At 35.8% G+C, this 57,671-nt stretch carries 53 protein-coding genes and 1 pseudogene (1 of these 54 running past the window's edge); 34 read left to right on the top strand and 20 right to left on the bottom strand.

Annotation, left to right across the window (positions count from 1 at the left end; genetic code table 11):
• A protein-coding gene (locus BOQ62_RS04790; protein ID WP_129037566.1) for a DUF3667 domain-containing protein crosses the window boundary here: on the top strand, nucleotides 1-758 show its 3' portion. 346 nt of this gene lie to the left of the window's left edge; only the last 758 of its 1,104 coding nucleotides appear in the window; the start codon falls outside the window, past its left edge; its stop codon occupies nucleotides 756-758.
• A 43-nt stretch (nucleotides 759-801) separates the two neighbouring features.
• Here BOQ62_RS04790 and BOQ62_RS04785 read toward each other — a convergent pair whose 3' ends face one another.
• Nucleotides 802-1,134 (bottom strand): hypothetical protein, encoded by a 333-nt coding sequence (locus BOQ62_RS04785; protein WP_129037627.1) that lies wholly within the window; start codon nucleotides 1,132-1,134, stop codon nucleotides 802-804.
• Between the two features lie 260 nt (nucleotides 1,135-1,394).
• Here BOQ62_RS04785 and BOQ62_RS04780 point away from each other — a divergent pair, with 260 nt between their 5' ends.
• The 7 genes from BOQ62_RS04780 to BOQ62_RS04750 all read left to right on the top strand — a co-directional run bounded on the left by BOQ62_RS04780 (nucleotide 1,395) and on the right by BOQ62_RS04750 (nucleotide 9,422).
• Entirely contained in the window at nucleotides 1,395-1,793 is a 399-nt protein-coding gene (locus BOQ62_RS04780) for a hypothetical protein (RefSeq protein WP_129037564.1), read from the top strand.
• On the top strand, nucleotides 1,790-3,025 hold the full coding sequence (locus BOQ62_RS04775) for a hypothetical protein (RefSeq protein WP_129037562.1): 1,236 nt from the start codon (nucleotides 1,790-1,792) through the stop codon (nucleotides 3,023-3,025). Before BOQ62_RS04780 ends, BOQ62_RS04775 begins: the two co-directional genes overlap by 4 nt.
• A gap of 261 nt (nucleotides 3,026-3,286) precedes the next feature.
• The gene (locus BOQ62_RS04770; protein ID WP_129037560.1) at nucleotides 3,287-6,634 is read left to right on the top strand and encodes a methylmalonyl-CoA mutase family protein; all 3,348 of its coding nucleotides are present in this window, start codon (nucleotides 3,287-3,289) and stop codon (nucleotides 6,632-6,634) included.
• A gap of 166 nt (nucleotides 6,635-6,800) precedes the next feature.
• Nucleotides 6,801-7,001 carry a hypothetical protein gene (locus BOQ62_RS04765; protein ID WP_129037558.1) on the top strand — a complete coding sequence of 67 codons (201 nt, stop codon included), beginning with the start codon at nucleotides 6,801-6,803 and terminating at the stop codon, nucleotides 6,999-7,001.
• 81 nt (nucleotides 7,002-7,082) lie between these two features.
• Nucleotides 7,083-7,325: a hypothetical protein gene (locus BOQ62_RS04760; RefSeq protein ID WP_129037556.1), complete on the top strand. Its 243-nt coding sequence runs from the start codon at nucleotides 7,083-7,085 to the stop codon at nucleotides 7,323-7,325.
• A 57-nt stretch (nucleotides 7,326-7,382) separates the two neighbouring features.
• Nucleotides 7,383-8,087, top strand: coding sequence for a diphthine--ammonia ligase (locus BOQ62_RS04755; RefSeq protein WP_129037554.1), 705 nt, complete (start codon nucleotides 7,383-7,385; stop codon nucleotides 8,085-8,087).
• 225 nt (nucleotides 8,088-8,312) lie between these two features.
• Nucleotides 8,313-9,422: a serine hydrolase domain-containing protein gene (locus BOQ62_RS04750; protein ID WP_129037552.1), complete on the top strand. Its 1,110-nt coding sequence runs from the start codon at nucleotides 8,313-8,315 to the stop codon at nucleotides 9,420-9,422.
• A 140-nt stretch (nucleotides 9,423-9,562) separates the two neighbouring features.
• Here BOQ62_RS04750 and BOQ62_RS04745 read toward each other — a convergent pair whose 3' ends face one another.
• Together BOQ62_RS04745 and BOQ62_RS04740 are read right to left on the bottom strand one after the other, a co-directional pair.
• Nucleotides 9,563-10,159: a hypothetical protein gene (locus BOQ62_RS04745; RefSeq protein ID WP_129037550.1), complete on the bottom strand. Its 597-nt coding sequence runs from the start codon at nucleotides 10,157-10,159 to the stop codon at nucleotides 9,563-9,565.
• Entirely contained in the window at nucleotides 10,156-10,479 is a 324-nt protein-coding gene (locus BOQ62_RS04740) for a PadR family transcriptional regulator (protein WP_129037548.1), read from the bottom strand. Before BOQ62_RS04740 ends, BOQ62_RS04745 begins: the two co-directional genes overlap by 4 nt.
• A 230-nt stretch (nucleotides 10,480-10,709) precedes the next feature.
• On the opposite strand from BOQ62_RS04740, the gene BOQ62_RS04735 reads away from it, so the two are divergent.
• On the top strand, nucleotides 10,710-11,081 hold the full coding sequence (locus tag BOQ62_RS04735) for a 2'-5' RNA ligase family protein (protein ID WP_228413696.1): 372 nt from the start codon (nucleotides 10,710-10,712) through the stop codon (nucleotides 11,079-11,081).
• A 31-nt stretch (nucleotides 11,082-11,112) separates the two neighbouring features.
• On the opposite strand, the gene BOQ62_RS04730 is transcribed toward BOQ62_RS04735, so the two are convergent.
• Nucleotides 11,113-12,471, bottom strand: coding sequence for a M64 family metallopeptidase (locus tag BOQ62_RS04730; RefSeq protein ID WP_129037546.1), 1,359 nt, complete (start codon nucleotides 12,469-12,471; stop codon nucleotides 11,113-11,115).
• A gap of 1 nt (nucleotide 12,472) precedes the next feature.
• Nucleotides 12,473-12,964: a hypothetical protein gene (locus BOQ62_RS04725; RefSeq protein ID WP_129037544.1), complete on the bottom strand. Its 492-nt coding sequence runs from the start codon at nucleotides 12,962-12,964 to the stop codon at nucleotides 12,473-12,475.
• Nucleotides 12,965-13,074: 110 nt separating this feature from the next.
• Here BOQ62_RS04725 and ruvC point away from each other — a divergent pair.
• The 5 genes and pseudogenes from ruvC (at nucleotide 13,075) to BOQ62_RS04695 (ending at nucleotide 16,580) form a co-directional block, all read left to right on the top strand.
• A pseudogene (gene ruvC / locus BOQ62_RS04720) lies at nucleotides 13,075-13,628 on the top strand (crossover junction endodeoxyribonuclease RuvC).
• Nucleotides 13,629-13,765: 137 nt separating this feature from the next.
• Complete coding sequence (locus tag BOQ62_RS04710; protein ID WP_129037542.1) at nucleotides 13,766-14,836, top strand: DUF4407 domain-containing protein; 1,071 nt, start codon at nucleotides 13,766-13,768, stop codon at nucleotides 14,834-14,836.
• Between the two features lie 161 nt (nucleotides 14,837-14,997).
• Nucleotides 14,998-15,591, top strand: a complete 594-nt coding sequence (locus tag BOQ62_RS04705) for a phage tail protein (RefSeq protein ID WP_129037541.1) — start codon at nucleotides 14,998-15,000, stop codon at nucleotides 15,589-15,591.
• A gap of 5 nt (nucleotides 15,592-15,596) precedes the next feature.
• Nucleotides 15,597-16,289, top strand: a complete 693-nt coding sequence (locus tag BOQ62_RS04700) for a T9SS type A sorting domain-containing protein (protein WP_129037539.1) — start codon at nucleotides 15,597-15,599, stop codon at nucleotides 16,287-16,289.
• A gap of 93 nt (nucleotides 16,290-16,382) precedes the next feature.
• A complete protein-coding gene (locus tag BOQ62_RS04695; protein WP_129037537.1) occupies nucleotides 16,383-16,580 on the top strand; it encodes a KTSC domain-containing protein in 198 nt (65 codons plus the stop codon).
• Between the two features lie 54 nt (nucleotides 16,581-16,634).
• Here BOQ62_RS04695 and BOQ62_RS04690 read toward each other — a convergent pair whose 3' ends face one another.
• The 10 genes from BOQ62_RS04690 to BOQ62_RS04650 form a co-directional block, all read right to left on the bottom strand.
• On the bottom strand, nucleotides 16,635-17,153 hold the full coding sequence (locus BOQ62_RS04690) for a GEVED domain-containing protein (protein ID WP_228413720.1): 519 nt from the start codon (nucleotides 17,151-17,153) through the stop codon (nucleotides 16,635-16,637).
• Nucleotides 17,154-17,239: 86 nt separating this feature from the next.
• On the bottom strand, nucleotides 17,240-18,502 hold the full coding sequence (locus BOQ62_RS04685; protein WP_129037533.1) for a M43 family zinc metalloprotease: 1,263 nt from the start codon (nucleotides 18,500-18,502) through the stop codon (nucleotides 17,240-17,242).
• Nucleotides 18,503-18,851: 349 nt separating this feature from the next.
• Nucleotides 18,852-20,312: an IMP dehydrogenase gene (guaB, locus tag BOQ62_RS04680; RefSeq protein ID WP_129037531.1), complete on the bottom strand. Its 1,461-nt coding sequence runs from the start codon at nucleotides 20,310-20,312 to the stop codon at nucleotides 18,852-18,854.
• Between the two features lie 189 nt (nucleotides 20,313-20,501).
• Nucleotides 20,502-21,206: a hypothetical protein gene (locus BOQ62_RS04675; protein ID WP_129037529.1), complete on the bottom strand. Its 705-nt coding sequence runs from the start codon at nucleotides 21,204-21,206 to the stop codon at nucleotides 20,502-20,504.
• A gap of 24 nt (nucleotides 21,207-21,230) precedes the next feature.
• Entirely contained in the window at nucleotides 21,231-21,734 is a 504-nt protein-coding gene (locus BOQ62_RS04670; RefSeq protein ID WP_129037527.1) for a DUF4252 domain-containing protein, read from the bottom strand.
• Nucleotides 21,735-21,745: 11 nt separating this feature from the next.
• Nucleotides 21,746-23,002 (bottom strand): DUF4252 domain-containing protein, encoded by a 1,257-nt coding sequence (locus tag BOQ62_RS04665; RefSeq protein WP_129037525.1) that lies wholly within the window; start codon nucleotides 23,000-23,002, stop codon nucleotides 21,746-21,748.
• Nucleotides 23,003-23,047: 45 nt separating this feature from the next.
• Nucleotides 23,048-23,254, bottom strand: coding sequence for a hypothetical protein (locus BOQ62_RS22950; protein WP_228413695.1), 207 nt, complete (start codon nucleotides 23,252-23,254; stop codon nucleotides 23,048-23,050).
• A complete protein-coding gene (locus BOQ62_RS04660; protein ID WP_228413693.1) occupies nucleotides 23,221-23,733 on the bottom strand; it encodes a hypothetical protein in 513 nt (170 codons plus the stop codon). The genes BOQ62_RS22950 and BOQ62_RS04660 overlap by 34 nt, the downstream gene beginning before the upstream one ends.
• Nucleotides 23,708-24,217: an RNA polymerase sigma factor gene (locus tag BOQ62_RS04655; RefSeq protein ID WP_129037523.1), complete on the bottom strand. Its 510-nt coding sequence runs from the start codon at nucleotides 24,215-24,217 to the stop codon at nucleotides 23,708-23,710. The genes BOQ62_RS04660 and BOQ62_RS04655 overlap by 26 nt, the downstream gene beginning before the upstream one ends.
• An 85-nt stretch (nucleotides 24,218-24,302) precedes the next feature.
• On the bottom strand, nucleotides 24,303-24,653 hold the full coding sequence (locus BOQ62_RS04650) for a helix-turn-helix domain-containing protein (protein ID WP_129037521.1): 351 nt from the start codon (nucleotides 24,651-24,653) through the stop codon (nucleotides 24,303-24,305).
• A 184-nt stretch (nucleotides 24,654-24,837) separates the two neighbouring features.
• On the opposite strand from BOQ62_RS04650, the gene BOQ62_RS04645 reads away from it, so the two are divergent.
• From BOQ62_RS04645 to BOQ62_RS04635, 3 genes are read left to right on the top strand one after another with little or no spacing between them, the layout of a single operon-like run.
• Nucleotides 24,838-26,145: a hypothetical protein gene (locus BOQ62_RS04645; protein WP_129037519.1), complete on the top strand. Its 1,308-nt coding sequence runs from the start codon at nucleotides 24,838-24,840 to the stop codon at nucleotides 26,143-26,145.
• Nucleotides 26,146-26,159: 14 nt separating this feature from the next.
• Nucleotides 26,160-26,723 (top strand): DUF6705 family protein, encoded by a 564-nt coding sequence (locus tag BOQ62_RS04640; protein ID WP_129037517.1) that lies wholly within the window; start codon nucleotides 26,160-26,162, stop codon nucleotides 26,721-26,723.
• A gap of 35 nt (nucleotides 26,724-26,758) precedes the next feature.
• A complete protein-coding gene (locus BOQ62_RS04635) occupies nucleotides 26,759-27,904 on the top strand; it encodes a hypothetical protein (RefSeq protein ID WP_129037515.1) in 1,146 nt (381 codons plus the stop codon).
• Between the two features lie 37 nt (nucleotides 27,905-27,941).
• Here BOQ62_RS04635 and BOQ62_RS04630 read toward each other — a convergent pair whose 3' ends face one another.
• Both BOQ62_RS04630 and BOQ62_RS04625 read right to left on the bottom strand, forming a co-directional pair.
• Nucleotides 27,942-29,102 carry a GlmU family protein gene (locus BOQ62_RS04630; RefSeq protein WP_129037513.1) on the bottom strand — a complete coding sequence of 387 codons (1,161 nt, stop codon included), beginning with the start codon at nucleotides 29,100-29,102 and terminating at the stop codon, nucleotides 27,942-27,944.
• 103 nt (nucleotides 29,103-29,205) lie between these two features.
• Nucleotides 29,206-29,457 (bottom strand): type B 50S ribosomal protein L31, encoded by a 252-nt coding sequence (locus BOQ62_RS04625; RefSeq protein WP_002976190.1) that lies wholly within the window; start codon nucleotides 29,455-29,457, stop codon nucleotides 29,206-29,208.
• Nucleotides 29,458-29,641: 184 nt separating this feature from the next.
• On the opposite strand from BOQ62_RS04625, the gene BOQ62_RS04620 reads away from it, so the two are divergent.
• The 5 genes from BOQ62_RS04620 to BOQ62_RS04600 all read left to right on the top strand — a co-directional run bounded on the left by BOQ62_RS04620 (nucleotide 29,642) and on the right by BOQ62_RS04600 (nucleotide 34,823).
• Nucleotides 29,642-31,051 (top strand): hypothetical protein, encoded by a 1,410-nt coding sequence (locus BOQ62_RS04620; RefSeq protein WP_129037511.1) that lies wholly within the window; start codon nucleotides 29,642-29,644, stop codon nucleotides 31,049-31,051.
• A complete protein-coding gene (locus BOQ62_RS04615) occupies nucleotides 31,051-31,377 on the top strand; it encodes a nucleotide pyrophosphohydrolase (RefSeq protein WP_047385875.1) in 327 nt (108 codons plus the stop codon). Before BOQ62_RS04620 ends, BOQ62_RS04615 begins: the two co-directional genes overlap by 1 nt.
• A 70-nt stretch (nucleotides 31,378-31,447) precedes the next feature.
• Complete coding sequence (locus BOQ62_RS04610; RefSeq protein WP_129037509.1) at nucleotides 31,448-32,671, top strand: 3-phosphoshikimate 1-carboxyvinyltransferase; 1,224 nt, start codon at nucleotides 31,448-31,450, stop codon at nucleotides 32,669-32,671.
• Between the two features lie 78 nt (nucleotides 32,672-32,749).
• The gene (locus BOQ62_RS04605; RefSeq protein ID WP_228413691.1) at nucleotides 32,750-33,409 is read left to right on the top strand and encodes a hypothetical protein; all 660 of its coding nucleotides are present in this window, start codon (nucleotides 32,750-32,752) and stop codon (nucleotides 33,407-33,409) included.
• A gap of 505 nt (nucleotides 33,410-33,914) precedes the next feature.
• The gene (locus BOQ62_RS04600; protein WP_129037507.1) at nucleotides 33,915-34,823 is read left to right on the top strand and encodes a phosphatidylinositol-specific phospholipase C; all 909 of its coding nucleotides are present in this window, start codon (nucleotides 33,915-33,917) and stop codon (nucleotides 34,821-34,823) included.
• 147 nt (nucleotides 34,824-34,970) lie between these two features.
• Here BOQ62_RS04600 and BOQ62_RS04595 read toward each other — a convergent pair whose 3' ends face one another.
• The 3 genes from BOQ62_RS04595 to BOQ62_RS04585 all read right to left on the bottom strand — a co-directional run bounded on the left by BOQ62_RS04595 (nucleotide 34,971) and on the right by BOQ62_RS04585 (nucleotide 41,334).
• Nucleotides 34,971-36,797, bottom strand: coding sequence for an alkaline phosphatase (locus BOQ62_RS04595; protein ID WP_129037505.1), 1,827 nt, complete (start codon nucleotides 36,795-36,797; stop codon nucleotides 34,971-34,973).
• Between the two features lie 113 nt (nucleotides 36,798-36,910).
• Complete coding sequence (locus tag BOQ62_RS04590; protein WP_129037503.1) at nucleotides 36,911-38,419, bottom strand: RagB/SusD family nutrient uptake outer membrane protein; 1,509 nt, start codon at nucleotides 38,417-38,419, stop codon at nucleotides 36,911-36,913.
• A gap of 26 nt (nucleotides 38,420-38,445) precedes the next feature.
• Entirely contained in the window at nucleotides 38,446-41,334 is a 2,889-nt protein-coding gene (locus tag BOQ62_RS04585) for a SusC/RagA family TonB-linked outer membrane protein (protein WP_129037501.1), read from the bottom strand.
• Between the two features lie 396 nt (nucleotides 41,335-41,730).
• Between BOQ62_RS04585 and BOQ62_RS04580 the strand changes: the two genes are divergently transcribed.
• The 12 genes from BOQ62_RS04580 to BOQ62_RS04535 all read left to right on the top strand — a co-directional run bounded on the left by BOQ62_RS04580 (nucleotide 41,731) and on the right by BOQ62_RS04535 (nucleotide 57,242).
• Complete coding sequence (locus BOQ62_RS04580) at nucleotides 41,731-42,519, top strand: SDR family oxidoreductase (protein ID WP_129037499.1); 789 nt, start codon at nucleotides 41,731-41,733, stop codon at nucleotides 42,517-42,519.
• 221 nt (nucleotides 42,520-42,740) lie between these two features.
• On the top strand, nucleotides 42,741-44,273 hold the full coding sequence (locus tag BOQ62_RS04575) for a hypothetical protein (protein WP_228413689.1): 1,533 nt from the start codon (nucleotides 42,741-42,743) through the stop codon (nucleotides 44,271-44,273).
• Between the two features lie 333 nt (nucleotides 44,274-44,606).
• Nucleotides 44,607-47,747 carry a SusC/RagA family TonB-linked outer membrane protein gene (locus BOQ62_RS04570; protein WP_129037495.1) on the top strand — a complete coding sequence of 1,047 codons (3,141 nt, stop codon included), beginning with the start codon at nucleotides 44,607-44,609 and terminating at the stop codon, nucleotides 47,745-47,747.
• A gap of 20 nt (nucleotides 47,748-47,767) precedes the next feature.
• Nucleotides 47,768-48,184: a hypothetical protein gene (locus BOQ62_RS22945; RefSeq protein WP_228413687.1), complete on the top strand. Its 417-nt coding sequence runs from the start codon at nucleotides 47,768-47,770 to the stop codon at nucleotides 48,182-48,184.
• Nucleotides 48,185-48,186: 2 nt separating this feature from the next.
• Nucleotides 48,187-48,984 carry a SusD/RagB family nutrient-binding outer membrane lipoprotein gene (locus tag BOQ62_RS04565; protein WP_262708303.1) on the top strand — a complete coding sequence of 266 codons (798 nt, stop codon included), beginning with the start codon at nucleotides 48,187-48,189 and terminating at the stop codon, nucleotides 48,982-48,984.
• On the top strand, nucleotides 48,981-49,286 hold the full coding sequence (locus tag BOQ62_RS23835) for a SusD/RagB family nutrient-binding outer membrane lipoprotein (protein ID WP_262708302.1): 306 nt from the start codon (nucleotides 48,981-48,983) through the stop codon (nucleotides 49,284-49,286). The genes BOQ62_RS04565 and BOQ62_RS23835 overlap by 4 nt, the downstream gene beginning before the upstream one ends.
• Nucleotides 49,287-49,368: 82 nt before the next feature.
• The gene (locus BOQ62_RS04560) at nucleotides 49,369-51,714 is read left to right on the top strand and encodes a phosphocholine-specific phospholipase C (RefSeq protein ID WP_129037493.1); all 2,346 of its coding nucleotides are present in this window, start codon (nucleotides 49,369-49,371) and stop codon (nucleotides 51,712-51,714) included.
• A gap of 187 nt (nucleotides 51,715-51,901) precedes the next feature.
• Nucleotides 51,902-52,480: a hypothetical protein gene (locus BOQ62_RS04555; RefSeq protein ID WP_129037491.1), complete on the top strand. Its 579-nt coding sequence runs from the start codon at nucleotides 51,902-51,904 to the stop codon at nucleotides 52,478-52,480.
• A 101-nt stretch (nucleotides 52,481-52,581) separates the two neighbouring features.
• Nucleotides 52,582-53,385: a WxL protein host-binding domain-containing protein gene (locus BOQ62_RS04550; protein ID WP_228413685.1), complete on the top strand. Its 804-nt coding sequence runs from the start codon at nucleotides 52,582-52,584 to the stop codon at nucleotides 53,383-53,385.
• On the top strand, nucleotides 53,378-56,131 hold the full coding sequence (locus BOQ62_RS04545) for a hypothetical protein (protein ID WP_129037489.1): 2,754 nt from the start codon (nucleotides 53,378-53,380) through the stop codon (nucleotides 56,129-56,131). The genes BOQ62_RS04550 and BOQ62_RS04545 overlap by 8 nt, the downstream gene beginning before the upstream one ends.
• On the top strand, nucleotides 56,128-56,589 hold the full coding sequence (locus BOQ62_RS04540; protein ID WP_228413683.1) for a hypothetical protein: 462 nt from the start codon (nucleotides 56,128-56,130) through the stop codon (nucleotides 56,587-56,589). The genes BOQ62_RS04545 and BOQ62_RS04540 overlap by 4 nt, the downstream gene beginning before the upstream one ends.
• Nucleotides 56,590-56,672: 83 nt before the next feature.
• Nucleotides 56,673-57,242 (top strand): hypothetical protein, encoded by a 570-nt coding sequence (locus BOQ62_RS04535; RefSeq protein ID WP_129037487.1) that lies wholly within the window; start codon nucleotides 56,673-56,675, stop codon nucleotides 57,240-57,242.
• Nucleotides 57,243-57,671 lie beyond the last annotated feature (429 nt).

The following is a 57,671-nucleotide window of genomic DNA, read 5'->3' as shown; positions in this document are numbered from 1 at the left end:
AAGATTTATTGACAATAAGCTTTACTGATGAGATGAAGTCTCCTGAAACACAGAAGGTATTCGACAGCATAAAGGCTCAGAAAAATCTGACCAGAGAAGATTCTATTGTTTTGAAAAATCTCAGTGCTCTTTCTGATACTACCTCTGCAAAAGATATCCAGGAGACCCTTGATATGAATAAAGCCATACGCAGCAATTATAGCTTTGAAGGCTACAAAACGAGAAAATCCTACGATTCTGCTATGGCTAAAAATCCGTCTATATTTAGTTTTATTAAAAAACCGATCGCTTACAAATTTTTCGAGCTTAAAGAAAAAGGGGTAACGGGAAAAGAATTCATTGCAAATATGCTTGAAAAATCTTACCATAATTTACCAAAAGCTCTTTTCTTATATCTTCCCATGTTTGCTTTCTTTTTATGGATTTTCCACAGTAAGAAAAAATGGTGGTATTTTGATCACGGAATTTTCACGCTGCATTACTTTTCGTTTTTACTGCTAACCATCTTATTTATATTCTTACTTTCTAAATTGAAAGGTCTCATAGACTTTTGGCTGATTGACACCATTTTATTTCTAACAGTATTATTCCTGTCATTATACATTATAGCGTATTTCTTTATTGCTCACAAGCGTGTTTATCGGGCTCATGGTTTGGTCAGCTTTATTGTCGGAATGGTACTATTCACCATTAATTTTATTGCATTCATGTTTTTACTTCTAGGTCTTGCCCTTATAAGCTTCATGATGATCCATTAAATAAACAAAGAACCTGTCAAATCTGACAACCTCTTTTTTTTATTTATTTTCTTAATGACTTAGTTTCCTTAAAACTTGCTATCATATAATAAGCTACAAACACCATAGAAAACTTCAGGATAGACGGAATCGCCAGTTCAAGGTTAAAAATCAGAGCACCAATAAGTACCAGAACTCCCATGGCTACAAATGAAAGAATTAATTTTTTCGGCAGTGTAAAGTTAGGAGTATCCAGATAATAAGCGATTCCCCATGCAGAACCGAAGGCAAAGGCATAATAAATATCCAGTGCGATATTTTCCGAACTTATAAAGAAATAATTGATCAGGAAGCTTACTACTGTTCCTAACGCGAAATACATCAAAGCTTTTTGCATGTCTGTAAAAATATGCTGCAAAAATAGAGAATTTAATTGGGGCACAGAATTCTTGATCCGATTTAATTATTGGATTTAATGGTTGCTTCTTTCATTTCAGAAGAATTTGATTGCCTTATTAAAACAACACAATATCACCCGAAAAGGTAATTGACCTCTAATATTACAAATCGTAAATTTGAAATAGAATCAAAAGCTGAAATGTACTCATGATCATTTTACAGATTTTGAAAATATTACAAACTAAAAAAACAATAGACATGAAAAAGATTTCTCAAAAAACAGTAGAAATTGCAGACTTTAATGAATACAATGTTGAAGTGAATGTAATAATCAGTGCCAATACACAATTTGGTGATCCCCATTTTATTATTAATGGAATACGGATAGATGACAACAATTTAAAAGATGACGGATTTTCTTTTACCATTCCAAAAGCAGATTTAAAGTCCGATAATTTACTTTTTGCGACATCTTTCAATATTAATATGCAGGTGAATCATCTTCAGATTTTAATAAATACCTGCAGAATAAAGTTTGAATTCCCTCAAATTCCTAGTAAGAATTTTAATTTCAATCCTTTTAAAGGCAAAACAACAGAAGATTTAACTGGTAAATTTATCTATGGGGTTTATAAATACATAAAAGTTGAGCTATGAAAAAATTATTAATATTAACAGCTCTGGTGAACGGAATGACATTGCTATTTTCTCAAAGTAAAGAGATTACTGCAGAGTTAAACAAGCTGGAGCTTTCCAATGCTCCAAGTGTAATGCTTCTCGGCCTGGCAAGCTCTGATCTGGAAACTCCAAAATCAAAAAAAGCCTTCATGACCAGTATTGTGAATTCATTCAGCGAAAATGAAGGTCTTCCTAATGCCTATGCAGTAGAACTTACGCCGACGCATTTATTTCCTCTAACAGAAATGGATGCTTTGAAATATGCGGGAATTAAAAAGATTGGCAATACTGATAAGTACAAAAATAACATTTTCAGTGAAGCAAAAAACGTTTCATTCTCATTTGCCTTTCTGAGAAATTATAAAATTGAAAATCTTGATACAGAAAATCCCTCAGTCTCTTTTTCTTTGCGAACAACTGTGTTTAAAGTAAGAAACGCAAAAAATATAAAGGCTATTGCCGCTTCAAATGATAATATTTCAAAGCAATTAACCGATATTCAGGCAGAGTTTGAAAATTCAAAGGAGTATAATGATATAGAAGCATCCAATGCCAGCCCAGATGAAAAAAACGAGATGAAGGCAAAAGCATTAGAAAAGTTTGTCCCTGAGTATTACAAAACCGAAACTGAAAAATATAAAAAATACCTTGACGAAAAACCTGCTTTTCAATTAGATCTCGCTTCGGCCTACAGTACTTTCTTTTTGGATAACCAGTTTAAAAATAATCAATTCGGAAAATTCGGAGTTTGGATGACGATGAGTTCAGGAATCAATCTGGAAAGGAAAACCCCAAAGCCAGATGAAGATCAAAAGAAGGAAAAATCAAAGGTAATGATCAAAGAAACTCCTGCAGACCCTTCAAAAACAGAAAAAAGATTGAATTTCTATGCCGTTGCAAGATACATGCAGGACAAAACGGTTTATGATGTTCCCAACGGGTTCAACAAAACCAACAATTATGATTTTGGTGGAAAAATAGAACTCGTTTACAATAAATTCTCTATTGGCTATGAATTCATCTACAGAAGCAGTGATTTGGATAACACCTACCGTTCCAATGGAATTATCAACTATAAAGTATCTGACAGTGTATACATCAATGCTGCTTTCGGGAAAAATTACGGCGATAAGGATAATCTCATTTCATTCTTAGGATTGAACTGGGGACTGGACAGCAAAAGAAAAACACTTTTTTCTGAAAAACAATAAAACAGGAAATCTTTCCTGCAACAAAGACCAAACTTCAGGTTTAGACCAAAGAGAAAATGTCGGTAGATTTTATTCTGCCGACATTTATATTTTTATAGAATTATGTAATAATCTGGAAAATACAGACCTAGCTTCTAACAAAGTCTGTAAGATTCAAAAAACAATTATTATAAACATTTAAAAATCAAAACATTAACCTACAAGTCGGGGTTTTCATTTTATTACTATATTTGAGAACTTAGAAACTGTCTAGAATTTTTTATGGAAACCCAAAAATATACTCCAACCAACAAGGTAAGAATCGTAACTGCTGCCTCATTATTTGATGGGCATGATGCTGCGATCAATATTATGCGTCGTGTTATTCAGGGAACAGGATGCGAAGTGATCCACTTAGGACACGATAAATCAGCAGAGGAAGTTGTAAACACAGCAATCCAGGAAGATGCCAATGCCATTGCATTAACTTCATATCAGGGAGGTCACAACGAATATTTTAAATATATCTACGACCTTTTGAGAGAAAAAAATTCACCGCAGATCAAAATTTTTGGTGGTGGTGGTGGTGTAATCCTTCCCGAAGAAATCAAAGACCTGATGTCTTACGGAATAGACAGAATTTATTCTCCGGATGATGGCCGTGAACTTGGACTTCAGGGAATGATTGATGATCTGGTACACCGATCAGATTTTGCTACAGGAAAAGATGTTACAGCAAAAGACCTTGATGATATCAGTTTTGAAAATCCATCAAGCATTGCACAAATTATCTCAGCCGTTGAAAACTTCTCAGAAGAAAAACCTGAGCTTGTAAAGGCTATCGATGAAAAATCTAAAGATTTAACCATTCCAATTATTGGTATTACAGGTACCGGAGGAGCAGGTAAATCTTCATTAACAGATGAATTGGTAAGACGTTTCTTACGTTCAAATACAGATAAAAAAATCGCTATTATTTCCATTGACCCTTCGAAAAAGAAAACCGGAGGTGCCTTATTGGGAGACAGAATCCGTATGAACGCGATCAATGATCCTAGAGTTTATATGCGTTCTATGGCTACCAGAGAAAATAACGTTTCTGTTTCTCCTTTCATTCATTCTGCATTGAATGTATTGAAACTGGCTCACCCAGACGTCATCATTCTTGAAACTTCAGGAATTGGGCAGTCTGGTTCAGAAGTTTCTGATTTTGCAGATGTTTCCATGTATGTAATGACTCCTGAATATGGAGCTTCTACACAGTTGGAAAAAATCGACATGTTAGACTATGCAGATTTGGTAGCATTGAATAAATCTGACAAACGTGGTGCTTTGGATGCGCTTCAGGCTGTAAGAAAACAGTTCCAGAGAAACCACCTTTTATGGGAAAGCCCATTAGATGATATGCCGGTGTATGCAACCAAAGCATCTCAGTTTAATGATCATGGAACCACAGAATTATACAACAGATTGATTTCAAAAGTAAACGATAAATTCTCTGAATTAAATCTAAAAACTTTTGTAGAGCAGGAAGTTACAGAAGAAGTAACCATTATCCCTCCCAAAAGAGTTCGTTACCTTTCTGAAATCGTTGAAAACAATAAGCAATACGACATCAATATTGAAAAACAGGCAGAGCTGGCCAGAAAAATGTATCATATTGAAGGCGTAAAAAATATCATTTCCAATGAAGTTTTGGATGCTGAATATCAAAAAGCTGAAAAAGAACTTCAACAGGATAATATTGACTTCCTGAAAACCTGGGATGATACGAAAAAAGCTTTCCATGCAGAATTTTATTCGTATTACGTAAGAGGAAAAGAGATCAAAGTTGAAACTTCCACTGAGTCTTTATCGCATTTAAGAATTCCAAAAATTGCATTACCAAAATACAATGACTGGGGCGATCTGATCCAATGGAAAGGCCAGGAAAACCTTCCGGGAAGCTTCCCTTACACTGCGGGAATTTATCCGTTCAAGAGAACCGGTGAAGATCCTACAAGGATGTTTGCAGGAGAAGGAGGCCCTGAAAGAACCAACAGAAGATTCCATTATGTTTCTGCAGAAATGCCTGCAAAACGTCTGTCTACAGCCTTTGACTCTGTTACATTATACGGTCAGGATCCGGCTTTACCACCAGATATTTATGGTAAAATCGGGAATGCTGGAGTTTCTATCGCTACATTGGATGATGCTAAGAAACTGTATTCCGGATTTGATCTTGTGAATGCATTAACTTCGGTTTCAATGACGATCAACGGTCCTGCACCGATGCTATTGGCTTTCTTCATGAATGCTGCGATCGATCAGAATGTTGAAAAATATATCAAAGAAAACGGTTTAGAGACTAAAGTAGAAGCTAAGCTGAAGGAGAAATTTGACGATAAAGGGTTAGAAAGACCAAAATATAATGGTGAACTACCTCCATCCAACAATGGTTTAGGATTACAGCTTTTAGGACTAACAGGGGATGAAGTGATTCCTGCAGATGTATACGCGGAAATCAAAGCAAAAACAATTGCTACAGTTCGTGGTACCGTTCAGGCTGACATCTTAAAAGAAGACCAGGCTCAGAATACATGTATCTTCTCTACGGAATTTGCATTGAGATTAATGGGTGACGTTCAGGAATATTTCATTACGGAAAAAGTAAGAAACTTCTACTCTGTTTCTATCTCCGGATATCACATTGCTGAAGCAGGAGCTAATCCGGTTTCCCAGTTGGCATTCACATTGGCAAATGGTTTCACGTATGTGGAATATTACTTAAGCCGTGGAATGGACATCAATGATTTTGCACCGAACTTATCTTTCTTCTTCTCCAATGGTATCGACCCTGAATATTCAGTAATCGGGCGTGTAGCAAGAAGAATCTGGGCAAAAGCAATGAAATTAAAATACGGCGCAGACGAAAGAAGCCAGATGTTGAAATACCACATCCAGACTTCAGGACGTTCTCTGCACGCTCAGGAAATTGATTTCAACGACATCAGAACCACTCTTCAGGCACTTTATGCCATCTATGATAACTGTAATTCACTTCACACGAATGCTTATGATGAAGCGATTACAACGCCTACTGAGCAATCGGTAAGAAGAGCAATGGCTATTCAGCTGATCATTAATAAAGAATTAGGATTAGCGAAAAACGAAAATCCGCTTCAGGGATCATTCATCATTGAAGAATTAACAGATCTTGTAGAAGAAGCTGTATATGCAGAATTCGATAGAATTACAGAAAGAGGCGGTGTTCTTGGGGCAATGGAAACCATGTATCAGCGTTCAAAGATTCAGGAAGAGTCCATGCATTATGAATGGCTGAAACATACGGGTGAATATCCGATAATCGGAGTCAATACATTCTTAGGAAAAGACGGTTCACCAACCGTTTTACCGGGAGAAGTTATCCGTTCTACGGAAGAAGAAAAGCAGGCACAGATCGAGTCTCTTCATAACTTCCAGCAAGCGAATGAAGGTAAATCTGAAGAAGCATTGAAACAACTTCAGCATGCTGCTATCAACCAGCAAAACTTATTTGAAATGATGATGGATGCCGTGAAATACTGTTCTTTAGGACAAATTACCAATGCTTTATTTGAAGTAGGTGGTAAATACAGAAGAAATATGTAAGTCTATGTGACAGACATTTTTTATACATCTAACCTCAAAGAAATTCTTTGAGGTTTTTTTATTTTTATGTGAAAAAATTATAAATTTTGGAAGGCTTGTTTATAATGTTTGTTAAAAACAAAAAATGAATAGACCTTTATTATATATTTGTCAGCAAAAAATTTGAATGAGAACATGTATTAAAATTATTTCGGTGTTTGGTCTTTTTGTGGTATTAAGTTCCTGTAAAACTACTCCTGTGGACAATGCTCACAAAAGCGATATGGTTAGAAATGTTGAAGAATTACAAAAAAGAGACCAGGCGGAAAAAGACAGAGTTGATGTTACAAGCTCCCAAAACAATTACGGAAAGCCCGTTTCAAAATAAGAAAATCTCCTTGGTAAATAAAAAACTCCTGATATATGTTCAGGAGTTTTTTGTATTTTTAATTTAAACAAAACTGATATCATGGAAAAAGAATTTCGAATCAATGAGCCATGCCACATCGGCAGAGAAAACATGCAGGACATTCCCGGCGGAAGTTTTTGTGATTTTTGCTCAAAGAAGGTCCATGATCTTACGCAAAAAACGGATGAAGAAAGTAAAAAGAAAAACAATATCCGGTCTTATTTTCTAACGGAAGCCTATGCGAAAGAACTCTTCGAAGAATATGATGTAGAAAACGGAGTGATCGTATCTTATCGGCAATAGTATTTCATATCGTATTAACCATAAAATCTCCCTATTTTTGAGAGATTTTTATTTTCAATGAAACCAAAAGCTTTATTCAACTGGAGCAGCGGAAAAGATTCTGCCCTCGCCCTTTATAAAATACTACAGGAAGATCAATACGAGATTGCAACTCTGCTGACCAGTATCAATCAGGAGTTTCAAAGAATTTCTATGCATGGTGTACATGTCTCTCTTTTAGAAAAACAAGCGGAAAGCCTCGGGATTCCGTTAATTAAAATGGAACTTCCCAAAGAGCCATCCATGGAAGAATATCAGCAAATTATGAGTAAAACAATGGCTGAAATTCAGACTCAGGGTATTACTCATTCTGTTTTTGGGGATATTTTCCTGGAAGACCTGCGAAAATACAGAGAAGACCAATTAAATGCTATCGGTATGAAAGCCGTATTTCCGCTTTGGAAACAAAACACCCCACACCTCATCCATGAATTTTTAGATCTTGGCTTTAAAACCATTGTAACCTGTGTCAACGGATCTTACCTTGATCAGAGTTTTGCCGGACGGATTATTGATCAGAAATTTATTGATGATCTTCCTGAAAATGTAGATCCATGCGGAGAAAACGGGGAGTTTCATACTTTTACTTTTGATGGCCCCATTTTCAAAAACCCAATTCAGTTTGAAATTGGAGAAACAGTAAAGAAAACCTATCCTAAACCAAAAACATCTCCAGAAGAAGAAGACGGGGAATATATTTTCTGGTTTTGCGATCTGCTATAAAAAGCCTGTGAAAATATTCACAGGCTTTTCAGTCTATTATTTTATTTCTGCAATCAATTCATTCATAAGGTCAATTATCTACCGAATACTTCATAAGTATAGATTAAAACCTTATTAAATTGCTCCCGCACCTCATCTTAGCACGCAATTTGCTTCCCTTACTACTCTTTTGGAAATTTTAGTATCTTTAAGAGTATCAATCATCATTAAAAAAATACAACACCTGTGATCAAAAATTTTATTATCCTGTCCCTTTTCTGTTTTTTCTTTTCCTGCACCACTGAAACTCCTAAAATTACTCCTGTTGATAAAAAAGCAATTGTTGATTCTACCATTGCTGCTTTTCAGAAGACCCTTTTAGAGCAACAGCTTGATTCCACTTTCAAAAAGTATCATTTCAATGGAAGCATTGCCGTTTTTAAAGACTCTCTTCCCCTTTATAGAAGAGAAAACGGTTATTCGGATTTTAAAAGAAAAACTAAAATTGACAGCAATACTATTTTTGCGATAGGATCTGTAAGCAAGCAGTTCACCGCTGTGATGATCCTGCTCCAGATGGAACAGGGAAAACTTAATGTAACAGATAAAGCTTCAAAATACCTGAAAGAATTCCAGACCAAAGAGTATGAAAACATTACGATTCATCAGTTGCTCAATCATACTTCAGGGTTGAATCTGATGGGTGGAAAACTGATGTTTAAAAGCGGTTCGGATTTTTTCTATTCCAATGACGGATTTAATACGCTTGGAAAGATTGTGGAAAAAGTATCCGGAAAGTCATATGATGAAAATGCACTGGAACTGTTCAAAAAAGCGGGAATGACTCATTCTTCAACAGGAAATATTTTTAAAGGAAATAACTTTGCAAGCGCCTATGTTGGTACCCCTGCTAAGTTTTCAGAGGTTCCGAATATGCCGAAAAGATTAGGCGGAAAAGAAATCGGTACTCCAGCTGGCGGAATATTATCTACTATTCAGGATCTTCATTCATGGAACAACGCTTTGTACGGTGGAAAAATCTTAAAACCAGAAACGCTGAAGCTATTCATGGCGAAAAGCTCGGAAAGACATCATGCTATCTTCGGAAAAATGGGTTATGCTTATGGAATCATGCTTAATATTGGCCAGCCTAATTCTTATTTCCACAGTGGTTATATTAAAGGCTCACCTTCTTTAAACATTTATTATCCGGATACTAAGACCTCTGTCATTATACTTTCGAATATTGCTGATGAGGAAAGAGGAAAAGGAGTGGTCTTCAGACCTCATATTGAAGTAAAAAAGATCACGGATCATCTTGAGAATACGCTTACACAGCTTACATCAAAACATTAGTCTGGATGGCGAATTTATTTATGCTGACTTTAGAAATTCCTGCATTTTCACTAAATTCTTTTTATGTTCAATAAAATTGAATACCGCAAAAACAAGAGCTACCTGTAATACAAAAGGAAGAATTAAAGTCACCAAAATTGCTACAACATCGGTATAATTCTGTTCTCTGAAAAATGATAAGCATAATGTCCGTTCCTTATGGCCACCTGCGTCATGGAGCTGGCACAAACAACCATTAACCCCAGATTCTGCTGATACATTGTGTAAAGACATTTCCCCTTATATTTAAAGTCTGCCTTTATATATTTCCAGATTTTATAATTAAAAATCCATATTAATAGGGTTGTCAACACAAATGATCCATTCAGCAGCTTGAAAAACAGGTTATATTGCTCTTGATTTGTTACCATAAAAATCAGCAACAGATTAATAGCAAAAGCCAAAACACCTATCATCAAAGATCTCTTGAAAAGTCCACTGTATTTCTCCTGAATAATTATTTTGGCAATCAAAGGAATTTTAGTGGGATAAAACAGCAGATAATTAACCATTATAAACTCCCCGTCCCAGGATTCTTTTACCTTTGAAAAAGCTTCCTCGAAATCTACATTTTCATTGAACTGAATATCCGAAATCTGGCTGATCATATGATCTCTGATTTCTACCAGAATATCTAATGAAAGCTCCTGAGCGATCAGATAATCCGTGATTTTATTTTCCTGTGCTTCAGTGATCATATATTGAATATTGTATGTAGGTTAAGTAAATAACTTTTCATCTCAGTCTCTTGTTCTGCCTGTTGTCTTTTACCTTTCTCTGTCAACAGATAATATTTTCTTTCCCTTCCATTAATCTTCTGAATTTCTGAGATAATCATGTTTTCACTTTCCAATTTATGCAGCAATGGATACAACGCTCCTTCCGTCATTTCCAGCTCGCCCTGGGTAAGTTCTTTGGCTCTTTGGGTAATCTGGTATCCATACATTTTGACTTCTTTGGACAGGAGCTTCAAAATAATATTCTGCAGGGTACCTTTATAAAGGCTATTATTTTTCATAGAATGATTTATACATTGTAAACTTATGCATAATTTTCTTATGTATTAAAATTTAATGTAAAAATTTTTAATTTGCTTTATGAAAAAATGTACTTCATAGCCATCTACCCTCCTCAGGAGATTATTGAAGAAGTAAAAATCTTTAAAAGAGATTTAGCAATTCATTATAACAATTCCAAAGCGTTAAAAAATGAAGCACACATCACTCTTTTCCACCATTCTCCAGAGAATTGGAACTGGAAGGTGATATTCACACTGCATTTCAGAAAATCAATACAGAAATGCCTCCTTTTGAGATTGAACTGAATGGGTTCGGGAGCTTTCCCAATCCTAAAAATCCGGTGCTCTATGTTCATCCAACAAAAAACTTACATTTGACAGAGCTTTATCAAAGAGTTAAGCAGCAGTTTAATTTTGATAAATATTCTTTCCATCCGCATATGACAGTAGGATACAGAAATCTGACCTGGGAGAATTACCTCAAAGCCTGGGAAAAATATAAAGCAAAGGAATATCAAACTAAATTCTTAGTTGAAAAAATTCTACTTCTGCGTCATGAAGAACAATGGATTCCTATCGCTGAAAAGAAATTAACAAAATAAAAACCGGCTGTGATGGCCGGTTTCATTATATTTATTCTTTGATGACTTTCTGAGAAAGAATCAGCGTTTTGTTTTCTTTTACATTCAGCAGATACGTGCCTGCCGGATAGTTTTTAATATCAACCTTTATTCCTGAATCATTCAGTTCAAATCTGGATGGAATCAGTTTTCCTGAAGTATCATACACTTCTACTTTTACGTCTTTAGAGAAGCCTTGTTTTCCTTTAATAAAAAACTCTCCGTCTGTAGGATTCGGGTAGATACTAAAACGTCTTTCTTCTGCTTTCACTTCCGAAGTATTAAGAGTAGCTTTACTAAGCGTCCATGTAACATTGGTAACGTGAAGGGTACTATGGTTATCAACTTTCAGAAGCGGATTATTATCTACCACAGAAAGTGTCAATGTATTATTTCCTCCATTAAGTTGCCCCGGAGTAATAGTAATGGAATTTCCTGTGGATCCCAGAACTGTTCCATTTAAAGTCCAGGTATTGACCAATGTATTCGGAATAGGGAGAATTTCAGTGGCTGTGAACGTAACACTGGAGGTAGCATCTACTGTAGTATTATTTGCAGGTGTATAGGAATCCACAGGAGACACAAGAGCATGAATTTTTTCAATAATTGCTTCTTTACACACAGAGCAAAACTGCTGGTTAAGATAACGCATCTCACAGCTCTGATGAGGTCTGAACCATGAAGGACTTTCAGCATGTGCATATATACCTACACCATTCAATCCTACCCAGTTTTTCCATTTTATGGTAGCAGGATTAGAATTCTGTGTTTTATTGGCAGATTCTAATGTACCGGAAAACCAATATTCATCAGCTAATTTTCCGAAGGAATGCCCCAGCTCATGCACTACAATTTCATTTGCAGATCCATTTAATGAAGCGAAAGCGTAAGTTCCTCCACAACCTCCATATTCTGTAGAATTCCCTAATACATAGGTAATATCATAATCAGGGATATTGGCTGCCAATACCTGCCCTACTTTATTAGTCGTATTACTGTATATACATCTGTGAACTCCGACATCGAAAGTAGATCCTAAATAGTTATTAGGATTGGATACAGGAATTACAGGCTCTGTAACATCTGTTGCCGTTCCGGGGTGTTTCACTCCTGATTCTGTGGAAATCACTTTTACGGCATATGCATTAAAGTAATTTTTATATTCTGTATAAGGACTTTTTGTAAAAAGATAATTAACCGTATTTTGAGCTGATGTGGTAAAGGCTGTTTGTTGTGCAGCGGTAAACCCGTCTCCTAAAACCGCAATAATAACTCGTTTGCTATTGTCTCCGTTCTGTAAAAGCGGAACTGTCTCAAATGTCTGGGCAAAGCAGCCGCTTCCTATTAAAAGGGAAAATAAAACTTTTTTCATATTATAGTTTTTGTGTAAATAATAGTTGTACTCCGTCTTCAGTTGCTTTTTCAACTTTCACCATCTGAACATTTTCAGAAAAGGAGAATCTTGCACTGAACTCCGTTTTTTGTAGGGAAGCTTTATGTCTGGAAATACCTTCTTTTTCATAGACTTCCAGTTCAGGATTGAAAGGATCTCTCACAAGCTGTTGGGCTACTTCTTTTCCGTTTGAACCTGTCAAACTTACGATAAGATCTCCTTTACGAATTTCATTTCTTTCAAAAGAAGAGGTTTGTTTCAGTCTTCCATCGGCAATTTTACTATTCTGAAGGGTAATCTTTGCATTTCCTGATTGATCTTTATCCGCTTTGAAAAACAGATAAATAATTCTGTCACTTTTCTTTGTAACCGTTTCCGAATTCAATTTACTGTTTTGGGGCTTTTCATTCTCTTTCTGAAAGCTGCAAAACAGAAAAACAGGAACAATGAGTACATTAAATATATTTTTCATAATCATTTTTTGTTTAAAGGTACTAAATTTTTAAATATATCAAAGATAAATGAAAATTCAGTAAAATACTTTTTTATACTTAAAGTCTAGAAAGCACTATATTTGGGGCAATGATTTCAGAGAAAATAATTTTAGGTATTGACCCGGGAACTACAGTAATGGGATTTGGTATTATTTCCATAAAAAAAGGAAAAATGGAGATGGTTTCTATCCATGAGCTTATTTTAAAGAAATATCCTAATCACGAAACGAAACTCAAATATATTTTTGAAAGAACATTATCTCTTATTGACGAGTTTCATCCAGATGAAGTAGCTCTGGAAGCTCCTTTCTTTGGAAAGAATGTACAAAGTATGCTGAAATTGGGCCGTGCACAGGGAGTTGCTATGGCTGCCAGCCTTTACAGAAATATTCCTATTACTGAATATTCTCCTAAAAAATCAAAATGGCCATCACCGGAAACGGAAATGCCAGTAAAGAGCAGGTTGCAGGAATGCTCCAGAATCTACTTAACTTAAAGGAGTTCCCCACAAAATATTTAGATGCTTCCGACGGGCTTGCTGTTGCAGTATGTCATCATTTTAATTCCGGAACGATATCAGACACTAAGTCCTATTCCGGATGGGAAAGTTTCCTGAAACAGAATCCTGATAGATTAAAGTAATTCTGTCTTTTTCCTCTGATTCTTAAAAAACTGATTCACAATAAAAAATGACAAAACGCACAATTACTTGGTAAAACATAATACTATCTTTTACATTGGTATGATTTTTAGTACTACCTTTGTATAAATTTTCAGTTATGAAAACAAACCAACAAACTATAAATCAAGGAACTCATACAATAAACTGGTTCCAAAAGTTTCTGATGGTATGTTCCGGAGGGAACATCCATATTTTAAGAAAAACGCCGAGTGAATGGAATAAGTTCTCCGGGATTGGAGGGATTGTACTTTTCACAGCAGTATTTGCTACTTTGTCTGCAGGGTATGCTATGTATACAGTATTTGATAATATCTGGGCTTCCATAGGATTTGGAATTCTATGGGGATTAATGATCTTCAATCTTGACCGTTATATTGTTTCTTCGATCAAAAAGACAGGAACCTGGTGGAATCAGATCCTGATGGCTATCCCACGACTTATCCTTGCTACATTTTTAGGGATCATTATTTCAAAACCATTAGAGCTTAAAATTTTTGAGAAAGAGGTAAACAAGCAGCTGAATACCATTATCCAAAGAAATAAAAAACAGCTTCAAGGGGAGATGAACGGAAGAATTCTTCAACAAAGCGGACCCTTTGAAACAGAAAAACAGCAAATTTCCGGAAAAATTGCCCAATATCAGCAGGCATATGATTCAGCTTCAGTAGAGCTTGAAAAAGAAATTCTCGGAAAACAATCTGGATTAACCAGTGGAAAAGAAGGTTACGGACCCAATGCCAAACGTAAACAGGAATTAAAAGAACAACGTAAGCAGGATCTGGAAAATTATCAAAAACAGGCTGCTCCAAGACTAGAGTATCTGGATAAAGAAATTTCTAAAGTATACACTAATCTGGAAACAGAAAGGAAATCTACTGAGACTTTTGAAGATAAATTCAATGGATTTGCAGCAAGGCTCCAGGCATTGGATGAACTTGGAAAAAATTCTGCCATAATAGGTCTTGCAGCCTCTTTTATCATGGGATTATTTATCTGTCTTGAAATTTCTCCAGTGTTAGTAAAACTAATTTCTCATATAGGACCTTATGATTATCTTCTGGAAAAAACAGAAAATGATTTCAGGCTTTACTCTAAAGAAAAAATTGAAAAAGGAAATGCTTTAACCGATTTCAGGATCGAGGATTTTAAGGATAATCTGAAAAATTAAAGTTAATTTTCAAAGAGTAATACATTAGAGAAAAAAACTATAAAAAAGTTAATTTCAATAAATAAAATCCAACCTTTCACTATAAAATGAAAGGTTTTTTTATTTATAAACGTTTTATGTAAAATATTTTATAAATTTATACTAATTAAAACCTTGTCATCATGAAAAACTTATTTATTGCATGTACACTGCTGATCAGCAGTGCATTCACTTCTTCCTTAAAAGCTCAGGCATCGGATCCTTATTTGGGGCAAATTGCTTTTGTACCCTATAATTTTGTTCCTAAAAATTGGGCATCATGTGACGGGCAGCTTCTGTCTATTGCACAAAACCAAGCTCTCTTTTCTCTTTTGGGAACTACTTATGGAGGAAACGGAACGACCACTTTCGCTCTGCCAGATATGAGAGGAAGAGTACTTGTTCATAACGGTCAGGCTCCGGGAGGACCTACTACTTATACCATGGGACAAACCGGAGGAACTGAAAGCGTAACATTATTGGTAACACAAATGCCGGCCCATAGCCACACGGTAAATGCCGTAACAGCCGAGGGAAATCAGAATTCTCCAACCAACAGTCTTCCGGCAGATACCAAAGTTCTGGACAAAGAGTATTCTGATGCAGCAGCTAACACTACCATGAAGAGTACAATGGTAAACAACACCGGTGGCAGCCAGCCCCATGAAAACAGACCTCCGTTTATTACGCTGAAATGTATTATTTCATTAGTAGGGGTGTTTCCATCACAAAACTAACAGCTATGAAAATTCTTTACTTAGTATGTCTTGCCCTGGGAAGCTCAGCTTTTACGCAGACAATAACTTTTACCGGATGTCCTAATCTGTTTAGCAGCCCTCCTAATACGTATGTATTTAACAAAACGGGAGTAGATTCCTTTAATAAGAATATCTATATGACGACTCCTATTGATGGCGGACAAGATTGTGGGGGATTAGGAACCTGTGAATTTAAAATTCAATGGAACAATACTCTTACAAGATGGGAATTTATTGCAGATGATGGAAATGGAACTTTTGCCAATCCGGCTTTAATCTATTACAATTCGACAGGAAATAACTCAATCCCGATCCCTCCGGGTAATACTATCGGAACCTGGATAGAGAATACAACAGCTACAGGCGGACAATGCGGCGGTAACCTTACTGCAGTAAATTCTACCATGACTGGTGATGTGCAGAGCTCAACATTAGGAACATCAGAGTATTCGAAAAATAAAATTCAGATTTATCCTAATCCTGTAACGGATTTCATCAATATTTCAGGCATTGATGATGGGTTATCAATCCAGATTTACAATATTGACGGCCGTTTGATAAAGTCTGAAGCGTTTGATGCGAAGATTGATGTTTCTCAACTGGTTCCTGGTGGATATGTCCTGAAAATCAGCACTAGGAATTTTCAGACTCACCAGTTTAAATTTGTTAAAAAATAAATCCCTTTTCAAGAGGAATCAATTATTAAAGCTTTCAGAAATACTGAAGGCTTTATTTTTTAGACAGGGAACATTTTTTGTATAAACTATTGTATGCCTTCAAGTGTTGTCAATCATTTCATCTATTTTCCTGAGACTGAAATATTAAGAATTATTTATCAGTCAGGAGCGATCTATGATTATTTTAAAGTTTCGCCTGAGATTATTGAAAAGTTTGGGAAGGCAAAATCTAAAGACCAGTTTCTTAACAAGATTATCAAGCCCAGATTTAAATATACTAAGATTGAATAAAAAAAGTCCCCGTTTGAATGGGGACTTCTGTATTTATTTTAAACTTGATCAAAATTATTTGATGATCAATTTAGAAGATTTAGAATCTTTTCCGTTAGAAACCTGAATCATATATACTCCTTTTTCTAACTGCTGGTCTACTTTGAAAACTCCATTTCCTTCTTCAGATACAGATGGGCTTGATACCAATCTTCCTGACATATCAGAAATAGAAACTTTCAGGTTTTTACCATTTTTAGCTTTAATGAAAATTTTGTCTCCGGTTGAAACAGGGTTTGGATAAACTGTTAAATCACTGTTATCTGCTTTCACTTCACTTGTTCCTAAGTTGGTAACAAATTTCACCGTATAATCTTCAACCTGCCCATACTTTAATTGTCCACAAGGAGTCATGTTAGTGTTATCGTCATCTACAAGAACTCTCATTCTCAATGGTGTATTAAGCACTGCTGAAGCCGGAGCCGTAATAGTAGTATTGTAAGTACCGATTGCCGTAACCGGATCTGCAATAATATTATCACCAGAAGCTACCAATTCAGAAGATTCGAATGTTCCGTTATTATTATAGTCAATCCAAACTCTTACATCATTATTTGAATCTGTTACATTTACTTGAAGGTTATGAGTACCTGATGCTAAAAGCTCTGTAGATGTAGCTTTCAGACAGCTCGCTCCCGTGTAATCTTCATAAAAACAGGAGCACCTTGCCAGTATCCTACAGATCCATTATTAATAGCTCCTAATTTTACAAGAGTTGGTCCTACAAAATAATTACTTGTTGTATTTAAGATACCACTTGGGTTACAAGTTGCAGCAATAGGTGTACCTACAGCAGCTGCAACACTAGGAGCCGTTGCTCCTAATGAAGTACTTAGCGCTCCTCTCAATAAGAAAAAATAAAGAGCTGCTCTGTCATGTTGTCCATTAGTAAACTTAAATGCTATTGGGTTGGTATAATTCATCATATTGTACTGTACTCCCTGATAGTTTGTACCTGTACAATAATTCATATTGCTGTTTGTAGGTGCCGGATCATTAAGCAAACTTCTTGATCTTTCTGTATCACAAACCTGATCATCATCTGTAGCACAGTTATTAGTAGTAGGTGGGCAATAAGTTGTAGTAGCATCTCCTTGTGGTGCATTAGGGTTAGCATTTCCAAAAGTATGCAACAACCCCATACTGTGTCCAAATTCGTGAGCCAAAGTAATATCATCCTGTAGAGTAACTACAAAAGACTTCATGAAAGACTCGTATGAAGAATCAGGATTCTGAGGCAGTCCTGCCCACCCCATGATACCATAAGTTCCTCCTCCATCTACTTTGTTCATAATATAGATGTTAAAGTAAGAAGCTTCCGGCCAGTGTGGTGCAATTGTTTTAATTTGTGCTGTAGTAACACCAGCTGTTCCGCTACGGTTCACACCGTTTGCATCATATCCTGCAAGAGCTCCACCGTTATATCTTACAATTCCGGTAGTAGCATTACAGTTAGGGTCTCTTTTTGCCAACACTAATTTGATCGGCATTGTAGCAGCGTTACCAAAATCAGCTGGAACTCCCTGAGCCCACTGATAAGTACCTGCATACATTTGATTACAATGATCCAGCCATGCCTGAATTTGTGCATCTGTTTTATTGTAAGCAGTTCCAAGAGCAGCACCAGTAGGTGTTATCACGTGTACTACAACAGGAATTTCATAAACTCCGTTTACAATTTTGTATGCACTTCCATTTTTAGCGGTTGTATTTTGATTACTGCTGATAACTCTATTACGGATATTGCGAATCATTTCGTCAATTTCCCCATTCTGTTTCTGGTGTACTCTTTGCTCGCTATCAAAATCACACCAATCTTTTTTTTGCTGTGCTGATACCGATAGGGAAAGTAACAATGCCCCACAAAGTATAGTTTTCTTCATTATAGTAATTTAAAAAAATTAAATAGGTTGCAAATTTATAATATTTACGACTTACGTAATAATATTTAACACAAAATTTAATTTAAATTTTAAAACTTTACTACAGCTAGCAGAAAAACATTGATTTTTGTCACATTCAATGCTTAAAATGAAATTACAATCATGGTAAAACAGCATTAAATTAATTAAAAAATTCGTAAGAATATAAACAAAAACAAAATATATAAATAATGACAAAAAGTTTAAATATAAAAATAAAATACTAACATTCATATTGTTAATATAAAATCATAAAATAAAAAAACCGCACAATTTGTGCGGTTTTTACTATATAAATTCAATTATAATTTTATAAAGAATAATTCGGAGCTTCCTGTGTGATAATTACATCATGCGGGTGAGATTCTTTCAATCCGCTTCCGGTAATCATTACCAATTTGGAATCTCTCTGAAGCGTTTCAATATCTTTTGCTCCACAGTATCCCATACCAGCTCTCAGACCTCCAGTCAACTGGAAGATCACATCTTCCAATTTTCCTTTGTGAGGAACTCTTCCTTCAATTCCTTCAGGAACGAATTTTTTAGCCTCACTCTGGAAATATCTTTCTTTACCTCCTCTCTTCATTGCTGAAAGGCTTCCCATTCCCTGGTAAGATTTGAATTTTCTTCCCTGGAAGATAATTTCTTCTCCCGGAGCTTCATCTGTACCTGCTAAAAGTGAACCTAACATTACTGCACCTGCTCCACTGGCAATTGCTTTAACGATATCTCCTGAAAGTTTGATACCACCATCACCAATTACCGCTACATTCTGAGATTTAGCATATTCGTATACGTTATAGATTGCGGATAGCTGAGGAACTCCTACACCGGCCACTACTCTGGTTGTACAGATAGATCCAGGTCCTACTCCTACTTTTAATACGTTTGCTCCTGCTGCAATAAGATCTTTGGCAGCATCTGCAGTTACGATATTTCCTCCTACAATATCAAGGTTCGGATATGCTTTTCTGATTTCAGAAATTTTATCTAAAACTCCTTTAGAATGACCATGTGCAGAATCGATTGCTACGATATCAACTCCTGCCTGTACCAACGCTTCAATTCTCGTTAATGTATCTTCTCCTACGCCTACTCCTGCACCAACGATAAGACGACCATTTTCGTCTTTATTAGCATTCGGATACTCCAATTGATTGTCGATATCCTTGATGGTAATTAAACCTACAAGTTTATTGTCTTTATCTACGATAGGAAGTTTTTCAACTCTGTTCTTAAGAAGGATTTCTTTTGCCTTTTCAAGGTTGGTATCTTTGTCGGAAGTGATCAGGTTGTCTTTCGTCATGATCTCTTCAACTTTCATATCAAGATTTTCCTGATATTTTACATCTCTGTTGGTAATAATTCCGATCAGAACATTATCAGCATCTACTACAGGAAGACCAGAAATCTTATATCTTGACATAAGATTTTTAGCTTCTCCTAACGTATGATCTTTAGATAGGGTAACCGGATCTGAGATCATTCCGTTTTCGGAACGCTTCACTCGGTTTACCTGAGCTGCCTGCTCAGCGATCGTCATGTTTTTGTGGATAAATCCTAACCCTCCAACTCTTGCTAAGGCAATAGCCAGATCAGCTTCTGTAACGGTGTCCATCGCAGCGGAAACTATCGGAACATTCAGCGTGATTTTGTCGGTAAGTCTTGATTTTAATGAAACCTGGTTAGGTAAAACTTCTGAATAAGAAGGGACTAGAAGAACGTCATCGAAAGTGATGGCTGTCTCTACAATTTTGTTATGAATAGACATCTTTACTTTCTTTGCAAAATTAGGTTATTTTGGTGAGATATGAAAATCCTTTTTAATAGTTTAAATAAAATTTAATAATCAATAACTTAAATCGAAAAACCGTTCTTTTGTCAGAACGGTTATGATACAAAATAATTGAATAAGTATGAAACTACTTGAGTTATTTATTAAATAATGAACATGAATGGTTTATTTGACGAGATTTCCGCTTTCATCAAGATTCTCAATATGGGTTTGATTATTTTTATCAACGTACAGTTTTAATCTTACCTTCCCTTTGGTATCACGGATAAAGATCCCTACATCACCAGCGGCAGTTTTACCAGCAAAGAAGCGTTCATTGGTAAGTTTTCCTTCTTCTCTAAGTTTTGCATAGGCTTTTTTACTTGCAGCCGGATCATTTAATTTTTTCAGAGAGTCTTCAAACTTAATAATATCTTCCAGAGGAAAATCATCGGGACGGTCCCAAAGTTTTAATCCATATACTCTGTTTTTATCTTTTCCGGATCCTTCAAAATACTGAAGCTGCATGATCTGATCTGTGTTTCTCTGATCTACAGAATACACCATTCCGGATTCTTTTTCATTGCCATCATATACAAGACCTCCACATTCGTCTCCCATAGAATTGAAGAAAATAAGCCCTGCTTCTCTCTCCCTTGGTTTCAGCTCTTTATGATTCACCAAACCGGGGTGCTGGCGCTCTTTGTTACTGATGACCATCTTTAATGTTCCGTCTTTCTCAACGATATTGATACGTTCTACATCTATTTCTTTAAAGCGTTCGTTGGAAGGCTGATTTTTAAATGCAAGGAAGAAAAACATGGCACATAGTATGGTAAGTACAACGGCATAGATTTTAAGGATGCGGACTTCTCTTATTAATTTTTCCATGCTCTAAATATTCAAGGTTGTAGATTATTTATCAGAAACAGAATTAATCATTTTTGAAATATCATTGGCCGTAAAATTTCCTTTCACATCTACAAACACCATTTCATTCTTACTGGAACCTACAGTAATCAGCATATTTTTAATAATTTCTCCGTCCTGTTTTACCCGTATGTTGATATCGTCTCCTTCATGTTTTATGCTGGCCCATTCTTCATAATGGTTATTATTCAAAAACCGGGCGTAATCATTTAGCATTTCTTTGCTTCCGTTGGTTACGGTAAGTACTTTTATTTTGGAAGCCTTCTTAACCAGATCTATGGTCTCTTCACTTTCTCCTTCTTCTCTCAGGGCTTTCTTAATATAAGATTTAGCCAGAACCATAGGTACATTAATACTGGCAAACTGCGCTCCCTTGAAATCATATTTTGAATTCTGGAAAAAATCTATATTCGGTTTTTCTGAAACAATACATGACTGAAACAATCCCATTGTCAGAATAGTCAGAAAAATGTGTTTAAGAGTTTTCATAGGTTAGTTTTTTATTTGATTTGTCTGAAACTTCCTCCGGACACTTTATCTATTTTAGCATCCAGTTCAGGATTTCCTCTCAATTTTACAGCAGCTCCTGATGAAACACTTACTTTCAACTTATCTGTTACCAGCAAAGAAAGGCTAGCCCCTGAAGTAGATTCTACTACTGCGGTACTGATCTTAAGATCATCTGCTTTACAGGATGCTCCACTGCTTATATCAATCACCGCAGAAGCAGCTTCTCCCGATAAGCTAACACTTGCACCACTGGAAGTATCTAATGCCAGGTTGGGTGTTTTAATATCCACATCCAGAACAGAACCGGAACTCACGGCCACTGCAGCAGTCTGATTTACATTGAAAGTTCCTTTAATAATAGAACCAGATTCTGCTTCAATTGCCATATTTTTTTCTGTAACCGGGTTTACTGCTGTAAATACACTGCCTGATGATGTTTTTATACCGTCAATTCTAGGGGCAGAAACATTCACGTTCAGGTTTTTAAATCTCAGATTTCGAACGCCTTTATTGTCTACATATATTCTCAACACTCCGTTTTCCACTTTAGTGATAACGTATTGAAGCTTATCTGCATCAGCAATTACTTTTACACTTCTTGTATTTTCCTGTTTGAAGGTAACGTTTACCCCTACGCTGGCATCTATTTTTGAGAATTCACCTACATTTCTGTTATCCCCATTCAGGTAAGAAGAAGTATTATCTGATGTAAGGCTGCTTCTCGTGGTACTGGTCATCGTAGAAGTACTTGTTTCACCAGAATTAATAATCTTATTGACATCTGATAATTTCATTTTCCCGTTGAGAATAAAAATAATATTCTCTTCTTTGGAATCAACGTTGAAAACAAGATTTTCAAGATAATTATCTCTTTCTTCTTCAGCCAGAAACTTCATGGAAGTTCCATCACTGCTCATGGACATCAGTTCATTGAAATTAAGAGATCGTAGAGCTCTGTTTACCCGATCCGTCTTCTCTTCGTTCATTCTTATATTGGCAAGATTCTCATCTTTTAAACGGTCTGGAAAAGTGATTTTAGGGATAATCAGAATTTTAAGACCATCTACTTCATTCAGGATAGGTTTTATTTTTCCGATATAAGCATCATTCACATCAATGGTATTCAATAGTTTGAACATTGGTTTCTTGATGTTGATAGAGGTTACTCTTCCATTTTTTTCAAAATCCTGAAAAAGCTTATCCAATTTCTCAGTCTGTGCAGAATAAGTTGCAAAGCTGCTTAGCATTATGGCTATTATAAAAATATTTTTTTCATGGGACTGTTCTGATTTTTAGTATTCGCTGTCAAGATTTTCATTTTTTTGAGAAGATGCTACTGTTTTTTTAAACTCACTTCCTAATTTCATAAAGGAATATCTGGTAACATCCAGGGCTTCTTTTTCACTACTGATTCTTTTTCCGTTTACAATCACATAAGAGTCATTGTATGCTGTTGCAGAATCATTTAAATTTTTATTCGGGAAGGAAGAATTATCCACATATCTGGGTTTTCTTTCTTTTTCAGTCTTCCTCTTTTAGGCAGAATTTCGTCCATTACATCTTTTTCTGCCACCTGGTTTCCTGGAAACAGAGTCTTTTTCACTCCGGAAATAGAATCAGTATGATTTACGGCTACTTGCTCCTGATGATCATTGTTTTCTTCCATAAATCCTGACTTCTGTTTTAAAATCTCGTCTTTTACCAGCTTTTCTTGGTTCTGCACATCTGTTGTATCGGAATTATTATAATTAAAAAACAATCCTATACTAAAAATAAGCATTACACTGGCGGCCATCCAGAACCATTTAGGAAAGGAGGGCTTTTTCTTTTCTCCCAACGGAATAACAGGTGCAGTATTCTGTTCAGGTTCCGCACCTTCTGCAGTCTGAAGAAAGTCTTCAAAACTCCAGTCCATTTTTTCTTCCTTGATATCCCGGAAGATTTCGTTGTATTTATCTTGTAATTGATCTTTTTTCATAGCTCATCAGTTGTGAGATTTGTTCTTTTATTTTTTGTCTCGCACGCATCAGGTTTACCCTGACTGCATTTTCTTCCATTTCCAGCATTTCAGAAATTTCGGAAACTTCGTATTCTTCTACATCTTTCAAGTGGATGACCATCTTTTGTTTTTCGGGGAGCTGATTGATAAATCCTACAATATGTTCCTTAAGGTTATCAACTTCCATACTGTAAAGCTCCGAGCGATGAAGCTGCATATCCGCAAAACCGATCTTTACATCGTGATGCTTCAACCTGTTCAGGCATTCGTTCCGGACAGACTTCAGCGCATAGGATTTAAAATTCCCGAATTGCCCCAGCTCATCCCTCTTCTGCCAAAACTTCATCATGAGATCCTGTACCACATCTTCTGCTTCATCACTGCTCATGACAAACCGCTTCGCAAAACGATACATCTCGTCTTTGAGAATAAACACCGTATTCTTGAAAGTTTCTTGGGTCATGAGTTTTGTTTCTTATAGGTAAGACAATTGCCGTTACAGATCTATTACATCAAAAATAAAAAAAACTTCAATTTTTTTGAAGTTTTTATTTTTTACCGAGGAGCTGCTTGAGAAATGCGATCTCCGCATCCTTGTCTTTAAGCCTTTGTTCATATTGTTCTATTAACTTTTCAGGAAGCTGATTTTGATAAATAAAGCCATTATTTCCTCCATGAACATTATCATAATTAAAAGATAATCCATCTCCGCTTAAAAAATCAAGAACGCTTACCTCTAAGACTTTTGCAATATCCTCGACCTGAGAAAAAGCGGGTTTACTTTTATCATTCTCAAAATTGGAATAGGTTTTCTGGGAGACATTCAATATTTCCGCAAGATACTCCTGGGTAAAGTTCTTATTGATTCTCGCCTTTTTCAGTTTTTCTCCTAGCGTCATAGCACAATGTATTTTTACCAAAATTACATATTTTTTTCTTTTAGAAAAATAGTACGGAAACCAGTAATTTTCTACAGTATTATTTCAATTTATTATTCACACATTTGTAGAGTTATAAAAAAAGTATATATTTAACCACTAAAAACAAATGCTTATGAAGAAAAATTTAATTTTCCGGCTGTTCATGCCGATGATTCTTTTTACCCTGTTTCATTCCTGTATTCATGATGAGACATTAATTACCTCAAACCCAAATTCTAAAGAGTATATCAATAAGAGTTTGTGGAAAGAAGATGAGAAATACATTAAAAATGTAATGAAAATCTATCAGGATAATGAGCCTGAGATCAAGAAAAGTAATGGTACTCCCTATTGGAATTATGCCACCACTATAGACAGGTTTAACGAGAGTTTTCTAATGGTACCTGTAGTAGAGAACGGCAAAGTGGTATCTGTATTACAGGTTCCGAGACATCAGGACAAAGTATATTTTATTTATACATCTTCGGATGATGATATTTCTTTCTTTCAAAACCTCTTTTCTTCTAAACTAAAGAAGATAATGGATACAAAAATGAGTGATGAAGCCAGCAAGCTTACCTGTACTACAAAAGTCTACTCCGTATGGTATCCTGATAATGAATCTAATCCCGATCCTTCGAGCGGGTCAGGACATTGGGGGACCTATCACGTCACCAACTGTACATTTTCACAAGCGGAAGCGTGTTTGGGCGTTGTAGGGCCTAACGGAGAATGCTTGGAAGGTGGCGGAGGTGGATATAATTATCCGATAGGTGGCGGAAGTAATAATAACCCACCTGATCCACCAAATCCTTGTGATAAATTGAAAACGCAAACCTCTAATATCACATTTAAAAATAGCATAACTTCCCTCGAAGGAAAAACTAATGACAGCTATGAAAGTGGCTATAGGATAGGAACTAATTCTGATGGAACTTTACAAAATCAATTACTACAAAATAAACCGGGAACACAACAAGTAGACCTCAAAGCATTCTCAAATACGATTACATTAATGCATTCACATTATGATGGATTGTACCCAATGTTTTCACCAGGGGATATCATCTTCTTTAACCAATGGATTGTTTGGGCGCAAAATTGGAACTCAGTACCTAAGAATATGCCTAAGATACCATTAAATAATCTTACATTTACTTTAGTAACAAGTAATGGAAATTATTCTTTTAGTTTTGATGGAACATCTACCACACCTTTACCAAATTACACAGAACAAGAGCTAGTTGATCTAGATAATAAATATATTCAAATGCTTGATAATGCAAAGACGATTGCTAATGTAAGCGGAAGTGTAAGCTATAATATGGAAAAATTAGAAAAACAATTTTTGAAATTTATGGGTGATAAAATGAATATGTCTGGACTTAAATTATTCAGAACTGCAAATGGTGGAAATACAGAACTTAGTCTTAATACTAATGGGACTTTAAAGCAAACAAATTGTCCTTAAAAAAGCAAACAATTATGAAACAGATATTTTTAATCATACTTTCAATTATTACAATTTCCTGTAAAGCACAAATATACCCTCTTAATTATAAAGAAGATGTTCCTAACGGAGCATATTATAAAGACTTGGATGGTGAATTGGATAAATATGTCGGTTTATGGAAAGGAACATGGAATGAAAAAACACTATATCTAGATTTGAGAAAAGTAAAGTATTTTTATAATGGAAATTATTCATATTACAGAGATCAAATTTTAGGTGAAAGAAAGGTTATCACATCAAATGGCACTATAGAGATTGATCGAATTTCTAATTTTGGAAATGAAGGAACAGAATTTAGTGGTATTGGAACAAACTTAGAAAACGGGAATATAAAACGATTATACTTCTATCCTAAAAACATGTGTAGAAAAACTGCAACCTTGGATATTACAAATTTCACAGGAAATCAAATGACCTTACATTTTGAATATCTTCCAAGCATTATAGATCCTAATTGTCAACATAATGCCTATGTAGATCAGTATGGAGATTTTCCTATTAATTTTCCGAAAGATATTGTACTAACAAAACAATAAACAAAGCCTCTTCGGAGGCTTTTTCAAATGATGATATGAAACAAATACTATTTATTTTAATTTTTTTATCTACTTATTTTAACTCTCAAGTTATAAAAGATACAGTTTTAGGGAAACCAAAATTCGTAAAAGAATACGTAGTTTTTCTAAATAATTCTGGCCCATTTACCTTTATGAAGGGTGATGATGAATATGGACATGCTGTAATCATGACTCCCAAAAACCTAAGAAGCAGAATGCGGGAGACATGGTTTGAAACAGATTTCTGCCGATATATAAATAATGAAACTAACTATGATAAAAACCGGAATATAACAAAAGAAACGTGGTATTACAAATCAGGAGAAATTGTTGATAATTATGATTATACATTTGATAGTCTTAATAGGTTAATTGAAGAAAAAAGGAAAAACAAATACTCCGAAATCTCTTATCATTATTTTTACAATGGAAATAATAAAACCGTAAAATTTAAAGAAGCTTACTACAAAACTAAGGATAAGCCTATGGAAAAATACATAAGCAATCTTGAAAGTTTCAAACCTCTGTATATAACTAAATTTGATACTCTAACAAAAACAGACAGTATTTTTACAATAACAAATGATATTTGGAAAAAGGTAGGTGAGCGTTCTTATACTGAGGTTAAAGATTCTATTTATCATAAGAAACTAAATCGTGTAAAAATTTATGATAATCAATATAGGGTAATTGAAGAAAAATCTTTCGATCATAAACTTGATTATGAAAACAAAAAAATATTTTTAAGCAAGCATATGAAATACGAATATGATAAATCCGGAAATCTAATACAGAGAGCTGAAATTAAAGATGGAAAGTATCATTATTATACTATACTTGAAAACGGTAAAATAATCACAGAAGAAAAAGACGGTAATTATGGAAAACCCATGACTATCACTTATACTTATACCAAAGATCAAAAATTAGAAAGAGCAACAGCACACCACAATAATAATATTTGGCATGATATCCGATTTGAATATAAAGATAACTATATAGCTAAAATATTTTATTTAGATGAGAGCGATAAAAAAAAAGAACCAACGGTAATTATTTTCAAATATAAGTTTGATAAGCAAAAAAACTGGACAGAAGTTATTAAAAATATAGATGGAAAAGATTTATATAAATGGGTCAGAAAAATCGAATATTACTAAAACTACCCCTCAGAAATTCTGAGGGGATTTTATATTTTTAATACATATCAAAAATATGTTTCAGAATCGCTTTATCTTCTTCAGTTAAAGCTACTTTTCTTCTCGCCATCGCTCTTTCTGCCACTTCATATACTTTGTCAAGTTTGAATCTTTCATCATCTTTCAGTCCACCCCATGAAAAGTTCTCTATAAGGTTAGGAGGAAAACCCGGTTTGAAAATATTGGAAGCAATTCCAACTACCGTTCCTGTATTAAACTGGGTATTGATTGCTGCTTTGGAATGATCTCCCATAATAAGGCCGGCAAACTGTAAACCTGTATCTTCAAATGCTTTTGTTCTGTAATTCCATAGTTTTACATTTCCATAATTGTTCTTCATATTGGAAGAATTGGTATCTGCACCAAAGTTGCACCATTCACCAATCACTGAATTTCCAATGAAACCATCATGTCCTTTGCTTGTATATCCGAAAATGATAATATTATTCACTTCCCCACCTACTTTACAGTGAGGTCCGATAGTGGTAGCTCCATAAATTTTAGCACCAAGATTAAATTTAGAATGATCTCCCAATGTGATAGGCCCACGCAGATGGCAGCCTTCCATTACTTCAGCATTTTTACCGATATAAATTTTACCGGTTTTAGTATTCAGAGTAGAAAATTCAATTTCAGCACCTTCTTCAATAAACAAATCTTTTTTATCTCCTAAAAAACCGTTTGTGGAGGATAGCTCCTGTGAAGTTCTTCCTTTAGTAAGCAGTTCAAAATCGAAATCAATGGCTTGATGGTTATAGGTGAATAAATCTTTTGGCCTTTTGAAGAAAATTAAGTCTTCCTTAATATCGGTCATTTTTTCAATCTGATTGAGAGAAAAACCTTTCATATTGATTTTAGCCGCCACCAATTCATCTTCATAAACCAGAGCTTCCCCCAGCTTAAGATCTTTAATCTGTTGAATAACAGTTTCTGTAGGAAGGAAATTTGGAACTAAAAAGAGACTTTCTTTTTCCTCCGGGCTTTTAAATTTATCCTGAAGATACATTTCTGTGAAGTATGAAACCTCGGTGTTTTCAAGGATTTTCTGCCATCTTTCAGCAAATGTAAGAATTCCGCATCGCATCGCAGCAACCGGGCGGGTAAAGGTAAGTGGAAGAAAATCTTCCCAATATTGTGCGTCTGAAAATACTAATTGCATCGTTCAGTTTTTGGTTTAAAGTTTAAAATTCAAGGTTAACAAATTTACAATAAAAAAAGTCTCCCAAAAACTGGAAGACTTTAATATTTTAGGTATACAAAAATTACTTAGCGAATTTTTTGTATTTGTTCATGAACTTATCAACTCTACCTGCAGTGTCAACTAGTTTTACTTTACCAGTGTAGAAAGGGTGAGAAGTTGAAGAGATTTCCATTTTGATTAGAGGATACTCTTGTCCTTCGTACTCGATAGTGTCTTTTGTTTCTGCAGTAGACTTGCAAAGAAACACCTCGTCGTTACTCATATCTTTGAAAACAACAAGTCTATAATTTTCTGGGTGGATTCCGTTTTTCATAATACTATTTTTAAAAAAATTAAGTTTGCTTTCGAAATAGTAATGGATATTTCTCTGCTAAATTTTAGGTTGCAAAAATACAACATTTTTTCTAAATTCCAAATACTGAATTCAATATTTTTTTATTGATAAGAAATTCAAAGTATTTTCGTTAAATTTGGAACTTACTTAAACTTTAATTTCAATGAAATTCAAATTATTACTGGCTTTTTCCTTTTGGATGTTACTTGTAGCAGTATCATGTAATAAAGATGACATAACGTTTGATAGTCCTACACAGCAATTACGCTTTTCAAGAGATACCGTCTTTTGTGATACGGTATACCATCAGGTGCGTTCAGAAACTTATGTTGTAAAGGTATATAATAATGAAGATAAAGATGTCATGATCCCAAGAGTAAATCTTGAAAAGGGTGCCGCATCCTTATATAGGATCAATGTGGATGGAAAACCAGGATATGATTTTCAAAACGTGCCTTTAAGAAAGAAAGACAGTCTTTATATATTTGTTGAAATTGCTCCTCAAGCTACCGGACCTGAAGCCATTGCTGAAGACAAGGTACTTTTCACCAGTCCTGGCGGGCAACAACATGTAACTTTATTTTCTGTAGTTCAGGATGCTGAATTTTTTATCCAGACTCCCGGCAATCCAAATGTAATTACCAGTTCCACCACATGGAATAACAATAAAGCAAAGATCATCTACGGAAATCTTACCATTAATCCTAGTGTAACGCTTGACATCAACGCCGGAACTAAGGTTTATTTCCATAAAAACAGCGGAATGAAAGTTTCTTCAGGTGCTGTTTTAAATATTAATGGAACTCAGGCTGATCAGGTTATTCTTCGTGGGGATAGAAATGATCCTTATTATGATACGATTCCTAAAAACTGGAATTCAATCAGAATGGAAGCCAATTCTACTCTTAATATGAATCATGCCAGACTTTTCGGAGGAACGAGAGGTCTTGATATGAGACAAACCAATGCTACCATCACGAATTCTTTCATCCATACTTTCTTTGAATATGGAATCTATGCAGTAGGTTCTACGGTGAATGCTAATAATCTTGTGATGAACAATTGTGGTTTATCATGTATCGGTGTATTCCTTGGAGGAAAGCACAGTTATACTCATGCTACTATTGCGAACTATTCTAAAACGATGAGTTCTTTCGACAGAGCAGGAATTTTTGCGGCCAATGAATGGAAGAATGATGCAGGACAAACCCAACAGGGAGCTTTACAACTCCTTGATATCAAAAACAGTATTATATATTCTGACAGGGATGATGCTGTGCATTTTGAACAGACTCCTGGACAGCAGTTTGAATTCTTACTTCAAAATTCATTAATCAAATATACCAGTGCAACGGGAGCTGGTTTCACTTTTGATAACAATCCACGTGTAGTACAAACTACTAAGAATACCGACCCTCAGTTTGTTAATTATTTCATGGCTAAAATGAATTTAAGAGTAAAACCAGGTTCACCAGCCCTTGGAAAAGGAAACACAGCGGTAGCAGCAACGGTTCCTTCTGATATTGTGGGAGTATCCAGAACGACTAATCCAACGTTAGGAGCATATCAATAATGGAGATTACACAATTACAACAGCAGGTAGATGAATGGATCAAAACCATTGGGGTAAGATACTTTAATGAACTGACCAATATGGCGATGCTGACAGAAGAAGTAGGTGAAGTAGCAAGAATCATTGCCAGAAGATATGGTGAACAAAGCGAAAAGGAAAGTGACAAAACTAAAGACCTTGGTGAAGAGCTGGCGGATGTGCTTTTTGTAACGTTGTGCCTGGCGAATCAGACCGGAGTGAATTTGCAGGATGCCTTCGACAGAAAAATGAAAATCAAAACTGATCGTGATAAAGACCGGCACCAGAATAACGAAAAATTGAAATAATGATACATGATGAGTTATGAATTACAATTGAATTTTTAACTCATCATTTTTAAAGATAATGTAGATCATAATGAAGCTAGAAAAATCAAAATTAATAGGTGATAAAACAGTACAGATCAGCGGTTCGAAAAGTATTTCGAATCGTTTATTGATTCTGGAAAGTCTGTTTAGCAATATAAAAATCGGAAATTTATCCAATTCTCAGGATACCCAGCTGCTGAAAAAAGCATTATCCGAGAATACAGATGTGGTAGACATTCATCATGCTGGAACGGCAATGCGTTTTCTTACTTCTTATTATTCTATTCAGGAAGGGAAGACAACTATTCTTACAGGTTCCGGAAGAATGAAAGAAAGACCTATCAAAAATCTGGTAACTGCTTTGAGAGATCTTGGAGTAGAGATTGAATATATGGAAAATGAAGGATTTCCTCCTTTAAAAATTATCGGAAGAAAGATCACTCAGACTTCTGTGAATGTTCCTGCCAATATTTCAAGCCAGTTTATCACTTCACTGCTTCTTATTGCAGGAAAACTTGAAAACGGTTTGATCATTAATCTTGTGGGTGATGTTACTTCAAGATCTTATATTGAAATGACACTTGATATTCTAATCAGATTTGGCATTCAAAGCAGTTTTGAAGGAAATACGATCAAAGTAGAGCCTTTCACTCCTGACAATAATACCGAAGCAGTTCATTATGAAGTGGAAAGCGATTGGAGCTCGGCTTCTTACTTCTACTCTATCTGTGCATTGGGAAGAAAAACCATTCACCTGAAAAGTTTTTACAAAGAATCCACACAAGGAGATTCCGCCATTGCTGACATCTACGAGAAGTTCTTCGGAATCAAAACTACGTTCTCAGAAGATGAGCATCAATTAACTCTGGAACCTCAGCCTGATTTTTCTTTCCCGGAAAAAATTGTTCTGGATATGAATGACTGCCCGGATATTGCACAAACCCTTTGTGTAACAGCAGCTGCTTTAAAAATTCCTTTTGATATTTCCGGATTGGGAACACTAAGAGTAAAGGAAACCGACAGACTTCTTGCCTTATATAATGAACTTAAAAAACTGGGTACCGAAACAGAGATTACAGATTTAACCATTCAATCTGTCAGTTTTGGAGAACCACAAGATGATATTTCAATCAAAACCTATCAGGATCACAGAATGGCGATGAGTTTTGCTCCATTTTGTCTGATTAAAGAACTGAATATTGAAGATGAAGATGTAGTAGAAAAATCGTATCCAATGTTCTGGAAAGATCTTGAAAGCATACTGACTCATTAATTTGAAAATATAAGAATGTGGTAATTTGAAAATGATTTTTTATTTCGGATTACCACATTTTAATTTTATATAATCATCATGAAACCTTTTTTTTCCTTTTTGATTGTCTTAGCTGTTTCGGCTTTATCTGCTCAGACTCTGAAAAATTTTTCGGTTCCGAAAGGTTATACTCAGATTGCAGAAGCCAAAGGCGATCTTGACAAAGATGGAAAAGATGAAACTGTCCTGGTATTTAATACGAATATAAAAGCATCATACGAGCAGAACCCGGAAGGTATAAGTGACTATAAAAGGGTCTTCTATATTCTGAAAAAGGAAAACAGTGGTTTGAAAGTATGGAAAGAAAATTCTGATATCATTTTTTCAAGCGGATTCGGATTTTATCCTTCCGATAATACTCTTACAATCAATATAAAAAATAACTGTCTTGTTATCAAACAGCTGTTTTTTACCAATTCAAGGCATACACAGCAATATAAACATACCTTCAGATTTCAGAACGGAGATTTTTATCTGATAGGTTTGTACGATCATTTTGAAGATACCTGTGATTTCAGTTTTACGAATGAAATCAATTTTTCTACAGGACAAGTAATTGTTGACAGAGAATATTCATCCTGTGATGATGATACCAAACTACCCGAAAACTTGCATAAAGAATTTACTCATAAATTCCCGGCTCTTATTAAAATGAATGATTTTTTATCGGAGACCACAAGTTCAGGCTTCCCGGTTTGAAAGAGGATTTTGTGTTTTAAGAGAGGAGATTGAAGCTGGACGCTATCAGAGGTTACTCTTTGGCGGTGAACTTCAACACTCATTTATTATGATTTTTTATAGCCGCATTTCTTTAACGCAAAGTAAAATTAATTCTAATGTTATAGTAAAGTGAGCTAAGAGGCCGACATACGTCGGGGATGAAGCTTTCTTTTTTTATACATCAGCTTAGAAAAAATCAATTTCATTGATTTCATCTTTGCTTCCTTACATTTCTGGAATAAAAAATAAACTTTGCGTTAAGAAAATCAGACTTCCATCATCCATCCTCCAACTTCCCTACTTTATACCAACTTAATTATCTCTTAAAGTTAAATTAACTCCTTGTGCTTTGATATATTCTTATTTTTAAACTACCTTAAAAAAATAAAAAAACTATGTTCAAACAAAGCATGAAACGTATGACAGCTATCACACTTGGGGTGGTTACTGCATCTATCTTTTTTCCTGTTCCAATGACAGCCTTATGGAAAGAGATTCTAATGACAACAGCCTAGCTTCTTTAGCAAAAGTTAACAATAGAACTTCTTTAGCACCTATCGAAATGAACAGCTGGATGTCTGGTCTTCAGGATAATATTTCCATTTCAAAAATCTCTATTCCCGGAACTCATGATTCCGGAGCACGTGTAGATGCCCCTGTTGTGTCAGGTACGGCTAAAACTCAAAACCTCAGCATTGCAGAACAACTGAATGCAGGAGTTCGTTTCCTGGATATCCGTTGCAGACATATTGACAATGCATTCACCATTCATCACGGAGCGATTTACCAAAATCTGAATTTTGATGATGTGCTTAATGCTTGCTATGCGTTCCTTAGCAGCCATCCATCTGAAACAATTATCATGTCCGTAAAAGAGGAATATGATGCTTCCAATACCACCAGAAGCTTTGAACAGACTTTTGATTCTTATGTACAGAAAAATCCTTCTAAATGGGATCTTGGTGCAAACATTCCTACGCTGGGTGCTGTAAGAGGAAAGATCAAATTATTAAGAAGATTTTCCTCAGCAACAAGTAAAGGAATCAATGCTTCACCGTGGGCAGACAATACTACTTTTGACATTAACAATTCCGGTGTGCAGTTGAAAGTACAGGATTATTATAAGGTAACCAACAACGATGATAAGTGGAATGGAATTTCCAGCCTTCTTAATGAAGCTAAAAATGATACGAGTGGCAAGCTTTTCGTGAATTTCACCAGCGGTTATAAACCTGGAATTTTCGGAATTCCTAGTATTCCTACGGTATCCAATGCTATTAATCCAAAACTTAAAACATTCTTCCAAACCAATACTCAAGGTTCATTTGGGATAATGCCGATTGACTTTGTGAATGCTGAACTTTCTGAATTAATCGTTAAGACCAACTTCTAAATTATTATTTGTTAGATATACTCAAAGGCTGTCTCTCTTTTTGAGGCAGCCTTTTTATTATTTTCTCACACAGATTAACTTAAAAGAAAAGACTGTTTCAAAAATGAAACAATCTCTCTTTGTAAAAGTAAAAGTATAAATTAAAAGCTATTTCTTAATTCCATAAGCGGCCAGTATTTTGTTGAAGATCTCTGTATTTTCATACAACCCTGTGAATTCTTTTGAATTGGGCCCGTAAGCAAAAACACTTGATGGAATAGAGGTATGATCATTTGTACTGAAATTTCCGAATACCCACCCATCTTTCAGGCTACCATCCAAAAGGGTTAAACCTCCTGTTTCATGGTCTCCCACTACAATCACTAAAGTTTCTTTATTTTCGTCAGCAAACTTCATGGCCTTCCCAACAACATAGTCGAAATCCAGTAATTCTGTAACCAACTGTTCTATATTATTGCTATGTCCACCACCATCTGTCTGGGAAGCTTCAATCATCATGAAGAATCCTTTTTTATTATTCTTTAAATCATTTAAAGTAAGATCGAATGCATCTGCCAACCAGTTTCCTCTTCCATTGGTGATTCTTTGTGAAGCCAGAGGATCGATAACCAGAGTACGGTTGTTTATTTTAGTTACTGATTTTAAATCTTTATAGAGATCTATTTTAGCATCTTTGAATTTCTGAATATTCTCCTGAGACAATCCGCTTGTAGGACCACCGATCAGTATTTTTGTTTTTGAAGCAGCAAAATCTTTAAGAATAGGTTCTGAACTGTTTCTGTTATCCGAATGAGCATAGAAATCTGCAGGAGTAGCATCTGTAACATCTCCAGTGGAAATCAGGCCGGAAATCATTCCTTTTTCACCAATAATATCAGGGATTTGTGCTAATGCTTTTCCCATATTATCAACCCCTACAAAAGTATTTTTGGTTTTCACACCCGTTGCAAATGCTGTAGAACCTGGTGCTGAATCTGTAATATAAGCATTGGATGAATTGGTTTTGGAAAGCCCTGTGGATTTCATGTTGAAAACATTCAGTTTTCCTTTGTTCGCTGTAAAGGCAGCATAATATTGGGGTAAAGAAGTTCCGTCCGGAATAAGAAGAATGACTTTCTTTACTTTTTTCGCAACCCCGTCTGATTGATAAGTTGGAGTATAAGTGGCGTATTCTTTTGTATTTTTATAAAAGTTTTTCGGAATCGTATTCATGAATTTTTTAAGATCCGGAATATGATCGGTATTGATATAATCCACCCCTAAATCCATCAGGTTTACCCAGGCATTCGGGAAATCCGGAGCACCGTAAAAACGAACTGGTTTCTGCTGAGCATGCGCTTTATCTACTGCGGTTTTGATTTTTTGCGTTTCTTCATCCCTTGGAATTCCTTTTCCATTCCATTTCACCAATCCCGGAAGGTCTGCGCTGAACATTCCGATTCTTTTCAGTTGATCTGCAGAATAGTTTTTATCAAGATCTCCATCGAAATAAAGATAATTCGGATAGTTTTTAAAATCTTCGGGCTGAGGTCTTCCTCCGGTAATGACAATTTTAATTCCCGAATTTTCTGTGATCTCAGGATATTTCTTTAAAGTATTTACCAAAGCTTCCAGTGATGTTTTATAATCTTGTTTTATATCAATCAGCAATTGAAGTTTTTTACCTGCATCAGGATAAATATTCCCTTTATTCAGCTTAATCTGTTTTGAAATATTATCGAGATAAAGATTTTCCAATGTTCTGTCTGCAGAAAGTTCCTTTTCGGTATGCGCGACCCAAAGCTTTCCTTTTACCAGAAAAACATCTGCCTCAATGGAACCGAAATTAGCATAATAAGCCTGCCAAAAAGGGATTTCCTGCATATAGTCATTATGCGAATGTGCATTCCCTACATTGTAATGTAAATAATTCTGTGCCTGATTTTCGGAAAAAACAGCCAAGGCCAGTACAGCCAGTATTTTTGATAATTTCATTCGTAAATTGTTTTATAAGTCAAATGGAAAGACCTGTTTCCATCCCTGTGAAAAACTATATCATCACAGAAATCTCTGCAATGATATAGCGGCTTATATAAAAGATTAAAATTCTACCAGCCTTCATTTTGTTTAATGATCCCGTGACTGTTTACGATTTCAGCCTGTGGAACTGCCCAAACATTATGTACAGCTGGATTAAAGTTTCTTGCTGCCCAGACTACCTGTCCATTGATACCGTGCAGAGGCTTCGCATAAGCTGCCTGTGCATCTCCCCAACGTACAAGGTCTCTGTGTCTGTCTGCCCATTCACCTGCCAGTTCGCAACGTCTTTCATGTTTCAGATCTGCCATTGTACATCCGTTTTTCGCAGGTAAACCTGCACGTAATCTAATCATATTGATTTCCTGATCTGCAGATTTCCCTTGCATTAGCAAAGCTTCTGCCTTGATCAGAATAACCTCAGCATAACGCATGATTGGAACGGCAAGATCTGTACATGGATAATCTCCGTTGGCACTTACGTGACCACTGTTCAGCTGATATTTGAAGGCATCCATATATTTATTAAACTGATATCCGGTAAGGGAATTGGTAGAAGCATATGTTCTTACCTTTCCGTTAAACGTAAATTGATCTCCTGTTTTCAGAATAGTAGCACTTCTTCTAAGGTCTCCGGTTTCGTATTCATCAAACAATTCTTTAGTCGGTTGGAAATATCCCCATCCGTTATATTCTCCCCACCCTTTATTTTCAAGCATTACACCTGGAAGAATACTTCCCCAAGCCGTAAACTTAGGTGTTCCAGGGATAGACCAGATGTATTCTGAACTGTAGTTATTTTCAGATTTAAAAACATCGGCGAAATTACCTAATAATGCTCTGTTTCCTTTGGTCATTACTTCGTTAGCCCAGAATTCTGCATTCTTCCAGTCTTTCATAAACAGATATACTTTTGCTAACAATGCCCATGCGGCTGCTTTATGAGGTCTTCCATAATCTTTTGCGGGAAGTTCTGCCTGTGTAGGTAATAATTCTGCTGCTCTTTTCAGATCGTTTACAATGTAAGTGTAGTTTTCCATTACGTTAGCCGCTCTTGGAATCGGGTTTGGATCCGGATCTTTTGAACGGTCGATAATGGGAACTCCGGCCTTTTCATTTCCGTAAGAGTAAGCCAGCTCAAAATACATTCTGCTGCTCATGAACAAAGCTTCGCCAAGATATTTATTTTTAATTGCAGATGAAGTCTGAATATTATCAACATTACGGATGACACGGTTGGCCACTCCGATGACGTTGTATCTTTTGTTCCATTGAGTTTCAAGATCTCCTGCCGCAATATAATTGCTGCTGAAGTTCTTTGCGTTATCCGCCTCACTTTTCGCTCTTCCGGTTACCATATCATCACTGGCATTGATAAACCAAAACAATCCTCTTCCATAAAACTCACCGTCAAACAAAGGTTTATACATCGCATTTGCTCCGGTAATCAAATCGTTTTCCGTTTTCCAGAAACTGGCTTCTGTAGGGGTTCCTTCCGGCTGAACATCCAGTTCTCCTGTACATGACAGAAACATAACAGATAGTCCTGATACTAACAATATTTTGTTGAAAAATTTCATTTTTTTACTTTTTGTTGGTTAAAAAATTATAATCCGATCTCCACCCCAAAGATGAATGAGCGTGCCTGAGGATATCTTCCGGTATCTACACCATAAGAATTCATTCCTACTTCAGGATCGAATCCTGTATATTTCGTAATCGTAAACAGGTTGTTGGAAGTCATATAGATTCTCACTTTGTTTACATCCAGCTTGCTGTACAATTCTTTCGGTAATGAATAACCAATGGTAAGGTTCTTCAGTCTTAGGTAAGATCCGTCTTCCACATAGAAATCTGATACTTTAGAGTAATTACCACTTGGATCACCGTGTACCAGTCTTGGAATATCAGTATTGGTATTCTGAGGAGTCCATGCATTCAGGATATCTCTGTCCATATTGTAATTCTGTCCTGTTCCACCTGGGTTCAAAGAAATAAACTTCATCCCGTTGAATATTTTATTTCCATACACTCCCTGGAAGAATAAATTCAGGTCAAAGTTTCTCCAGGTCATGTTATAAGAGAATCCGTAAGAGAACTTAGGGTATGGACTTCCAAGATTCACAAAATCATTATTATTAAGCACTCCTGTATTTCCTTCTTTTTTCAGGAATTTAATATCTCCAGGTTTCGCATTCGGCTGGATAAGATTTCCGTTGGCATCTTTATAATTGTTGATTTCTTCCTGAGTCTGGAAAATTCCGCCAGTCTTATAACCATAGAAAGAATACAGAGGATCACCTACTTTTACACGGGTTGGTTTCAATACTCCTCTTACTCCGTTATCATTAATAAAGATTTCATCCACATTGGCAAGCTGCTTCACCGTATTTTTTAGTTGACTCATTGTAGCTCCCACTGAGAAAGTAAAATCATCTGAAATCACCTTGTTGTAATTGATTCCTAATTCAAATCCTTTATCCTGGAATAATCCCGCATTCACATACTGATTATTATACGTTGCCGTACTTGGTAAGCTTACATTGAAGATCTGATCTTTGGAATTCTTTACGAAATAATCAAACTGTAAAGAAAGTGTGTTATGAAGGAATGATGCATCCACTCCGAAGTTGGTCTGCTCAGATTTTCCCCATTTCAGATCCGGATTCGGACGGGTGGTAGCATAATATGCAATATTCTGAGAAGGATCCTGACCGAAAATGATGTTATTATCTCTGGTCATTAGTGGATTTACCGCTTGTGGTGAAATTCCTCCAAGGTTACCCAGAATACCGTAACTTCCTCTTAATTTCAGACTGGAAAGCCATGAAATATCCTTCATGAAATTTTCTTTCGAAACTACCCATGCACCGGAAACCGCATAGTAATTGGCAAATCTGTTCTGCTTTGCTACGAGTGAAGAACCATCACGTCTTCCCAATAAGCTAATAATATACTTTCCTGCATAGTCATAGTTTACTCTCGCCAGATAAGAAACCAAGGATTGCTTGAATCTGTAACTGGAAACATCTTTATTGGTATCCGCAGCGTTCTGAAGGTGTTGGAAAACCTCAGCTTCACTTCTGAAATCATACGATTTTGCCACAAAACCATCATCAATTGTTTTTTGGAAGGTAAAACCTCCAAGGAAATCAAAATTATGCTGTCCGGCAGAAATTTTATAAGTCAATAACTGTTCTGCAAGGGCTGTGGAAGAATTGTTGGATTGGTATTCCAAATTATTGGTATCAAAAATTTTCCCTACTTCCAAAACTCTGTAGGTAAAGTTTTTCACATCCCCAAGTTTAAACGTCTGTGAGAAGTTGGAACGGAATTTTAAATTTTTGGCCAGCGTAATTTCAGCATAAGGGTTGATTAAAATTTCGTGGGTAGGATTTCTGATACTGATTCTTTTAAGATAAGCTACCGGATTGATCATATCTCCATATCCACCTGCCACATCAATCGGCAGTCCTGAAAATGCACCGTTGGGAGTATATACCGGAACATTGGGCGGATAGTACATAGCAGCAACCAAAGCTCCTGTATATCCACTCTTGGTATCGGCTGTGTTTCCGTCAGAGTAATTATAATACATATTTTCTCCGATCGTCAGCCAGTCTTTTACTTTATGTTCAGAATTGACTCTGAAATTGTATCGTTTTGCCTGAGTATTCAGTAAGATTCCCTCCAGGTTTCTGTGGTTCATTCCCACAAAATATCTGGATTTTTCATTTCCTCCACTTAGGTTCACATTATATTCCTGAATGGTTCCTGTTCTGAAAATTTCTTTCATCCAGTCTGTTCTGGTAATTCTGCCGTCAGGATATTGAGTAGGATTAAAAGCGATGGGTAAGCTTCCCAGTTTTCCGGCATTTTCGTAGGCTTTGTACATTACGTCCTGGAATTCTGCTGCGTTCAGAGATTCTTTCAATCTCCAGGCTTCATTGATTCCGTATTTCACATCAAGATCTACCGTAAGATTTCTTTTTTTACCTTTTTTAGTGGTAATAAGAATAACCCCGCCGGAAGATCTTGCTCCGTAAATAGCCGCAGAAGCGTCTTTAAGTACAGATATATCCTGAATATCGTTTGGATTTATAGAAGGTGTTCCATTAAAAACTACTCCATCTACAACATAAAGGGGAGTTTCTCCATTGATTCCTCCCAAACCACGAATATTTACCTTCGGTGCTCCGTTAGGATCTCCACCTTCGTTCACTACAGTTACTCCGGGAGCTTTACCCTGAAGCACTTCTCCTACACCAGACAAAGATCTGGAAGTAAGCTTATCCAGTGAAGCCTCCGAAACAGCCCCGGAAACTTTACTTTTTTTCTGTGTTCCGTATCCAACCACAACAATCTCATCGATGGATTTTTCTTTTAAGCTGTCTTTTTTCTGAGCGAGGAACATCGGTGAAGCTGATATTGCACCAATAAGTAATACCCTTCCCGTTAAATATGTTACGGAGACAGGGATTTTAAATACATTCATGATATCCTTTTTGATTAGGTGCAAAATTAGAACAGCCTGCTCCCACCACTCATTAAGGTTTTCTTATGTTTTTATTAAGAAATTTTAGTTTTTTTAAGACAGCATATATCACAAAATAAAATTAAACAATTGTATTCCAATAACATACATAATTAAAAGTAATCATTCTAGTGATATTCTATACATAAATGAGATTAACTTTATTTTAAGTTTATCATCAATCCGGGACAATAGATCAAGAAATTATTAAAAATTATTTCAGGAATAATAAATAACTGAGTTCATTTTTCTTTTTTTACATTTGCTGAAAATAGATTTTACTTTTGAACACAGACCTTTAAAAACGTCTCACTGACATCATAAGAAAAATAAAACATTAAAAATCATACGAATTCAATGACCATCATTATAACAGGAACCTCATCAGGAATCGGGTTTGCATTAGCCGAATATTTTGGTAAAAAAGGACATAAAGTATATGGATTAAGCAGAAAGCATACAGAAAGCCAGTACTTCAAATCTATCCCCACTGATGTGACCGATAACATCGCTGTTCAGAATGCCATTGCTGAAGTTTTAAAAACAGAAACTAAAATTGATATTCTGATCAATAATGCCGGAATGGGAATGGTAGGCGCTGTAGAAGATTCTACCAAAGAAGATATTCTCAAACTTTTCAGTCTGAATCTTGCCGGACCTGTACAGATGATGAGTGCCGTTCTTCCGAACATGCGTGAACATAAATTTGGAAAAATCATCAATGTTTCCAGTATCGGAAGTGAAATGGGGCTGCCTTTCCGTGGATTTTACTCGGCTTCAAAATCGGCCTTGGATAAAGTAACGGAAGCAATGAGGTATGAAGTGTATCCGTGGAATATTGATGTATGCTCGCTGCATTTGGGAGATATTAAAACCAATATTGCAGACAACAGAGTGATAGCACAGGTTTCCCAGCCGTATAAAAATGTTTTCGACAAAGTATACGCGCTGATGAATTCCCATGTGAATGACGGAACTGAGCCTTTGGAAGTAGCAGAATACATTGAAAAACTTTTAGCAAAAAATAAATGGAAAGCTCATTATTATTTTGGTAAATTCGGGCAGAAAATCGGAGTTCCTTTGAAATGGATTCTTCCACAGGGAACTTATGAGAATTTGATGAAGAAATATAATAAACTGGATTAGTTTCAGTTGTATAGAAAGTTATTTGATAATAAAATTTTAAACCATTAAGAAGAATTAAGTTGTAAAGATTCATTAAGATAAGCTTTGCTTTAAGTTTTATCTTCATTATGCTTAATTTCATCGTTTGTCTGGTGTAGATACATTTGGGATTGAAACTGTTTCTGAAAATATTTTTTGTACTGTTCTGCGTTTTCACACAAGCGCAGAAGAAACAGTATTGGTTGATTGACACGGAAACTAAAACCAGAAAAAAAGTAAAGGATTCAACTTCTGCAGTGAAATTTCTGGATTCTTTAGCCCAAAGTAATTATTTTTTCACCCAACTGAAAGATGTAAAAGTAAAAGGCGACAGTACAGAGATTTTCTATGACAAAGGAAAAAATTTCAATGAAACATATGTAAACCTTACGGATTCTCTGGTTCAGAAACTGAAGATTCAGAAAGACTTTTTTACTAAAAATTTAGATTCAACTAAAAAAAGCATCAACAAGACGTATATTGATGAAGGTTATTCTTTCAGCAGAATTAAGTCTAAATATAAAGGCCAGAAAAATGGTTATCCAATTGTAGAACTGGATATTAATAAGAATGATAAAAGAACGATAGATGGCTTCGTAGTCAAAGGATACGAAAAGGTTCCGAAAAGATTTATCAAGAACTTAGAAAAGGAGTTTAAAGGTAAAAATTATGATGATAAAAACCTTTTGGCCATCAATAAAACGTTTCAAAGTCATCCTTTTCTGACTCTCGAACGGCAGCCACAATCTCTATTCACAAAAGACTCCACAAGTATCTACCTCTTTCTGGAAAAGAAAAAAACAAATACTTTTGACGGGGTAATCGGTTTCGGAAATGATAAAACTTCCAAATTTACATTAAACGGAACGATGAATGTCAACTTCAGGAATATGTTCAATGGTTTTGAAACGGTCAATTTATACTGGCAGAGAAACCCGGATAAAGGGCAGACTTTTGATCTTCGTGTAGATATTCCATATCTGTTCAAATCAAATGTAGGAATGGATACCAAAGTAAATATTTACCGACAGGATTCTACTTTTGCCAATGTAAAATTCCTTCCTGCTTTTTATTATCATATCAATAACAGGAATAAAATAGGTTTAAGAGCAACCTTGGAAACCTCTACTATTATTGACACACTATACGTTCAGGGAAAAGATTATAACAAACGGGGAATCGGGATATGGTTTGAAATGGTAGAACCTACTGATATTGATCTATTCCTTTATAAGACAAGAATCAATGCCGGATATGACTTTTTAACAACTACTTATTCCAAAGACAATATCAAAGCTAATCAAAATCAGTTTTATTTCTTCGGGGAACATAATTATCATATTTCAGGAAACCACTTTTTGAATATTAAAGGAGAAGGGGCTATGATGGATTCTAAAATAGCATTCTCTACCAATGAATTATACCGTTTCGGGGGCTGGAACTCCATGCGGGGATTCAATGAGAGCTCTCTGGCCGCCGACTTTTATTACTACGGAAGTCTGGAATACCGGTATCTGATCGGTAATCAGGCATTCTTCGATGTTTTTGGGCAATATGGACAGCTCAATAATAAATCATTGAATGTAAAACCCAAACTCTACAGTGTTGGGCTCGGTTTCAATTTCTTCATTCCTATCGGTCTGATGAGTTTCCAGCTGTCTAATGGTAACGAATTTGGAAATCCTTTTAAGTTTAATGATATTAAAATCCACTGGGGAATTCTGAGCAGGTTTTAAAAAAGAAAGAAAGAGGGAAGCTGGGGGCTGGAAGTTATCAGAGTCCTATTTTCACAATCTGTTTCTTTCATAAGACGGAAGTTTTTCTTAGAAAATTTATTACGGAGGATTTCAAGAAGTTGACAATACCACAATAACTTCCAGCCTCTCTCTCCCAGCTTCCTTCTTTATATTAATATCCATATAATAAAGCAAAAGTCCCTATACAAAAGACGTCTTTTGTTTTACCTTTCTATTAATTCTTCCTGTTAAAAAATATTAAAATCGTATTTTTATTTTAATACTTCATTAAAATACAGGTAACAGTGCTCTGCTAAATTTGCCTTCAAAAAAATGAAGAAGACTCTAGCCACTTTTGCCGTTTTTTTACTTCCCCTTTATTTTTCCGCTCAGGAAATCAATATTACAGGAAATGTAAAATCTGAAAACGGTTCTAGTGTTTCCGGTGTAAACATCACCGACAAAAACACAGGAAAGACTGCTACTACAGACGAAAATGGTAATTTTACCATTTCTGCAAATCCCAAAGACATTCTTGAGTTTTTTGCTCCTGATTTTTCTGTTTATACCGTTGAGGTTTCTTCAAAAAAACAGTATTCAATTGTTTTAAAAAAGCCCAACGAAAAGCAGATTGAAGGAGTTGTAATTACCGCACTGGGTATTGCTAAGAAGAAAGAAAAAATTGGGTATTCTACTCAGGAAGTGGGAACAAAACAGTTTGAAACCATTACTACACCAAGCATTGGAAATTTATTCTCCGGACAGGTAGCCGGTTTGAATGTTTCCAATCCAACGGGAATGCAGCAGGCTCCACAGTTTACTTTAAGAGGAAATTCCAATCTGGTTTTTGTGATTGACGGTGTCATTGTGGAAAAAGAAGTTTTCCAGAACTTAGATCCTAATAATATTGAAAACATCAACGTACTGAAAGGGGCTACTGCTTCGGCTTTATATGGTTCAAGAGGTCGTTACGGAGCTGTTTTAATCACCACAAAAAATGCTAAAAAGAAAGGGTTTTCTGTAGAATTTTCTCAGAATACCATGATCACTGGAGGGTTCACCAATCTTCCGAAAACTCAAACCGAGTATGGAAATGGTTCTCATGGAAAATATGAATTCTGGGATGGAGCTGATGGAGGAGTGAATGATGGAGATATGATCTGGGGTCCAAAATTTGTTCCCGGTTTACAGATTGCCCAGTGGAACAGCCCTATCAGAGATAAAGTAACTGGACAGGTAGTTCCGTGGTACGGAGCGGTGACAGGAACTCAGTATGATGATAAATCAAGATACGAAAGAGTTCCAATCGACTGGAAATATCATGATAACTTAAGTACTTTCTTAAAGCCTGCAGTGATCAATAATAATAACTTTGCGATCAGCTATAGAGACAACAAGGATGTATACAGGTTCTCCGGAAACTTCATGAATTATGATGACAGAGTTCCCAATTCTTATCTTCAGAAATATGGTATCAACTTTTCATCTGAAAACCACCTTGGAGATAAATTAATCTTTGATACGAAATTTAATTTCAACCAAGCTTTTACCCCTAATATTCCAAACTACGATTACAACCCAAGCGGACATATGTACACCATTCTGATCTGGATGGGAGGTGATGTAGACGGAAAAGCCTTGAAAAACCATATGTGGATTCCAGGAAAAGAAGGAAGAGCACAGGCCAACTGGAACTATGCATGGTACAACAATCCTTGGTTCGGGGCTGAGTATTATAAAAATCAGAACAGAACGAACATCATCAATGCACAAACAGGTCTAGAGTATAAAGCGACACAGGATCTTTCGGTAAAAGGGAAAATATCCCTTGTGGAAAACCACAGCAAAACGGAAGTATTGAGCCCTTATTCTTATTTCAATTATAGTGCGCCAAGAAGTGGAGGTTATATTTTAAAAGACAATAAAACCTGGAATCTTAACTATGATGTCCTTGCCACTTACAAGAAAAAAATATCTGAAAACTTTGATTTTACCATCAATGCCGGAGGTTCAGCTTTCTATTATAAAAACAATAATAATGAAAGATCTACGGATGGATTAAAAATTCCTGAAGTTTACTCCTTTGAAAATTCTATTGGAGCATTGAAAAATTATTCTTATTTGAAGGAAAAACTGATTTACAGTGCTTACTCAACGATTGATATTGGCTTGTATAATGCTTTCTTCATTAATATTTCAGGACGTAACGACTGGTCTTCCACATTGCCTAAAGCCAACAGGTCTTACTTCTACCCTTCTGCATCCATTAGTGCCGTTATTTCAAATCTGGTAAAATTGCCGGAGTCTATCAATATGCTGAAATTATCTGCTTCATGGGCAAAAGTAGCGTACGACTTCCAGCCTTATTCCATCAGAAATTATTATTTGAATAATCAGGGAGTTACATTCAACGGAAATCCTACATATTATTATCCAACGACTCTGAATGTAGAAAACTCTTTGAAACCGGAGCAGACAAAATCTTATGAATTAGGGTTAAGCGCAGGTTTCCTTAATAACAGAATTACTTTAGATGCTACTTATTTCAGAACATTAGATTATAATAATATTCTCCAGTTCCCGGCTGCGGAATCATCTGGTTTTACTTCACAATATGTAAACGGAAATGAATATACCACCAAAGGATTTGAAGTTTCCCTTGGTTTAGTTCCGGTAAAATCTGCTGATTTCAGCTGGAAAACCTTAATCAACTGGAGTACTTACGAACAAAAGCTGACTTCCATTTATGACAATATGCCGAACTACAAAAACATTAAGTTGGGCGAAAGAATGGACAGCTACTACGATTACACATGGCAAAAATCCCCAGACGGAAAAGTCATTCTGGATGCCAACACAGGGATGCCAACAAGAGCCAATGCACCAAGTAATCTAGGGCATTTCAATCCGGACTGGACTTTCGGTTTCAACAATACATTCAAATACAAGAAATTTACTTTAAATATCGGAATTGATGGAAGCATCGGTGGTGTCATGAGATCGCAGGTAGTGGAAAAAATGTGGTGGGGAGGAAAACATCCAAATTCTGTAGCTTACAGAGATCTTGAGTACGCCAATCCAGGAACATACTATTTTGTACCGGATGGGGTTAATTACAATCCGGCAACAGGCCAGTATACTCCACACACCAAAGCAATCAGCTTCCAGGACTGGGCACAGAATTATCCATACCAGGCAAGAGTAACACAGGATGAAAGTGAAGAGTTTGCCAACGTTTTCGACAGAACTTTCGTAAAACTTAGATCTGTAGTTCTGGAATATGATTTCTCTTCATTACTGAATCCGAAAGGAATGGTAAAAGGTTTCACCGCCAATATCTCTGCTTATAACCTGGCGATGTGGAAAAAATCAAAGAATCTTTATTCTGACCCTGATTTCCAGGCAAAAACAGAGAATGATATTCAGGATCCGTCCAGCAGATGGTTCGGAATAGGTTTTAATCTTAAGTTTTAACTAAAAAGTACGTCAAGACAATGAAAAATAATATAAACAAAGTGAAAGGACAAAGAGGCAAAACAGCGAAAAGATTAATGAAGAGTATGTTTGCTGCCGGACTTCTGACATTGGCTTCATGTGAATCCAACCTTGATAAAATCAATGAAAATCCTAATGATCAGGCAAGCATTGATCCTAAATTTCTTCTGACTTATGTGGAAAAATATACGTTTCAGGTAAACGGTGATAATATGTACGCTTCAAGAATGATGATTGGTACCGATGGTGAAAATTCATATCAGTATATGAAATGGAATGATGCCTCTTTCGAAGTCTACACAAAAGGACTTCTGAATACAGGAAAAATGATGCAGGAAGCGGAAAAAATCAATAATAAAAACTATGCTGCTATTGGTAAATTTCTGAGAGCCTATCATTTTTCAATATCAGTTTAAAAGTGGGAAGCACTCCTTATTCCGAGGCCGCAAAAGGAGAATCCGGAATTACACAACCAAAATATGATGCTCAGGAAGCTATCATGTCCGGAATTTTATCAGAATTAAAAGAAGCCAATGATCTTATCAATACCAATGATAAAATTGAAGGCGACATTGTGTACAACGGAGATGCTTTAAAGTGGAAAAAACTGATCAATTCTTTCCGTCTGAAGGTTTTAATCACGCTTTCCAAAAAAACAACTGTAGGAAATTATAATATTGCTACAGAATTTGCTTCTATTGCAGGGAGCCAGTCTCTCATGACCTCGATTGCAGATAATGGTGAGCTTAAGTTTGCTGATGCTGCAGACAGCAGATATACGATGTTTAACAACAGCGGATACGGTTCCAGTTTGTATATGGCAGATTATTTCATTAATCTATTCAAAGACAGACATGATCCACGTTTGTTCACTTTTGCAGCGCAGACTACAGGAGCTAAAGAAGCAGGAAAAGCCATAACAGATTACACAGGATACAACGGAGGAAACCCTACCTCACCTTATTCTGACAATGCAGCATTGATCACAGCAAAAAACATCTCTAAAGTAAACGATCGTTTCTATAAAGATCCTACCAATGAGCCTGCTTCTGTGTTAAGTTATTCGGAACTTGAGTTTATTCTGGCTGAAGCTACAGCAAGAGGCTGGATTTCCGGATCGGCAAAAACGCATTATGACAATGCCATTAAAGCTAGTTTCAATTTTTATCAAACGTATGTAAAAATCCGGGACAATATTTCTCAGGCTTTGATGTGAATCTATATCTGACAACTCCTTTAGTAGTTTACAATAATGCAGATTCTCTTCAGACACAGCTTGAAAAAATCATGACTCAAAAATACATGACCATGTTTCACCAGGCACAATGGACGTCTTATTACGATTATCTGAGAACTGGATATCCAAACTATCCTCTGAAAGCAGGAGTTGCAGCGCCTTTCAGATTCAGATATCCGCAATCGGAATACAGCTATAACAGCAACAATTTAAAAGCTGCTCTGGCTGCTCAGTATGGAGGAAGTGATAATATCAACTCCAAACCTTGGTGGTTGCAATAGAAATCTGATTATTTTTATATAAAACAAAGAAATCGCAGGAAAATCCTATTAACTTGCGGTTTCTTTCTTATTACGATTGAACATGAACAGAAGAGAATTTTTAGAAAAATCAAGTCTTTTATTAGCTGGGTTAGGAACTTCAAGTGTTCTTCATCCTTCCATTTTAAAAGCTTTAGCCATTGATCCGGCTGCACAGTCTACCTTTTATGATGCAGAACATGTTGTAATCCTGATGCAGGAAAACCGCTCATTTGACCATGCTTTTGGTGCTCTTAAAGGCGTAAGAGGATTTCTGGACAAAAGAGCCTTTGTAAAACAGGACGGGCATTCTGTATTCTTCCAAAAGAATGAGGAGGGAAAATATGCCTCCCCTGCCCGTCTGGATTTAAGAAATACCAAATCAACATGGATGAGCTCACTTCCACATTCATGGGCTGATCAGCAGAAGGCTCTGAACAAAGGTAAATTTGACCAATGGCTTCAAGCCAAAGCCTCAGGAAATAAAGATTACAAAAACATTCCACTGACGTTAGGCTATTATAATCGTGAAGATCTTCCGTTTTATTATCAACTGGCAGATGCATTTACTATATTCGATCAGTATTTCTGCTCTTCCCTTACCGGAACTACTCCAAACAGACTTTTCCTTTGGTCCGGAACATTAAGAGAACAGCAAAACGGAAAAGTAAAAGCCAATGTTGTGAATGAAAATATTGATTATGACAAAGCAAGACAGGCAAAATGGAAAAGTTTCCCGGAAATTTTAGAACAGCAGAATGTTTCGTGGAGAATTTATCAGAATGAAATCAGTCTTCCAAAAGGAATGTCTGGCGAACAGGAGGCATGGTTAAGTAATTTTACCGATAATCCGATTGAATGGTTTTCAAAATTCAATGTGAAGTTTTCAAAAGGATATTATCAGAATATTCCCAATATCATTGCTTACCTGAAACAGGAGATTGAAAAAAATCCTAATCAGAAAGAAAGACTGGAAGCGATGCTGGCTGAGGTTCAGGAAGATCAGATAAAATACCATCCGGATAATTATTCCAAACTTTCAAAAGAAGAAAAAAACCTTCATGAGAAAGCTTTCACTACCAATTCCAATGATCCTGATTACTGGAAACTGGAAATCGGAAAAGATGAAAACGGAGAAAGACTGGTTGTTCCGGAAGGTGATGTACTGTTCCAGTTCCGTAAAGATGTGGAGGAGAAAAAATTGCCGCTTGTTTCCTGGTTGGTAGCGCCGGAACATTTCTCTGACCATCCGGGATCACCTTGGTACGGAGCATGGTATATTTCTGAAGTTTTAAATATTCTGACCAAAGATCCTGAAACATGGAAAAAGACAATATTTATCATCAATTACGATGAGAATGACGGATATTTCGATCATGTACTTCCTTTCGCTCCACCGGTGAATCCAAGCCAGCCTGTAGATATGAACGGAAAAGAAGGAGTAGAATATGTAGATAAGTCTCAGGAATACATGAGCAATCCTTCTTTAAAAAGTTATGAAAAGATAGAAGGAACTGTTGGTTTAGGTTACAGAGTCCCGATGATCATCGCTTCGCCATGGACAAAAGGAGGTTTTGTAAATTCCGAAGTATCAGATCATACTTCTGTGCTGCAGTTTCTGGAGAAATTCATTATGAAGAAATTCAAGAAGAATGTACATGTTGATAATATCAGCGACTGGAGAAGAGCCATATGCGGTGATCTTACGTCTGCATTCAATTCTTCCAGTGTAAAGGTCCCACAGATGGATTATCTGGATCAGAAAGATTATGCTAAAACCATTAATGCAGCTAAAAATAAACCTGTTCCCAATCTGAAATGGCACTCTGAAAATGAACTTCATGAGAATTTACTTGAAATTCAGGAAAGAGGTTTGAAACCATCCAATCCGCTTCCTTATCATTTCCATGTCAATATAGAAGGGGAACATATCAAAATGGTTAATTTAAAAGAAAATGGAGTTCCGCTTTTAGTGTATGACAGAACTCAATTTGATCGTAATGATTATCATTTCTCTTATGCTTTATATTCCAAGCAAGAGATATCCCATCCTGTGCATTCCGGAGCTTATGATTACGAAATTTTCGGTCCCAACGGCTTTTTTAGGAAATTTAAAGGCTTGAATATTCCGGAATTGAAAGTAATTTTGGTGAATATGACACCAAAAAATCAGGTTGAGCTGATTATCAGAAATCCTAAAAAGAATGCTGTTTCCCTACAGCTGGAAGATCTTTACGGAAAAACAAAAAAGACAATCGCAGTACAAAAATCTGAAGAAAAAATAATCATCGATCTTAATAAAAATAAAGGCTGGTATGATTTGAAATTAAAATTCAATGAGCATCTATGGCATTTTGCAGGAAGAATAGAGACCGGAAAAGTATCTGTTTCTGATCCGCACTGGGCATAGAAAACATCTATAATATTGATAAAATCCTGTACATAAATGTGCAGGATTTTTTCGACTTATTATGTTAAAGTATATTTCAAATATAAAGAATTACATTGATCAAATAATCATTAATATAAAAATTATGATATATTTTTTTCAAATTATATTGAATTTTGTTATATTCACTTAACTAATTATCAGCATCATGAAAAAATTAAATTTAACTATTGCAATGTCTTTATTTGCGTTTGCTCTGTCTGGGAACCTGAGTGCGCAGGATACCAATACAGACAATCATACAGTCACAATTTCTATTCCCGAAGTTGCATTGGTAGATATTGAGCCAGCAGCTACAAAAAATATCACACTTGGGTTCACGGCTCCTACAGAAGCAGGAAATCCTGTTACTCCAAGTGCTTCTAACACTACTTTGTGGCTTAATTATTCTTCTATCAAATCTGTTGCAGATCCTACCCGTAATGTAAGTGTAAAAATGAATGCCATAGTTCCTGGAGTTGATCTTCACGTAACTGCAGCTGCAGCTACCGGATCTGGAGCGGGTACATTGGGTACATCTGCAGGTCTGTTGACTTTAAGTGCTGCTGACCAAACTATCATTTCAGGTATAGGAAGTGCTTACACAGGAAACGGTGCCAACAACGGACACAATCTTACCTATGCCCTTGCTGCCGGAAGCGGCCCCGGAGGTGTAGCAGCGTATGCAGATTTACAGGCAACAGCCACAGTAGTAGCTACCGTTACTTATACAATATCTGACAATTAGAATGTAAATAAATTTCTAATTCGTATTTCAAAAGCAAGAAGAAATTGTTATTCAGTTTCTTCCTGGTTTTGTATTATTAATATTTTAACACCAAACTTTACATGATGATAAAGCGTATTCTTCTTTTGATCACCCTGATTTTGCAGTTCAGCTTTTTACATGCCGGCATTGTGATTCTCAACGGGCTTACGCATTCTTATAAAATAGAAAACGGGAAGGTTTACAAAGGAAAAGTTTCCATTGAAAACACAAGCAGCAATCCTCAAAGTGTAAAACTATTCTTACAGGATTTTGCTTATCATGCAGACGGAACAATTAATTATACAGCATTACGCACCAATAAACGCTCTAACGGAGAATGGATAAAGCTCAATACCAATCTGGTTTCTCTGAAAGGTAAAGAAAAGACAGAGGTATTTTACGAAATTACTGTTCCTAATCACGTAGAAGATCCCGGAAGCTATTGGAGTGTGATCATTGTAGAGCCAGTGGAAGATATAAAACCCAGTGACAGTAAACCGGGAGTGAGCATCACTTCTGTGATACGATATGCCATTCAGGTTATTACCGATTTTGAAACAGAAAAAGCCAAACCGGATCTTAAGTTTGAAAGTGTAAAAGTAGAAAAACAGGAGGGCAAGCAGACGGTGAAGGTTGCAATAGCCAATAATGGTAATCTTTACTGCAAACCAACAGCAGCTATTGAGATCTATAACCGTAAAACAGGTGAAAAAGTAGGAACTTATTCAAGTTTAACGATGGGACTACTACCTGATACCTCCAAAACGTTTTATATTGATATCAGTAAAATACCTCCGGACAAATACAGAGCCTCTATAATAGCTACGGATGAAGAAGAGAATGCATTTGCACTCAATGTGGAATTAGAAGTAAAAAATGATTAGAACTTGGACTTTATTTATTGTTATATCATTATTCCCGGTATTTATTTTTTCACAACATCAATCCAAACCATTGACCAGTAAAAAAGATAGTTTAATGCCGGGAATGTCTACTTCTATTCCTTTTACATTAGAAAATAATTCGGCTGAAAGCAAAAGTTACGACATTTCAGTTACCACTTCAAATACATTTATTACACCTATTTTAGCAAAAGGAGAATTACAGATTGCTCCATATGAAACATCAGTTTATCTGGTTCCTTTGCGTATTGCAGCAGAAACAAGTCAGGGCAATTATTCCGTAACACTGAATATTAAAGATCGTAACAACGGTATCACCTTGACAAAGATTTCAAAAATAACAGTTTCAGGAAATAGAAACCTTTCCGTTACAGCTCTGGATTCACAGGAATTTATAAGAGCAGGAGAAACCATTCGTGCTACTTTTCTTTTAAAAAACAATGGTAATATAACAGAGCATATTACACTGGAAAGCAAAAATGCTATCCTTGATGCTCAGCCCTCATTAGTATTAGAGCCTAACGAGTCGAAAATCATTTCTATACATAAAGTAACCAGCCCGGATCTCAGGCAAAATGAATTCCAGAACATCAACCTTTCTGTATATTCAAATGGCAATCCTGAAGAAAACCAGAGTGTCTACGCAAGCACTCAGGTGATATCAGTAAAACCCTCTGAAGAAGACCTCTATCACAGACTTCCTGTTGCAGTTTCACTTTCTTTCATCGGAATGCAGAATATGGGAGTCTATAATGATGGCTTTCAGGGAGAAATCTACGGCAAAGGGACCCTTGATAAAGACAATAAAAACCAAGTCGAATTCCGGGCGGTTACCCACAATCCTATAGAATTGAATACATTCACCCAATATGAAGAATATTTTCTGAATTACAAACGGGATAAACTTTTCATTCATCTTGGTGATAAAACGTACTCTTCATCTTATTTAACAGAATTTGCCAGATATGGCCGCGGAGCAGAAATCCGATATGACTTTAATAAAGTAACTTTGGGTGGTTTCTATAATCATCCGAGATTTTTCAGGGATATACAGGATGAGTTTAATATGTATTCCACGTTTAAAATCAGGAAAGAGTCAGAACTTTCTGTTGGCTATCTTTATAAAACTCCGAGAGCGGGAGAAAATAGATACAGTGATATAAGGCTGGATTCTGATGCACACCTTCCTTATACTAAGGGAAAATTCAAAATATCCAAGAACATTAATGTTTCTGGAGAACTTGCTTACAGTACTACAAAAAAAAACAATGGAACAGCTTATTTGCTTCAGGCTGATGCTATTTTTGAAAAATTTAATGCAAGTTTAATGTATGTAAAAGCTAGCCCTGACTTTGCAGGCTATTTTACCAATACGAATACTTTTAACGGAAATATTTCTTACAATATCTCCAAAAAACTAAGTTTTTTTGCCAACTACATGCAGGATGCCAAAAATTTCCAGCGTGATACACTGTTACTCGCAGCACCCTATAGAAAATATTTCCAATACGGTATACAGTACAAATATATGCCGAGCGGTTTCATTATACTTAATAACGGCTATCAAACCTATAAAGATCGGTTAGAACCTAAACAGTTTGATTATTATGAGCGGTTCTTTAAAATCAGTATTAATCAGCAGATCGGAGTGTTTCAGATAAACATTGATGGACAGTTTGGTAAAACAGATAATTATCTGACTGGGTTTAGTGGTAATTCAAGTTTCTATTCTGCTAACCTCTCATTTCAAAAATTCAGAACTTCATTTAATCTATTTGGAAGCTATGCAGTCAGCTCAAGATATCAGCTCGAAAATCAGAAAAATTTTTATTACGGAGCAAGAATCTTCAGTCGGTTTTCAGATAAGACCAGCTTAAGCCTTTTTTATCAGAACAATTATATGCCGGAAGAATATTTTAAAGACCGAAATTTGTTTGAACTTATTTTCCACCAACAGCTATTTCCCGGAAACGAACTTGATCTTTCTGGCAGGTATTCTTTACAAAGAGGAGCAATTGGAGATAAGGATTTTATATTCTCCATGCGATATACATGGCGTCCTAATATTCCGGTACAAAAGACTGCTGAATATGTTACTTTAGCCGGAAATATCAGCAATCTGGGAATAAAAAATACTGAAGGAATAAGGTTAATGCTTGGAAGCTATCTCTCAGCTACAGATAAAGAAGGGAATTATTTTTTCAAAAATGTTATTCCCGGTAATTATTTTCTGGAAATAGACCGTTCAACAACGGAAATCAATGATATTCCAACACAGACTTTTCCAGTGGCGCTTGCTCTTATTAATAAAGAAAATATTTTAAATTTCGGATTAACAACGGCAGCCAATGTTAAAGGACATATTCAATTTCTTGAAAAGGGAGAAAAAGATCAAACGGATATTGAACAATTACTGAGTAGTAAAGGAAAGAAAAAAAAAGAAAGTATTATTGTAGAAGCTACAAACAATGATCAGACTTATCGTAAAATATGCTTCATAGGAGAAGATTTTGACTTCACCTATCTTCGTCCTGGCGACTGGAAAGTGAAAGTTTACCGTAATGGGCTTGATAAGCGGTATAAAATTTCGATAGATAAGTTTCAATTTACATTAAAACCAGCAGAAACAAAGAAATTAAGTATCAATATTGTCAAGCAACAAATAGAAATCAAATACCAACAGGAATCCTTACAGGTAGGGTATAATGAAATAAAAAAGAAAAAATGATTTTGATCCGTTCTATATTATTAACAGCATCATTTATTGTATCTGGTTTCTTGTATTCCCAGACTACTGCCAGTACTACTGTAACGATGACATTACCAGTAGTAACATTAATGGATATTGAACCAACAGGAAGTTTTACTTTAAATTTTACAGCTCCTACAGAAGCTGGAAATGCTTTAACAGCCCCTACTCCCAATACATCAAAATGGATCAATTATACTTCTGCTATTGCTTCCGGAGGACTTACCAGAAGAATTACAGCATCTATCAATAAACTAATTCCAGGGGTCAATATAAGAGTGCAGGCTGCAGCGGCTTCCGGATCAGGAGGAGGAACCTTAGGCACTTCATCGGGACAGATTATTCTTACCACTACCCCTGCTACCATTATTAGTGGTATAGGAGGAGCATATACCGGGAATGGTACCAATAATGGTCACGCACTTACCATTCATTAGCTACCAATACTTATGCTAATTTACAGGCTCAAGCCAATACCGCCGTTGTCATCACCTACACCATCACAGAATAAAACTGAAAAATGAAAATCAACAGCCATTTTCAAAAAGAAATGTTCTTAAAAAAATATATATACATTATTGTTTTAATAATGGGCAGTTTCCTTGAAGGTCAAACAATAAATATTGCAGGAAGTAACTGGACCGTAAGTGTACCTACCATTACTGAAGCGGGAACAAACTATACAGGAACTTATAACAATCCTAGCCAACTAACGCTATCAGGGAATCTACCTGGATCTTTCCTTAATCTCCTTTCAAGTTCCGGTGCCAGAATCAGCATGCATTATACCCCTGCTACCTGGAACAGTAATCTCCATCTCTACGCAAAAAGAAGTGGGGGAACTACTAAGATCAATGGTCTTTGTATAGCTTGTACTGCTACAATTAATGGTGGAAATGTAAATTTTATAGAAATCCCTCAAGCTAGTGCTGTAACACTTTCAACAATTACCTTTAGTGGGCTATTAGGGCTAGGCAATAGTGTAGATTATTCTGCTATTAATGTACAGTTGGAGATAGGTGGTGTTTCTGTTACAATTCCTGCAGCCACTTATAGTGCACAGATCGTATTTACCATAGGAGCAAACTAAACTTTCTTAGATAACCTTTACAATCACAATATCATAAAATTTGAACCGTTTCTTTAATAGAGGCGGTTTTTTTATTTCTTCTGGATTAAAATAAGACAGATTCCTGCTCTTTAAATACTTTTCTTAGGACTGGTAAGTTTTTATATTTGATAAGCTATTTATGAGCTTAAAATGATAGCCCGTGAATAATTCGGACTTCGGGTTCCAGGGTATATTGATTCTATTAGTTATAGGGCGACAAGTTCTGATTTAAAAAAACCAATTAGTAATTTGGGAGTCTTCAGATTCCTATCAAATGGATAGTATTATAACAATATACCTCTGTTTCCATTGTGTCATTCCGCAGGAATCCAGGCTTTAGAGGATGCAAAATGACAGAATAATGTATAAGTTTTTTAGCTCTTGGTATTAGCAGTGTCATGCTGAGCT

Origin of the sequence: Chryseobacterium sp. CH21 (assembly GCF_004119445.1) — a bacterium.
GTDB lineage: Bacteria > Bacteroidota > Bacteroidia > Flavobacteriales > Weeksellaceae > Chryseobacterium.
This window is presented reverse-complemented; position numbering and strand designations above follow the sequence as displayed.

What these genes read in the sequence shown, in the direction of transcription:
- BOQ62_RS04635 (WP_129037515.1), top strand. Translation starts at nt 26,759, where the DNA reads ATGAAACAAATACTATTTATTTTAATTTTTTTATCTACTTATTTTAAC.
- BOQ62_RS04535 (WP_129037487.1), top strand. Translation starts at nt 56,673, where the DNA reads ATGAAAATCAACAGCCATTTTCAAAAAGAAATGTTCTTAAAAAAATAT.
- BOQ62_RS04650 (WP_129037521.1), bottom strand. Translation starts at nt 24,653, where the DNA reads ATGACGCTAGGAGAAAAACTGAAAAAGGCGAGAATCAATAAGAACTTT.
- BOQ62_RS04590 (WP_129037503.1), bottom strand. Translation starts at nt 38,419, where the DNA reads ATGAAATTTTTCAACAAAATATTGTTAGTATCAGGACTATCTGTTATG.
- BOQ62_RS04780 (WP_129037564.1), top strand. Translation starts at nt 1,395, where the DNA reads ATGAAAAAGATTTCTCAAAAAACAGTAGAAATTGCAGACTTTAATGAA.
- BOQ62_RS04670 (WP_129037527.1), bottom strand. Translation starts at nt 21,734, where the DNA reads ATGAAAACTCTTAAACACATTTTTCTGACTATTCTGACAATGGGATTG.
- BOQ62_RS04655 (WP_129037523.1), bottom strand. Translation starts at nt 24,217, where the DNA reads ATGACCCAAGAAACTTTCAAGAATACGGTGTTTATTCTCAAAGACGAG.
- BOQ62_RS04700 (WP_129037539.1), top strand. Translation starts at nt 15,597, where the DNA reads ATGAAAATTCTTTACTTAGTATGTCTTGCCCTGGGAAGCTCAGCTTTT.
- BOQ62_RS04625 (WP_002976190.1), bottom strand. Translation starts at nt 29,457, where the DNA reads ATGAAAAACGGAATCCACCCAGAAAATTATAGACTTGTTGTTTTCAAA.
- BOQ62_RS04620 (WP_129037511.1), top strand. Translation starts at nt 29,642, where the DNA reads ATGAAATTCAAATTATTACTGGCTTTTTCCTTTTGGATGTTACTTGTA.
- BOQ62_RS04550 (WP_228413685.1), top strand. Translation starts at nt 52,582, where the DNA reads ATGATGATAAAGCGTATTCTTCTTTTGATCACCCTGATTTTGCAGTTC.
- BOQ62_RS04585 (WP_129037501.1), bottom strand. Translation starts at nt 41,334, where the DNA reads ATGAATGTATTTAAAATCCCTGTCTCCGTAACATATTTAACGGGAAGG.
- BOQ62_RS04600 (WP_129037507.1), top strand. Translation starts at nt 33,915, where the DNA reads ATGGAAAGAGATTCTAATGACAACAGCCTAGCTTCTTTAGCAAAAGTT.
- BOQ62_RS04755 (WP_129037554.1), top strand. Translation starts at nt 7,383, where the DNA reads ATGAAACCAAAAGCTTTATTCAACTGGAGCAGCGGAAAAGATTCTGCC.
- BOQ62_RS04555 (WP_129037491.1), top strand. Translation starts at nt 51,902, where the DNA reads ATGAAAAAATTAAATTTAACTATTGCAATGTCTTTATTTGCGTTTGCT.
- BOQ62_RS04695 (WP_129037537.1), top strand. Translation starts at nt 16,383, where the DNA reads ATGCCTTCAAGTGTTGTCAATCATTTCATCTATTTTCCTGAGACTGAA.
- BOQ62_RS04785 (WP_129037627.1), bottom strand. Translation starts at nt 1,134, where the DNA reads ATGCAAAAAGCTTTGATGTATTTCGCGTTAGGAACAGTAGTAAGCTTC.
- BOQ62_RS04760 (WP_129037556.1), top strand. Translation starts at nt 7,083, where the DNA reads ATGGAAAAAGAATTTCGAATCAATGAGCCATGCCACATCGGCAGAGAA.
- BOQ62_RS04580 (WP_129037499.1), top strand. Translation starts at nt 41,731, where the DNA reads ATGACCATCATTATAACAGGAACCTCATCAGGAATCGGGTTTGCATTA.
- BOQ62_RS04560 (WP_129037493.1), top strand. Translation starts at nt 49,369, where the DNA reads ATGAACAGAAGAGAATTTTTAGAAAAATCAAGTCTTTTATTAGCTGGG.
- BOQ62_RS04615 (WP_047385875.1), top strand. Translation starts at nt 31,051, where the DNA reads ATGGAGATTACACAATTACAACAGCAGGTAGATGAATGGATCAAAACC.
- BOQ62_RS04765 (WP_129037558.1), top strand. Translation starts at nt 6,801, where the DNA reads ATGAGAACATGTATTAAAATTATTTCGGTGTTTGGTCTTTTTGTGGTA.
- BOQ62_RS04705 (WP_129037541.1), top strand. Translation starts at nt 14,998, where the DNA reads ATGAAAAACTTATTTATTGCATGTACACTGCTGATCAGCAGTGCATTC.
- BOQ62_RS04745 (WP_129037550.1), bottom strand. Translation starts at nt 10,159, where the DNA reads ATGATCACTGAAGCACAGGAAAATAAAATCACGGATTATCTGATCGCT.
- BOQ62_RS04640 (WP_129037517.1), top strand. Translation starts at nt 26,160, where the DNA reads ATGAAACAGATATTTTTAATCATACTTTCAATTATTACAATTTCCTGT.
- BOQ62_RS04645 (WP_129037519.1), top strand. Translation starts at nt 24,838, where the DNA reads ATGCCGATGATTCTTTTTACCCTGTTTCATTCCTGTATTCATGATGAG.
- BOQ62_RS04710 (WP_129037542.1), top strand. Translation starts at nt 13,766, where the DNA reads ATGAAAACAAACCAACAAACTATAAATCAAGGAACTCATACAATAAAC.
- BOQ62_RS04725 (WP_129037544.1), bottom strand. Translation starts at nt 12,964, where the DNA reads ATGAAAAATATATTTAATGTACTCATTGTTCCTGTTTTTCTGTTTTGC.
- BOQ62_RS04605 (WP_228413691.1), top strand. Translation starts at nt 32,750, where the DNA reads ATGAAACCTTTTTTTTCCTTTTTGATTGTCTTAGCTGTTTCGGCTTTA.
- guaB (WP_129037531.1), bottom strand. Translation starts at nt 20,312, where the DNA reads ATGTCTATTCATAACAAAATTGTAGAGACAGCCATCACTTTCGATGAC.
- BOQ62_RS04545 (WP_129037489.1), top strand. Translation starts at nt 53,378, where the DNA reads ATGATTAGAACTTGGACTTTATTTATTGTTATATCATTATTCCCGGTA.
- BOQ62_RS04570 (WP_129037495.1), top strand. Translation starts at nt 44,607, where the DNA reads ATGAAGAAGACTCTAGCCACTTTTGCCGTTTTTTTACTTCCCCTTTAT.
- BOQ62_RS04630 (WP_129037513.1), bottom strand. Translation starts at nt 29,102, where the DNA reads ATGCAATTAGTATTTTCAGACGCACAATATTGGGAAGATTTTCTTCCA.
- BOQ62_RS04775 (WP_129037562.1), top strand. Translation starts at nt 1,790, where the DNA reads ATGAAAAAATTATTAATATTAACAGCTCTGGTGAACGGAATGACATTG.
- BOQ62_RS04540 (WP_228413683.1), top strand. Translation starts at nt 56,128, where the DNA reads ATGATTTTGATCCGTTCTATATTATTAACAGCATCATTTATTGTATCT.
- BOQ62_RS04665 (WP_129037525.1), bottom strand. Translation starts at nt 23,002, where the DNA reads ATGCTAAGCAGCTTTGCAACTTATTCTGCACAGACTGAGAAATTGGAT.
- BOQ62_RS04595 (WP_129037505.1), bottom strand. Translation starts at nt 36,797, where the DNA reads ATGAAATTATCAAAAATACTGGCTGTACTGGCCTTGGCTGTTTTTTCC.
- BOQ62_RS04675 (WP_129037529.1), bottom strand. Translation starts at nt 21,206, where the DNA reads ATGGAAAAATTAATAAGAGAAGTCCGCATCCTTAAAATCTATGCCGTT.
- BOQ62_RS04685 (WP_129037533.1), bottom strand. Translation starts at nt 18,502, where the DNA reads ATGAAGAAAACTATACTTTGTGGGGCATTGTTACTTTCCCTATCGGTA.
- BOQ62_RS04610 (WP_129037509.1), top strand. Translation starts at nt 31,448, where the DNA reads ATGAAGCTAGAAAAATCAAAATTAATAGGTGATAAAACAGTACAGATC.
- BOQ62_RS04660 (WP_228413693.1), bottom strand. Translation starts at nt 23,733, where the DNA reads ATGAAAAAAGATCAATTACAAGATAAATACAACGAAATCTTCCGGGAT.
- BOQ62_RS04730 (WP_129037546.1), bottom strand. Translation starts at nt 12,471, where the DNA reads ATGAAAAAAGTTTTATTTTCCCTTTTAATAGGAAGCGGCTGCTTTGCC.
- BOQ62_RS04740 (WP_129037548.1), bottom strand. Translation starts at nt 10,479, where the DNA reads ATGAAAAATAATAGCCTTTATAAAGGTACCCTGCAGAATATTATTTTG.
- BOQ62_RS04770 (WP_129037560.1), top strand. Translation starts at nt 3,287, where the DNA reads ATGGAAACCCAAAAATATACTCCAACCAACAAGGTAAGAATCGTAACT.
- BOQ62_RS22945 (WP_228413687.1), top strand. Translation starts at nt 47,768, where the DNA reads ATGAAAAATAATATAAACAAAGTGAAAGGACAAAGAGGCAAAACAGCG.